General features: G+C 56.1%; 54 protein-coding genes (1 of these 54 only partly in view). 38 read left to right on the top strand and 16 right to left on the bottom strand.

All coding sequences use genetic code 11. The features are described 5' to 3' along the window. Positions 1–394, bottom strand: the 5' portion of a protein-coding gene (locus tag ADG881_RS04225) for a DUF4168 domain-containing protein (protein ID WP_007148347.1). 20 nt of this gene lie to the left of the window's left edge; only the first 394 of its 414 coding nucleotides appear in the window; it begins with the start codon at positions 392–394; its stop codon lies beyond the left edge, outside the window. Between the two features lie 295 nt (positions 395–689). Here ADG881_RS04225 and ADG881_RS04220 point away from each other — a divergent pair, with 295 nt between their 5' ends. Both ADG881_RS04220 and ADG881_RS04215 read left to right on the top strand, forming a co-directional pair. Next, positions 690–1,217, top strand: coding sequence for an outer membrane beta-barrel protein (locus tag ADG881_RS04220; RefSeq protein WP_007149519.1), 528 nt, complete (start codon positions 690–692; stop codon positions 1,215–1,217). A gap of 157 nt (positions 1,218–1,374) precedes the next feature. After that, positions 1,375–2,085, top strand: coding sequence for a phosphoadenylyl-sulfate reductase (locus ADG881_RS04215; protein ID WP_007149311.1), 711 nt, complete (start codon positions 1,375–1,377; stop codon positions 2,083–2,085). Positions 2,086–2,183: 98 nt separating this feature from the next. Here ADG881_RS04215 and ADG881_RS04210 read toward each other — a convergent pair whose 3' ends face one another. Next, on the bottom strand, positions 2,184–3,032 hold the full coding sequence (locus tag ADG881_RS04210; protein ID WP_039926111.1) for a metal-dependent hydrolase: 849 nt from the start codon (positions 3,030–3,032) through the stop codon (positions 2,184–2,186). Between the two features lie 164 nt (positions 3,033–3,196). Here ADG881_RS04210 and ADG881_RS04205 point away from each other — a divergent pair, with 164 nt between their 5' ends. Continuing rightward, complete coding sequence (locus ADG881_RS04205) at positions 3,197–3,598, top strand: hypothetical protein (protein WP_039926109.1); 402 nt, start codon at positions 3,197–3,199, stop codon at positions 3,596–3,598. Here the strand turns inward: ADG881_RS04205 and ADG881_RS04200 are convergent. Next, positions 3,576–5,153: an MFS transporter gene (locus tag ADG881_RS04200; RefSeq protein ID WP_007150343.1), complete on the bottom strand. Its 1,578-nt coding sequence runs from the start codon at positions 5,151–5,153 to the stop codon at positions 3,576–3,578. The genes ADG881_RS04205 and ADG881_RS04200 overlap by 23 nt on opposite strands. Before the next feature lie 326 nt (positions 5,154–5,479). Beyond that, positions 5,480–6,448 carry a triacylglycerol lipase gene (locus ADG881_RS04195; RefSeq protein WP_198004991.1) on the bottom strand — a complete coding sequence of 323 codons (969 nt, stop codon included), beginning with the start codon at positions 6,446–6,448 and terminating at the stop codon, positions 5,480–5,482. 276 nt (positions 6,449–6,724) lie between these two features. Here ADG881_RS04195 and ADG881_RS04190 point away from each other — a divergent pair, with 276 nt between their 5' ends. After that, a complete protein-coding gene (locus ADG881_RS04190; protein WP_007148590.1) occupies positions 6,725–7,396 on the top strand; it encodes a TetR/AcrR family transcriptional regulator in 672 nt (223 codons plus the stop codon). A gap of 49 nt (positions 7,397–7,445) precedes the next feature. After that, the gene (locus tag ADG881_RS04185) at positions 7,446–8,465 is read left to right on the top strand and encodes a lipase secretion chaperone (RefSeq protein WP_007151039.1); all 1,020 of its coding nucleotides are present in this window, start codon (positions 7,446–7,448) and stop codon (positions 8,463–8,465) included. 303 nt (positions 8,466–8,768) lie between these two features. Here the strand turns inward: ADG881_RS04185 and ADG881_RS04180 are convergent, their stop codons facing one another. Beyond that, complete coding sequence (locus tag ADG881_RS04180) at positions 8,769–9,281, bottom strand: outer membrane beta-barrel protein (RefSeq protein WP_156790336.1); 513 nt, start codon at positions 9,279–9,281, stop codon at positions 8,769–8,771. A gap of 189 nt (positions 9,282–9,470) precedes the next feature. On the opposite strand from ADG881_RS04180, the gene ADG881_RS04175 reads away from it, so the two are divergent. Together ADG881_RS04175 and ADG881_RS04170 are read left to right on the top strand one after the other, a co-directional pair. Beyond that, positions 9,471–10,469 carry a hypothetical protein gene (locus ADG881_RS04175; RefSeq protein ID WP_050760116.1) on the top strand — a complete coding sequence of 333 codons (999 nt, stop codon included), beginning with the start codon at positions 9,471–9,473 and terminating at the stop codon, positions 10,467–10,469. A gap of 43 nt (positions 10,470–10,512) precedes the next feature. Further along, positions 10,513–11,100 carry an HAD family hydrolase gene (locus ADG881_RS04170; protein ID WP_007148761.1) on the top strand — a complete coding sequence of 196 codons (588 nt, stop codon included), beginning with the start codon at positions 10,513–10,515 and terminating at the stop codon, positions 11,098–11,100. A 200-nt stretch (positions 11,101–11,300) separates the two neighbouring features. Here ADG881_RS04170 and ADG881_RS04165 read toward each other — a convergent pair whose 3' ends face one another. Next, the gene (locus ADG881_RS04165; RefSeq protein ID WP_007149601.1) at positions 11,301–11,540 is read right to left on the bottom strand and encodes a hypothetical protein; all 240 of its coding nucleotides are present in this window, start codon (positions 11,538–11,540) and stop codon (positions 11,301–11,303) included. A 68-nt stretch (positions 11,541–11,608) separates the two neighbouring features. Here ADG881_RS04165 and ADG881_RS04160 point away from each other — a divergent pair, with 68 nt between their 5' ends. From ADG881_RS04160 to ADG881_RS04105, 12 genes are all read left to right on the top strand, one after another. Continuing rightward, a complete protein-coding gene (locus ADG881_RS04160; protein ID WP_007148643.1) occupies positions 11,609–12,031 on the top strand; it encodes a TraR/DksA C4-type zinc finger protein in 423 nt (140 codons plus the stop codon). Positions 12,032–12,035: 4 nt separating this feature from the next. Then, positions 12,036–13,259: a zinc metallochaperone GTPase ZigA gene (gene zigA, locus ADG881_RS04155; protein ID WP_007151489.1), complete on the top strand. Its 1,224-nt coding sequence runs from the start codon at positions 12,036–12,038 to the stop codon at positions 13,257–13,259. Next, positions 13,259–13,879, top strand: a complete 621-nt coding sequence (locus tag ADG881_RS04150) for a DUF1826 domain-containing protein (RefSeq protein ID WP_007149695.1) — start codon at positions 13,259–13,261, stop codon at positions 13,877–13,879. The genes zigA and ADG881_RS04150 overlap by 1 nt, the downstream gene beginning before the upstream one ends. 9 nt (positions 13,880–13,888) lie before the next feature. Further along, the gene (locus tag ADG881_RS04145) at positions 13,889–14,353 is read left to right on the top strand and encodes a transcriptional repressor (protein ID WP_007151404.1); all 465 of its coding nucleotides are present in this window, start codon (positions 13,889–13,891) and stop codon (positions 14,351–14,353) included. A gap of 28 nt (positions 14,354–14,381) precedes the next feature. Next, complete coding sequence (locus ADG881_RS04140) at positions 14,382–14,627, top strand: MerC domain-containing protein (RefSeq protein ID WP_007150740.1); 246 nt, start codon at positions 14,382–14,384, stop codon at positions 14,625–14,627. Positions 14,628–14,978: 351 nt separating this feature from the next. Further along, a complete protein-coding gene (locus ADG881_RS04135) occupies positions 14,979–15,857 on the top strand; it encodes a branched-chain amino acid ABC transporter permease (protein WP_007150301.1) in 879 nt (292 codons plus the stop codon). Positions 15,858–15,860: 3 nt separating this feature from the next. Beyond that, positions 15,861–16,958, top strand: coding sequence for a branched-chain amino acid ABC transporter permease (locus ADG881_RS04130; RefSeq protein ID WP_007148806.1), 1,098 nt, complete (start codon positions 15,861–15,863; stop codon positions 16,956–16,958). Then, positions 16,955–17,725: an ABC transporter ATP-binding protein gene (locus tag ADG881_RS04125; RefSeq protein ID WP_007150030.1), complete on the top strand. Its 771-nt coding sequence runs from the start codon at positions 16,955–16,957 to the stop codon at positions 17,723–17,725. Before ADG881_RS04130 ends, ADG881_RS04125 begins: the two co-directional genes overlap by 4 nt. Next, positions 17,722–18,522 (top strand): ABC transporter ATP-binding protein, encoded by an 801-nt coding sequence (locus tag ADG881_RS04120; RefSeq protein ID WP_007151022.1) that lies wholly within the window; start codon positions 17,722–17,724, stop codon positions 18,520–18,522. Before ADG881_RS04125 ends, ADG881_RS04120 begins: the two co-directional genes overlap by 4 nt. Beyond that, on the top strand, positions 18,522–20,336 hold the full coding sequence (locus ADG881_RS04115; RefSeq protein ID WP_007150488.1) for a long-chain fatty acid--CoA ligase: 1,815 nt from the start codon (positions 18,522–18,524) through the stop codon (positions 20,334–20,336). Before ADG881_RS04120 ends, ADG881_RS04115 begins: the two co-directional genes overlap by 1 nt. Positions 20,337–20,358: 22 nt before the next feature. Further along, complete coding sequence (locus ADG881_RS04110) at positions 20,359–21,555, top strand: ABC transporter substrate-binding protein (protein ID WP_007148574.1); 1,197 nt, start codon at positions 20,359–20,361, stop codon at positions 21,553–21,555. Positions 21,556–21,778: 223 nt separating this feature from the next. Beyond that, a complete protein-coding gene (locus tag ADG881_RS04105; RefSeq protein WP_007148856.1) occupies positions 21,779–23,554 on the top strand; it encodes a hybrid sensor histidine kinase/response regulator in 1,776 nt (591 codons plus the stop codon). A gap of 4 nt (positions 23,555–23,558) precedes the next feature. On the opposite strand, the gene ADG881_RS04100 is transcribed toward ADG881_RS04105, so the two are convergent. Continuing rightward, positions 23,559–24,221 (bottom strand): response regulator transcription factor, encoded by a 663-nt coding sequence (locus ADG881_RS04100; RefSeq protein ID WP_007149070.1) that lies wholly within the window; start codon positions 24,219–24,221, stop codon positions 23,559–23,561. A 180-nt stretch (positions 24,222–24,401) separates the two neighbouring features. Here ADG881_RS04100 and ADG881_RS17205 point away from each other — a divergent pair, with 180 nt between their 5' ends. Continuing rightward, a complete protein-coding gene (locus ADG881_RS17205) occupies positions 24,402–25,577 on the top strand; it encodes an Ig-like domain-containing protein (RefSeq protein ID WP_083787454.1) in 1,176 nt (391 codons plus the stop codon). 504 nt (positions 25,578–26,081) lie between these two features. Here the strand turns inward: ADG881_RS17205 and ADG881_RS04090 are convergent. The 3 genes from ADG881_RS04090 to ADG881_RS04080 form a co-directional block, all read right to left on the bottom strand. Then, positions 26,082–26,678 (bottom strand): GNAT family N-acetyltransferase, encoded by a 597-nt coding sequence (locus tag ADG881_RS04090; RefSeq protein ID WP_007149774.1) that lies wholly within the window; start codon positions 26,676–26,678, stop codon positions 26,082–26,084. A 92-nt stretch (positions 26,679–26,770) separates the two neighbouring features. Beyond that, complete coding sequence (locus ADG881_RS04085) at positions 26,771–27,970, bottom strand: acyl-CoA desaturase (RefSeq protein ID WP_007148324.1); 1,200 nt, start codon at positions 27,968–27,970, stop codon at positions 26,771–26,773. A 10-nt stretch (positions 27,971–27,980) separates the two neighbouring features. Beyond that, complete coding sequence (locus ADG881_RS04080) at positions 27,981–29,099, bottom strand: ferredoxin reductase (RefSeq protein ID WP_007150430.1); 1,119 nt, start codon at positions 29,097–29,099, stop codon at positions 27,981–27,983. Between the two features lie 768 nt (positions 29,100–29,867). On the opposite strand from ADG881_RS04080, the gene ADG881_RS04075 reads away from it, so the two are divergent. From ADG881_RS04075 to ADG881_RS04065, 3 genes are all read left to right on the top strand, one after another. Then, complete coding sequence (locus tag ADG881_RS04075) at positions 29,868–30,284, top strand: hypothetical protein (protein WP_007151088.1); 417 nt, start codon at positions 29,868–29,870, stop codon at positions 30,282–30,284. A 397-nt stretch (positions 30,285–30,681) separates the two neighbouring features. After that, positions 30,682–32,481: a LamG-like jellyroll fold domain-containing protein gene (locus tag ADG881_RS04070; RefSeq protein ID WP_007148914.1), complete on the top strand. Its 1,800-nt coding sequence runs from the start codon at positions 30,682–30,684 to the stop codon at positions 32,479–32,481. 204 nt (positions 32,482–32,685) lie between these two features. Next, complete coding sequence (locus tag ADG881_RS04065; protein WP_039926105.1) at positions 32,686–33,741, top strand: NAD-dependent epimerase/dehydratase family protein; 1,056 nt, start codon at positions 32,686–32,688, stop codon at positions 33,739–33,741. 375 nt (positions 33,742–34,116) lie between these two features. Here the strand turns inward: ADG881_RS04065 and ADG881_RS04060 are convergent, their stop codons facing one another. Continuing rightward, complete coding sequence (locus tag ADG881_RS04060) at positions 34,117–34,824, bottom strand: FMN-dependent NADH-azoreductase (protein ID WP_039926104.1); 708 nt, start codon at positions 34,822–34,824, stop codon at positions 34,117–34,119. Between the two features lie 122 nt (positions 34,825–34,946). On the opposite strand from ADG881_RS04060, the gene ADG881_RS04055 reads away from it, so the two are divergent. The 5 genes from ADG881_RS04055 (at position 34,947) to ADG881_RS04035 (ending at position 39,683) form a co-directional block, all read left to right on the top strand. Beyond that, positions 34,947–35,909, top strand: a complete 963-nt coding sequence (locus tag ADG881_RS04055) for a LysR substrate-binding domain-containing protein (RefSeq protein WP_007150487.1) — start codon at positions 34,947–34,949, stop codon at positions 35,907–35,909. Between the two features lie 170 nt (positions 35,910–36,079). Then, complete coding sequence (locus ADG881_RS04050; protein WP_007149170.1) at positions 36,080–37,309, top strand: M48 family metallopeptidase; 1,230 nt, start codon at positions 36,080–36,082, stop codon at positions 37,307–37,309. Beyond that, entirely contained in the window at positions 37,306–37,968 is a 663-nt protein-coding gene (locus ADG881_RS04045; protein WP_007150350.1) for a TIGR00266 family protein, read from the top strand. The genes ADG881_RS04050 and ADG881_RS04045 overlap by 4 nt, the downstream gene beginning before the upstream one ends. Positions 37,969–37,981: 13 nt before the next feature. Continuing rightward, a complete protein-coding gene (locus ADG881_RS04040) occupies positions 37,982–38,665 on the top strand; it encodes a TIGR00266 family protein (protein ID WP_007151103.1) in 684 nt (227 codons plus the stop codon). A 10-nt stretch (positions 38,666–38,675) separates the two neighbouring features. Further along, entirely contained in the window at positions 38,676–39,683 is a 1,008-nt protein-coding gene (locus tag ADG881_RS04035; protein WP_007151207.1) for a TIGR00266 family protein, read from the top strand. Positions 39,684–40,077: 394 nt separating this feature from the next. Here the strand turns inward: ADG881_RS04035 and ADG881_RS04030 are convergent, their stop codons facing one another. Next, positions 40,078–40,497, bottom strand: a complete 420-nt coding sequence (locus ADG881_RS04030) for a CBS domain-containing protein (RefSeq protein ID WP_007151042.1) — start codon at positions 40,495–40,497, stop codon at positions 40,078–40,080. 246 nt (positions 40,498–40,743) lie between these two features. Between ADG881_RS04030 and ADG881_RS04025 the strand changes: the two genes are divergently transcribed. The 4 genes from ADG881_RS04025 to ADG881_RS04010 all read left to right on the top strand — a co-directional run bounded on the left by ADG881_RS04025 (position 40,744) and on the right by ADG881_RS04010 (position 45,497). Next, positions 40,744–41,592, top strand: a complete 849-nt coding sequence (locus ADG881_RS04025) for a class I SAM-dependent methyltransferase (RefSeq protein WP_007151328.1) — start codon at positions 40,744–40,746, stop codon at positions 41,590–41,592. 266 nt (positions 41,593–41,858) lie between these two features. Continuing rightward, a complete protein-coding gene (locus ADG881_RS04020; protein ID WP_007148474.1) occupies positions 41,859–42,536 on the top strand; it encodes a DUF2726 domain-containing protein in 678 nt (225 codons plus the stop codon). A 198-nt stretch (positions 42,537–42,734) separates the two neighbouring features. Continuing rightward, on the top strand, positions 42,735–43,607 hold the full coding sequence (locus ADG881_RS04015; RefSeq protein WP_039926103.1) for a hypothetical protein: 873 nt from the start codon (positions 42,735–42,737) through the stop codon (positions 43,605–43,607). A 123-nt stretch (positions 43,608–43,730) separates the two neighbouring features. Continuing rightward, entirely contained in the window at positions 43,731–45,497 is a 1,767-nt protein-coding gene (locus tag ADG881_RS04010) for an anti-phage dCTP deaminase (RefSeq protein WP_007148582.1), read from the top strand. Between the two features lie 17 nt (positions 45,498–45,514). Here the strand turns inward: ADG881_RS04010 and ADG881_RS04005 are convergent, their stop codons facing one another. Then, complete coding sequence (locus ADG881_RS04005) at positions 45,515–46,489, bottom strand: IS110 family transposase (RefSeq protein ID WP_007151457.1); 975 nt, start codon at positions 46,487–46,489, stop codon at positions 45,515–45,517. 93 nt (positions 46,490–46,582) lie between these two features. Between ADG881_RS04005 and ADG881_RS03995 the strand changes: the two genes are divergently transcribed. The 4 genes from ADG881_RS03995 to ADG881_RS03980 all read left to right on the top strand — a co-directional run bounded on the left by ADG881_RS03995 (position 46,583) and on the right by ADG881_RS03980 (position 50,382). Beyond that, positions 46,583–47,691 (top strand): IS3 family transposase gene (locus ADG881_RS03995; protein WP_156790334.1). Its coding sequence is split into 2 segments (ribosomal slippage): positions 46,583–46,844 and positions 46,844–47,691, totalling 1,110 coding nucleotides; the frame shifts between segments, so codons are not numbered across the junction. Between the two features lie 314 nt (positions 47,692–48,005). Beyond that, positions 48,006–48,452 carry an AgmX/PglI C-terminal domain-containing protein gene (locus ADG881_RS03990; RefSeq protein ID WP_198004989.1) on the top strand — a complete coding sequence of 149 codons (447 nt, stop codon included), beginning with the start codon at positions 48,006–48,008 and terminating at the stop codon, positions 48,450–48,452. Positions 48,453–48,727: 275 nt separating this feature from the next. Beyond that, positions 48,728–49,381, top strand: coding sequence for a glutathione S-transferase (locus ADG881_RS03985; RefSeq protein WP_007149290.1), 654 nt, complete (start codon positions 48,728–48,730; stop codon positions 49,379–49,381). Between the two features lie 149 nt (positions 49,382–49,530). Next, the gene (locus ADG881_RS03980; protein ID WP_007151200.1) at positions 49,531–50,382 is read left to right on the top strand and encodes an ion transporter; all 852 of its coding nucleotides are present in this window, start codon (positions 49,531–49,533) and stop codon (positions 50,380–50,382) included. 110 nt (positions 50,383–50,492) lie between these two features. On the opposite strand, the gene ADG881_RS03975 is transcribed toward ADG881_RS03980, so the two are convergent. Further along, on the bottom strand, positions 50,493–51,218 hold the full coding sequence (locus ADG881_RS03975; RefSeq protein WP_007151434.1) for a hypothetical protein: 726 nt from the start codon (positions 51,216–51,218) through the stop codon (positions 50,493–50,495). A 524-nt stretch (positions 51,219–51,742) separates the two neighbouring features. On the opposite strand from ADG881_RS03975, the gene ADG881_RS03970 reads away from it, so the two are divergent. Together ADG881_RS03970 and ADG881_RS03965 are read left to right on the top strand one after the other, a co-directional pair. Next, positions 51,743–52,009, top strand: a complete 267-nt coding sequence (locus tag ADG881_RS03970) for a type II toxin-antitoxin system ParD family antitoxin (RefSeq protein ID WP_039926096.1) — start codon at positions 51,743–51,745, stop codon at positions 52,007–52,009. Continuing rightward, entirely contained in the window at positions 51,999–52,283 is a 285-nt protein-coding gene (locus ADG881_RS03965; RefSeq protein WP_007149134.1) for a type II toxin-antitoxin system RelE/ParE family toxin, read from the top strand. Before ADG881_RS03970 ends, ADG881_RS03965 begins: the two co-directional genes overlap by 11 nt. A gap of 139 nt (positions 52,284–52,422) precedes the next feature. Here ADG881_RS03965 and fadA read toward each other — a convergent pair whose 3' ends face one another. Together fadA and fadB are read right to left on the bottom strand one after the other, a co-directional pair. Then, positions 52,423–53,598: an acetyl-CoA C-acyltransferase FadA gene (gene fadA / locus ADG881_RS03960; protein ID WP_007151209.1), complete on the bottom strand. Its 1,176-nt coding sequence runs from the start codon at positions 53,596–53,598 to the stop codon at positions 52,423–52,425. A gap of 24 nt (positions 53,599–53,622) precedes the next feature. Further along, positions 53,623–55,770: a fatty acid oxidation complex subunit alpha FadB gene (gene fadB / locus ADG881_RS03955; RefSeq protein WP_007150763.1), complete on the bottom strand. Its 2,148-nt coding sequence runs from the start codon at positions 55,768–55,770 to the stop codon at positions 53,623–53,625. Positions 55,771–56,069 lie beyond the last annotated feature (299 nt).

Genomic DNA, 56,069 nt, shown 5'->3' with positions numbered 1-56,069 from the left:
GCGTGCGGAAGTCCGCATCGTACTGGGCCAGTTGGGCAATCTGGTTATAGGTGCTCAATTCCAGGCCACTGTCCTTCACGGCTTCCACCATTTTTTCCTGTGCTTCTTTCTGCACTTTCATGGCTTCTTCAGGCTTGTCTTTTTTGGCCTGCAGTTCCTTGGAATATTTCTGCTGGATGCCGGACATGTCCTTCTGCGCATCGGCAAACGCATCGAGCTGTTTGTCACTGAACTCAGACGCCTTGGGCAGCTGCTGCATTTGCTGTTGCTGCATCTGTTGCTGCTGGCTCTGTGGCGCTTGTGACGCGGGGGCACCGGCTTGCTGCGCGGTGGCCGTGCCTGTGAAAGTCGCGGAAATCATCAGGGCGCCGAGCGCCATCATCCGTTTGCTCATGCTATATCTCCTTGTCAATCGCCCCGAAATTGCCGGGGATTACGGTGTTACCGAAAAGTGGCCGAAGCCAAAATACGGCGGCACTGGAAAGTCCGACCGCCGTCAGCGTGTAAGTTCGGCTTGAAATGTTAAATCGTGATTCACAGTGAAGCAGTTCGCGTATGCGGTGTGGATCAAGCGTGTTCCTGAGTTCAGACAACGCTTTCAATTCAGGCGGTTAATCGTTTCAATAAGGGACAGGAACGCTACGAATCAGAGGCTAGCGATCTATAACAATCATAACGAGGAGAGCAGGATGCTGAGTTCATTCCCTTTGTCTGCCCGCAACATTGCGCGTGGCGCAGTATCGGTCGGTTTGCTGGTGGGCGCCGTGGCGGTGCAGGCAGAGATGTACGCGGGTGCCCAGGTCAACCTGATGAAAATTGACCGTGGTGCGGTCAGCGACGCGGAACTCACTGCGCTGACGTTGCGCGGCGGGATGGTATTGCACGAGCTGGTCAGTGCGGAACTGCGCCTGGGGGCCGGGCTGAGCGATGATTCCTATCGCAATATTGATGTGGAGAACGACTTTTTCTACGGCGCCTATGCGCGCTTGACCCCGCCTCTGGAAGGGCCGGTTCAACCGTATCTGATTGGCGGCTACGGGTATGTGGAGAATGATATCAACGGCACCACCCAACGTGATGACGGCAGCTCCTATGGGGGCGGCTTCGACCTGGGCGTGGGCCAGCACTCCACGCTGAATGTCGAGTATTTGCGCCTGGTCGACAACGATTTTGGCAAGCAGGAGCTGATTGGTTTGGGCGTGAATTACTCGTTCTGATAGCGTACCACGGGGTGGGGCGATGGCAGCGACCTGGCGTCGTGCCATGTCGCCCATATCCCGTTTCGTTATAAAAGTATCACTATATATTCCTTTATATTCTTCCTCGAATTCCTATCATGGCACCTCGACATTCCCGTTTGAGGTGCTGTAGATCATGGGTAGTGCACAGCTGATTACACGTTTTGGTGACAATACCGCCGGCCTGTCCAAAGAGACGCTGGAGGAGCTGAACCGTGTCTATCGCCCGCTGAGCTTTGCGGAGCGCATTCGTCGTGTCTACGAGGATTTTCCGCCGGATCGCATCATGGTGACCTCGTCTTTTGCGGCGACTTCTGCGTATTTCCTGCACATTATCTCGACCATCCGCCCTGAGCAGCCGGTGCATTTTATCGATACGGGCTACCACTTTGCGGATACCCTGAAGTACCGGGATTATCTGGTCGAGAAATTCGGTCTGCAGGTAGTCGATGTGACCCCGGACCCGGATCATCATCAGGTGTCCCAGGAAAACCGTATGTGGGAAACCGATCCGGACCTGTGCTGCCAGGTGAACAAGGTCAACCCGCTGGAAGAAGCCAAGGAAGACTACGATCTGTGGATTTCCAGCCTGATGGGGTGGCAGACCGAACACCGTGCCGGCCTGGAAGTGTTCGAAGAGCGTCGGGGCATGATCAAGTTCAACCCGATGATTGATGTCACCAAGGAACAGCGTGACGCCTATATCAAGGAGCACGACTTGCCGTTTCACCCGCTGGTGGAGCAAGGGTTCGACTCTATTGGCTGCAGCCACTGCACCTTCAAGGGTGAAGGCCGTGAAGGGCGCTGGAAAGGCAACAAGAAAACCGAGTGCGGCATTCACATGTAGTGATGCCCATCACGATGACGAACCACAAAAAGCCCCGCAACTGCGGGGCTTTTTTTGTGGTTCGTCGCGTGCTTGAGTGAACGTTATCCGTCAGGCGGTCATGCGGCTGTGCCCTTGTCGTAGCCATCCACATCGCCGATCAGGCCGTCCATTTCTGCCAGAAACTCGCGGTTGTCGTGATCCCAGGGGTGGAAGCCGGGTTTGAACCAGTCCAGCCAGGGAATAATCACCCGTCGTAACCCGCCGGGTTTGAGCCACTGAAATTTGAATGACGTCCACCAGTCTTTCAGGCTGAACAGCTTGCCGGTCTTGTACATGTTGATCACATAGAACGGATAAAACAGCGAGAAGAAAATCACCGTGGCCAACACCAGCCCGCTGGCGCGTAGTAGCCAGGATTTGAAGCCTCTGCCGAAGGCGGTGATAAAGACATCAAAGGCCACCGCCTTGTGTTCCGTTTCCTCCAGTGCGTGCCAATGCCAGAGCTTCTGGTATTGCGGGTCCGAGCCATCAATCAGCTCCGGTTCACGCAGCAGAACATCGGCCAGAATGGCGGTGAGATGTTCCAGTGCCACGGTGGCGGAAAGCTGCATGGCATTGGGCAGGAAACGGGAAATCAGGCTTAGCAACCGGGTAACGATGGCCTCCTGTTTATCCACCGGTAAACCGGCGGCGACCATCTTCTGGTTGTAGTCCTCGTGCTCGCGGCCGTGCATGGCTTCCTGGCCGATAAAATTGCGCACGGCTTCCTGTAGTTCCGGGTCATCGATCTGATCGCGGTATTTGCGCACGCTGTTGATGAAGAAACGCTCCCCTTCCGGGAAAAACAGCGAGAGGGTATTGAAGAACTGGGAAATGCCCGGGCCCTTGTCGTGCCAGTTCAGAACGGTGTCGTCCGGCACGTGAAATTTCAGGTTGCGACGGACGGGCATGATGTGCATTTTCATTGTTATATCACCTTTATCCATGGTCCTGCCTTCTACTAAACGCCTGTTGCTGCTGAATTACAATTACACTGTGACAGTCAGATACGTAATTGAAACAATGACGGGATAAACGGTGCGTCAGCGACAGTCAGGCAGTAACGGTGAGGGTTGAAACAGCGATGCGAATGGGGTGGCGGCTCTGGCTCAGTGCGGTGGTGTGTATGGTGGCAATCGCCAGTGCCTTTCATGTGTTTCTGCTGGATCGGGTGGGCGTGCCTGACAATGGTCTACGGGTGACGGAGGTGGCACGGGATGGTGGCCGGGATTGGGTTATACGCCTATATGGCAGCGTGGGGGCAGACGCGGAGCGACGGCGCTGGCAGGAAGTTGGTGACAATTATCGCATTGATATCGAGCGCCGGGGTGACGAGGGATTTGTGCTGGATATTGCCTACCGACCCGGCTCACAAGGGCGCCACCGAGTGCGCCAGCGGGTACGCCTGGCAGAAGGCCCCACCTTGGTGGCGGCATTCGGCCAGGCGTCGGATGACGGCGAAACCCGTATTATTCTTGATCGGGTGAAATAGCCAACGCGGCTGGTGTCATCTCTTGGGCGCTGTCGTTCTCATCATTCGGTGTGCGCCGTAGCATGACCACGACCCCCACCGCTGTCAGCGCCAGTATCACAGCGCCAATGGCCGCATTGGCATGCAGTGCCAGATTAAAGCCGGTTTTGGCTGCGGCCATGAGTGGTTGCGCGATGTCGTCAGGTAGCTGGGCGGCGGCACCGATCGCGCCGCCCAGGGTGTCGCCTGCCGCCAGGGCGAGCGTGTCGCTTAACCCCTTGGGCATGGCTGTCAGCATATGGCTGCGGTACAGCGCTGCGCCAATACTGCCAATCACGGCGATACCCAGCGCCATGCCCAGTTCGGTAGCGGTTTCCGATGTAGCGGAGGCCGCTCCGGCCTTACGGGCAGGAGCGGCACTGACCACCATGTCGGTGCCGAGAATCATCATTGGCATGACGCCAATGCCCATGATGGTCATGCCTGCAATCAGTAGGGGAATATGCGACGGGTTCTGTACCGGTAGCATTAACAGCAGGCCGATCGATGCCATCACCAGCCCTGCACTGACCAGCTTCCAGTGGGGCAGTCGGCCCGCCAGCCTTGGTACCAGTAATGAGGCGGCAGTTTGCAGCACGGCAGGCGGCAGCATCACCAGCCCGGACTCCAGCGGTGACAGATCCAGCACCCCTTGCAGGTACTGAAAGACCATCAACCAGGCACCGGATAGCGCCAGAATGGTTAGCAGCATGGCGGCAACAGAGGTGCTGAAGGTGCGATTGGCAAACAACGCCAGATCAAACATGGGGTCTGTCAGGCGCCGCTGACGGCGGACGAAAATCACCCCGACGAGTAATCCCGCGGCTATGCTGATCAGCGGCATTGCGGTAATGCCGTTGCGCGCCATGTCCTTGAGGCCGTAAATCACGGCCAGCACCATGGCCACGGATAACAGGGCGCTGGTCCAGTCCTGGGCGCCGGCCTCTTCATCCCGGAATTCCGGCAACAGCAGGGGGCCACAGATCAGCAGCAACACCATCACTGGCACACCGAGCAGGAACACCGAACCCCACCAGAAAAACTCCAGCAATGCACCGCCGACCAACGGGCCGATGGCGCTGCCGACGATAAAGCCGGTCATCCAGACGGTGATGGCCAGAGTGCGCTCGCGCTCGACCTGGAACATGTTGCGCAGCAGCGACAGGGTGGAGGGCATCAGCGTGGCCCCGGCAATGCCGAGCAGGGCGCGGGTGGCAATCAGCATTTCTGCGCTGGTCGCAAAGGCTGCCATGGCAGAGGCAATACCAAAGGCGGTGGCACCGGTCAGCAGCAGGCGCCGCCGGCCAATCCGGTCGCCCAGCGTGCCCATGGTCACCAGAAACCCGGCGATCATGAAGCCGTAGATATCCAGTATCCACAGCAGCTCCGCGCTGGTGGGTTGCAAGTCAGCACTGAGATGAGGGGCGGCCAGATGCAGCACTGTCATATCCAGTGCCAGCAGTACGGTGGGCAGCATCAAAACAGCAAGCCCCAGCCACTCGCGGCGGGTGGCGGGTTGGTAAACGGTAGACATCATCTTTCCTCGTAACAGGGGCTCTATCTGGTCGTTCCTACTGCCGGTTTTTCGACACGGTGAGGCGCGAAACGAAACGGTAGCCTAAAGCCTCAACCTGACTTGAGGTCAAGCGCTGGCAGTGTTCATGGGTGAGGCGTGCGGAGGCGAGTATATGACCTGCAAGTGAGAAATGGGTTTCATCAATCTGAAAAAGAAAATATCGACCGCCTGTTGAGTGGGTACAGCGATAATTTTCACGTAAATGAGGTCTGGCCCATAGCGTAAAGCGGCATAAAAAAGGGCGCCAGATGGCGCCCCGAGCTCTCCCAATTAGCGTGTGTGGGGAATTACAGCCCCCGGTTTTTCAAACGGTTGGCGTGCTGACGAAAGACACTGGCCGGGTTGGTCTCAAAGGGGCTGACCAGACCGGCCACCTGATTGACTTCATCAAGATGGTTCATGCGGTAATCGTCACGGATCACCAGGCCCAGGTGGCTGGAGCAGCTGGAAACCAGGCCGTCATTTTTTTCGCCCAGATAGAGCAGGGCAAGCAGACCCATGCCGGCGTCGCTGATGTCCAGCACGTTGGTCAGCGGTTTGGCGCCGGACCAGGAGTAGTAGCTGACGCCGTTGCTGCCTTGTTCCGGCGCTTCGCCGCAGGCCTGTTGGGGAAGCCCTTCCGGGTAGTGGCTGTTGAATTCGCTGCTGCCCTTTGTGGATAGGGAATACAACGCCGCCAGGGAATCCTGGTCGTATCCGCCGCCGGAAATCAGGTCGAGAAAGCCGACCGCCGCGTTGACGATGTCACCCAGAAGTTCCGCGGTGAGCGGCAGGTTTTCCTGTACGCCCAACAGGACATCGGCCATGCGTGCACCGGTGTGCGGTCCGGCTACAGAGGTGGCAGAGGCGACATACTGTGGGTAAACGGAGGCCACATAGCGTACCGTTGGGCCGCCATGGCTGTGCCCGATCAGGTTCACTTTCTGCGCGCCAGTGGCGGCGAGAATATCCTCGACCTGTCGGGCCAGCTGTTCGCCGCGTACTTCGGTGCTGTTGGCGGCGGCAACCTGGGTCACATAGACTTCGGCACCGCTACGACGCAGTTCTTCCGGGATCCGGTACCAGTAGTTGTAGCCGACGATATCGTCGAAACCGAATAAACCATGACTGAGAACAATGGGATAACGGGTTTCGGTGTAGGTATCCTTGAATAGCCAGTCAAACCAGCCTGCCTGGGCAGGCATGCTCATTGACAGGCTTAACAGGAACAGCATAAGGCTCAACGCTCTGGTGAGCGCCTTGAAGGGAATTGTCATTGTATTTTTACCTGGCTCGTTATTGTTATCGGCGGTACTGCCGTTTCTGCGCCGAGCGTTCCCTGGTCAGGGAGTGTGAACACCTTAAGGCAGATGAAATCAAAAGTTAACACAGCTGTTAATATTAATATGTTATAAGGAAATGTTTTCCCGGTGTTAACTGTGTACGGTATTTTTTCCGGTTATTTTCATTGAAAACAGCGGTTTGTAGTGAGCTTATGGTTATGTGGCGAAATGTCTGTAAAGTAACACTGGTGTTAATAAAGGCGATTGGTGATGAGTGAGGGAGCGGCGCAGCGTCGGGGGGGCGTAGCGGGCAACAGCAAGGCTGAGGCAACACGTGCGCGGATTTTGGCGGCGGGGCGCACGGTCTATGGCGAACAGGGCATGCATGGCACCACCGTGCAACGAATACTCAAGGAAGCGGGCATTTCCCGGCCGACCTTCTATAAGTATTTCGCCTCTGCGCCCGAGGTGATTGATGAGATTGTGCAAAGCTGCAATGCAGAAGTGGAAGGCTTGTTTGTGAAAGTGTTTGCCCAGCCCCAGAAAGCCTTTTATGACTATCTGCCGATGGCCTTGAGTGGCTATTTGAACTGGGGGCGCTCATTGGGGCCATTGATGATTGCCCGTTTTCGGGAGTTGCATGATGTGTCTTCGCCGGTATCGCGTTACCGCGATGCGCATAACGAGCGCATTGTCATGATTCTCCACGAAGCCATGAAGGCCCATGGTCGTACGCCACCGGATAGTCTGGCGCTGAAAACCCTGGTGCAGGGCATCGAGCATCTGGGGTATCAGTTCTGTGCGGAAGCAGAACACACGGACATGCCCCGCTATATCACCGTTATGGCCCGTCTGTGTGTGAGCATGCTTGGGCAGCGGGAAGATTGGGAGGCCATGCTGGCCTCTCCGTTCTTTAGTCGGCTTATGGCGCTGGAGGGCTAAGCTGTCCATCAGTGACGTTGTCACGGCATGAAATAAAAAGGAGAACATCATGTCACGTATTCAGTGGGCGCTTGTCCTGCTTGTGGTTGTATTGGCCGTGGCGTTTGCCGGGTTATTCTGGTCGCCGGTTACCACGGTCCCGGGTAGCAGTAGCGGCGTGCAGAACGTTGCCTTGTTTCCCGGCTCGAATACCCCGGGTGCAGCGCCTGCTGCCGACAGCTTTCAGGCTGCTTTGAGCCACGCGGAAACACTGGCTGCCATGCCGGCATCGCTGCGCGGCACCGAGGTCGATGGCCAGCTGCAAACCACAGCGGACGGTGAGTTAGTAGTAACGCCGGACCTGCGTCGGGTGTTCGATTATTTCCTGTCCGCCCAAGGGGAAGAGCCTCTGGAAGATTGTCAGGCGCGCCTGGCAAGTTATCTGCAGGCGTCTCTTCCGGCCGAGGCCGCGAACGAGGCTTGGCAGTTTTTCCAGCAATACATGGCACTGGGGCAGGCGATGGCGGCATTGCCTCCCCATGATGGTTCGCCTGCCAGCATCCGCACTGCGGTCAAACAGCGTCACGATCTGCAAGTCGCTTACCTGGGCCAGCAAGCGGCGGAGGCATTCTACGGCATGGATATCGCTTACGACCGTTATATGGCTGACCGTCAGGATATCCTCGATAACCCTTCTCTCAGCGATAGCCAGCGACAACAACAGCTCCAGGGGTTGACGCAATCGTTGCCGGCTGCCATGCAGAGCATGCTGGCGGAAACCCGCGGCCCGGCGCAGCTGGCGGCGCGTACCCAGGCGTTGCGAGAGCAGGGGGCCAGTGAGGCAGACATTCGCCGGTTACGGGAGCAGCAGTTTGGCGCGGATGGCGCCGCGCGTCTGGAAGCGCTGGATCAGCAGCGTGCGCAATGGGGGGCACGTTATCAGAGCTACCGTGAGCAGCGGCAGGCGATTATCGACAGTGGGTTATCGCACCTGGATCAGGAGACTGCACTGGCGCGCTTGCAGCAGCAAATGTTCAGTGACCAGGAATTAGACCGGGTTGAGGCGCTGGATAGAATTCAGGCCCGTTAACGCGTCGGTTCCGCTGGACGGTTGACGTTGGCATCCAAATATTGAAAAGCAGACATCCATGCTCTTTTCGTAAACGGATTACAGGATTTCCCCTGCGCACTCTTCAAAAGAGCTGCCGGGATAGCCGCAGCCTTTCAGGCTGTGTTTTTTGCGTCAGGCATCCGGCGTTGGGCGTTTGGCAAGGTGCGATGTCTTCGCGATAAGCCAATCAAACGGCTTGAACGTGTTTTCACTTTCATCCACGGAAAACAAACAAGCCACACGGTTATTCGTGTGGCTTGTTTGTTGTTACCAGGGCTCGAATCAGAATTGAAAGCGCAGCCCGGCGCCGAACATGTCGATGCCGGCATCGTTGTCGAAGTGCATGAACTCGCCATACACATACAGCTTGTCCATCAAATCAATGGTGGCGCCCACACCGCCAAAGGCATCGGTGGAGGACTCATCATCCTTGAAGGACGGGTGCTTTACGTCGAAGTCGGTGTTGGCCACACCGCCTTTGCCGTAGAGGCCCACGGGGCCGAGTTCAAAGCTGAGCAGGCCGGCAAAGGTGACTGCGCCACCTTCAATCTTGGTGCCGTTGTCCGCTTCCAGTTCACCGAAGTCGTAATAACCCACTTCCGCGCCCACCAGTTCGATGGGACGCCAGCCCAGAAACAGGCCGCCGGAGGTGTCGTCATCATCAAACTCGACATTGTCGATTTTTTCGTCGGTGCCGGAATTATAAATCCCTGCGCCAACATAGAAGCCCGCGTTGGCCAGCGGGGCCACACTGAGAATGGCAGCGCCAGCCAGTACTTTTGTTAGGCGTTTCATAAGCATCACTCCCTGAAAAAAAGTGCCTTCAGTATTACCCAGAATAGAGCCGGTGTGTATGGGGGAGGTCACATTGCGTTACCCCGGCCTGTGGCTGACAGGAGGGGCTGGCGTCGCCTGGCTGAATTTGCTTTCCTTGAGGCAACGACAGGGAGCGGGCTTCCGGTATTCGGAGCAGCGGGGGAAAGCATGAAGCGATGGACGCAACAGGCGCGACGGTGCCAGTGGGGATTACTGGTGGGGCTGGGGATGATGGTGTCAGCGAATCCGTTGATTGCCTCCACTCCACCTGCCGATTTGCGTCTGGATTTGCGCACGGATGTCGGCTGGGAGATGGACCATTTTGTTCACATGGGGGAAGACGTGAGTGAAGCCCTGTTGATGCAGGCAGGGAATACGATTGATCTTGCCGTGTTTACCCACAAAAGCGTTCCTCACCGCTGCATGCTCGATTTTTCCCATGATTATTGTGACGACCGAGGCTATCCGGATACCTGGGGGCGGTCGGTGGAGCCGGTACTGTGTGTCGGTACAACCCCTGCGTCCCGGGCGTTGTTGGCGGAGCAGCATGCTGATGCCAATACGCTCTGCGTCACCTTTCGCGGGGGCTTTTCCTATCCGGCAGCGGGTTCAGATGTGGCGCCGGACCTGGCCAGCCACTACCGCGCCCGAATTGGCGACCCCGAACGCGGGGCAGATTCCGAGGCCGTGGCGCTGACGGTGACTCTGACGCTGGACAGTGAAGATCCGCTGCATCGGTTGTCTCCGGGCTGCTATGGCGACGTTTGTATCGGCGACACCCTCTCCAGTGTGCAGGCGACCACCAAGGTGCCGTTGGATATTGTATCGGGACAAAGTGCCTGTGGCCGTGTGCGCAGCGATCTGTGGCCAGCCGGGCTGTCTGCTCAGTTCAGAAACAGTCGCATTGCCCGGCTGGACGTTAACCCCCCGTCAAACATTCGCACTGATACCGGTGTGGCGCTGGGCGAATCACCGGCTTTATATGAAATGTATCAGGGGGAGCTGGACGAAACCCTGGAAGCAGGCCCCGGCTCATTGCCGGTAAAGGCGGTGTACTGGCAAGATCCCGGTGAGAAGGGCCTGCGGTTTATCTTCGACAGTGACATGCAACTCACCGCGATGGCCACAGGCGGTGAGTCGCTGACGGAGGACTGGCCGTGCCGTTAATCGCTTCGTTGTTGCTGCTGGCGGTTGGGGTGACGGGGTGAGCATGCCAACGACCGATAACCTGCCGGGCTTCGACGGCATCATTTTCGACCTGGATGGCACCCTGGTGGATTCCCGCCTGGATTTTGCGGCCATCCGTGCGCACCTGAATTGCCCACCGGATGTGGGGGTGCTGGAATTTATCGACACCTTGCCAGCCAATGAACAGGCAGCGGCCCACGCCGTGGTACTGGAATATGAGCGTGCCGGGGCGGAGCGGGCCACTTGGATACCGGGCGCACAATCCTGCCTTGAAAGGCTGTCGGTGATGGGGATTCCCACGGCTATTCTTACCCGTAATGCCCGAGTCATTGCCGAGCTCACAGTCACCCGGCTGAATATTCCTGTGCAGCGAGTGCTGGCACGGGAAGATGCCCCGCCAAAACCCGCTCCGGATGGCTTGCTCGCGATTGCCCGGGAATGGGGTATGGCCCCTGCAAGCATTGCCTACGTGGGGGATTTTAAATATGACCTGCTGGCAGCCCGCAATGCGGGCATGGTCGGTGTTTATCTCGACACGGATGGCCTCAATGCCCATGGCCATCTTGCCGACCGGGTTATTCGCCATTTTGATGAGTTTCTGGTGGGCTGAATCTCTGTGAGTGCCCCTTTTGCGTCAAACACCATCCGGTTCCGCAGGCTGGGTGCGTGATAGAAAGTCGATCGGTTTTCCGCTGGGTACTCGGATGGCTTCCTCCTCGGCCATGACAATCTGTCCGCCAATGATGGTTGCCGCAAATGATGGCGGTAGAGTCGACGAAGGCGTCCGAATGAATGGCCGGCAGGTCATCATTAGGGTTTCTGCGAATCATTCTTTTCTCCTTGGTCATTCAGTGCCCGGGTAAACCAGTCTTTTGTCTGTTTCCAGTGTTTCCTGCCGTAAAGCTCGATGAACTTGCGGGTCATGTGGTTGTTGTCGTCGTCCAGGGCGGCCAGTCTTTCGCGGATAAAGCTCTCACCAAGCGGGATCCCGCATATTTCGGTAATGCAATGTCGCCACTCGGTATAGGAGTCAGGCAGGGGAAAGCTCATGGTTCTTCTCCGAGAAGGTTGTTGATCGGGTATGTAATGTTATAACATTACATAAAAAGGAGAGCATCATGCCTCGCACCATCAGTGAGAAGGCGCTGCTGACTATGAAGGCGTCGCAATACATGAACGCCAGCCAGCGGCAGTTTTTCCGCAAACGTCTTGCTGCCCTGGCTCACGATTGCGAACAGCACATCGGCAGTGCCAGAAATAATCTGCAGACACCGGCCCAGGCTGACCCATTGGACGCCGCTGTAGAGGAGGAGACCTGCCGCCATCAGCTACGCTTTATGGCGCGCCAAGAAGCCTTGCTGGGGAAAGTTCGTGGCGCCCTGAGGCGGCTGGAAAACGGGGATTACGGTTACTGCAAAATCAGTGGTGAACCCATTGGTCTGCCGCGGCTGCTGGCCCGTCCTACTACGGAATACTGCGCCGAGGTGAAGGCTCGCCTTGAGCAGAATGAACGACATTATGCCCATCAACGAATTGGATAGAGACATGACAAGCCAGCAACCCAGCCCCATTCGCCAGCTTCCCGTTACCGTGTTGTCAGGGTTTCTCGGCGCGGGAAAAACCACTGTCCTCAATCATATTCTCAACAATCGAAGTGGCCTGCGCGTTGCCGTCATCGTCAACGACATGAGCGAAATTAACATTGATGCGGCACTGGTTAACCAGAACGTGTCACTGAACCGCTCGGAAGAGAAACTGGTGGAAATGAGCAATGGCTGCATCTGCTGCACATTGCGAGAGGACCTGTTAGTGGAAGTGAACCGCCTGGCTAGGGAAGGCTCTTTCGACTATCTGGTGATTGAGTCCACCGGAATTTCAGAACCCTTGCCCGTGGCAGAAACCTTTACGTTTGAAGATGAAAACGGGGAAGGGCTGTCCTCCGTGGCCCGGTTGGACACCATGGTTACGGTGGTCGATGCGGTTAACTTCCTGCGGGATTATCGTAGTGCCCGCACGCTTCAGCAGGAGCAGGAAAACCTTGGTGATGAAGATCATCGTAATGTGGTGGACCTGTTGGTGGAGCAAGTGGAATTCTGTGACGTGCTGTTGATCAGCAAGACGGATTTGGTCACAGAAAAGGAACTGGAGGTGTTGCAGGCAACCTTGCGGTTGTTGAACCCGGATGCCCGGATTTTGCCCATTCGCCACGGCATGGTGCCGCTGGAAGCGGTGCTCAATACAGGACGGTTTGACTTTGAAAAAGCCCAGCAGGCGCCGGGGTGGTTAAAGGAAATGCGTGGCGAGCATTTGCCTGAAACCGAGGAATACGGGATTAGCAGTTTCACCTATGAAGCGCGTCGGCCGTTCCATCCGCAGCGATTCTGGGACTTCCTGCAGCAGCCCTGGCCGTTGGGAACCTTGCTGCGCTCCAAGGGCTTTTTCTGGCTGGCCAGCCGGCCACACTTTGCGGGTAGCTGGAGCCAGGCCGGTGACATTGTTCACCATGGCCCGGCCGGCATGTTCTGGAAAACCGTGCCGGAGCAACACTGGCCCAGTGACGAAGAATACCGCGCGCTGATCATGGAGAAGTGGCAGGAACCTTTCGGCGACATGCGCCAGGAACTGGTGTTTATCGGCCACAACCTGCAGCCAGACGAAACCCGCAAGGCACTGGATGCCTGCTTGTTGACGGAAGCGGAAATGCTTCAGGGCAAGGCGCTGTGGGAGCAGCTGGACGATCCCTTCCCGCAATGGGAGGTGGCAGGGTGATGCAAGCTCAAACGGTCACCGTCACGCCTCCAGGCTGGCAAGGCGCACCGGAGGTGACGGTACTCGCGGATATCTTCGAGGATGATGTGCAAGTGGCCGTGTGGAATCGGCCCAGCCCGGTGGGGCAGGATGTGGTGGCCCTGGCCTGCGAGCAACGGCTGGCAGTGAAAAGCTGGTTGGACATCGCTCAGCTGGAAGCGACCCTGCTGCGGTCCCTGCCGCACGAAACCTATGCTCCCTTGAGAGAGGACCTGTTCTTGTTAGCCGATATGGTTGCCTGTCTGTTCGGGGTTGACGGAGTCGGTCTGCGAGTGACCGCGTTGCGCAAACCGATGTGCCCACGCTTCCACGTGGACCGGATCCCGGTTCGCATGCTGTGCACCTATGGCGGGGCGGGCAGCCAGTGGTTGCCCTCCCCACGGGTGTCGGACCAGCTTTTAGTGCCCGGCTGTGATCAGAGTGCGCTTTACCAGCAACAACACGTGGAGCAGCTGGAGGCTGGGCAGGTGGCCCTGTTCAAAGGAGAGACATGGCGGGATAATCCGGGAGCGGGCGTGGTCCATCGGTCCCCGCCCATGTCTCCCGGCCAGCAACGCTTGTTGGTCACTCTGGATATCTAGGCTGAAAACATGGCAGTGAGTCGTACCGAGCAGATTCTTAACAGCGCTGAACAGCAATGCCTCAAGCAGGGCGTGCGGATGACGCCCCAGCGCAAGCAGGTCATGTCGTTGATGCTGGAGCAGGGTGGTCCGCAAACGGCCTATCAGCTGCTGGATCAGTTCAAGGCTCGTTACCAGAGCAATGCGCAGCCGCCTACTATGTATCGAGCGCTGGATTTTCTGGTTCAGCAAGGCCTGGCCCATCGGCTTAGCTCCACCAACCAGTATCTGGCCTGTGATCACATCACTTGCCAGCATGGGCACAGGGGAACGGTGTTCCTTTTGTGTGATCAGTGCGGCGGCGTTCAGGAAACTCCCATGGCGGGGTCAGCGGTGGACGCATTACAGCAGACCCTGGACGAAGTGGGTTTTGTCATTCAGCGCGAACCCCTGCTGGAAGTGCATGGTCGTTGCGTGGATTGCGCGGCGTCGTAAACAAACAATCGTTTTTCGGGAGACGGCAATGCAACGTTTTCGCCTGGACGCGATGGCCATCGGCCTGTCCAGTCTCTGCATGATTCACTGTGTCGCCAGCCTGGCGGGGCTCTTTGCCATCGGCCTGTTATCCGTTTTTGGCCGTGTCGAGGAAGTCTTTCATCTGGTTATGCTCGCCATCATCGTGCCGGTCAGCCTGCTTGCTATCGGCATGGGGTACCGCCGACATCGCTGGATCTGGCGGTGGATGCCATGTGGCTGGAAGGCACCTTGACGGTCTCATCGCAAGACACCGAATACGGCACAGCAGGGTATGTGCTGGAAGGTAAAAGTGCAGAACCCTTTACGGGTTACCCTCGGTAACGCTTCTGCTGTTAACGCCTGGCCGGCGGGCCTGTTGCTCTCTTCCCCTCTCTCTTTTTCACCCTGTTCCGTCCTGTTTTTTCTCTTCACGTTGGCGTTCGTCGGTCCAAAAACGCTTTTCCGGCCTGATCCGTGACGTTTTTGGCTCTTTGTCCAACCTTGTTACATTTTACATACTGGAGAGAATGTAAAGCTTCAGATAGTCTCGAAAGAGCTGAATAAAAATACACCAGAACAATAAACCCCCCGGGAGAGAGGGACCATGGATATACTCCAGCTGCTGGTCAGCGGGGTCGCTAACGGCTGCATCTACGGGTTGCTGGCACTGGGCTTTGTGCTGATCTACAAAGCGTCAGAAGCGGTCAACTTTGCGCAGGGTGACATGATGATGCTGGGGGCCTTTCTGGGCATTACCTTCATCAATGCCGAGTATGCCGACCTGCCATTCCTGATAGGCATTACTCTGGCCGCCCTGATTCTAGGGATCTTTGGTTACCTGTTGGATCGCCTGGTATTGCGCGCCATTTTTGGTCAGCCGCAGTTCGCCATGGTGATTCTCACCATCGCTCTGGGTTTTCTGCTGCGTTTCGCCGCCGGTGTGATCTGGGGGCATGATCCCGCCTCCCTGCAAACGCCCTTTGTCGGCAAGGTGTGGGAATTCGGTGAACTGATTATTCCGGTGGTGGATGCGTTGATTATCACCACCACCGTGGCCCTCACGTCCATTCTCTATTTCTTCTTTGCCCGCACCCGCCTTGGTGTGGCCATGCAGGCCAGCAGCCAGAACCAGATGGCTGCTTACTACATGGGCATTCCGGTGAAGCGGATCAACGCCATCGTCTGGGCGCTGTCCGGGGTGGTGGCCGCCATTGCCGGGGTCATGTTCGCCGCCAAGGGGGCGGTTGAGCCGTCGGTGGGGCTGCTGTTTGGCATCAAGGCGTTTGCCGCTGCGGTAATCGGTGGCCTGGGGTCATTGCCCGGTGCGTTACTGGGCGGGTTGCTGGTAGGCATCGTGGAACCGTTCGCGGGCCGTTACTTGCCTTCTGGCGTCGGTCAGATTGCTCCTTATGTGCTGATGCTGCTGGTGCTGATCCTGCGCCCCGGTGGCCTGTTTGCACAGATCAGCCAGAAGAAGGTGTAGGCCATGAGCAACCGTTTTAAAAGCCGTTACGACGACGATATCAATCTGTTTGAAGGCCGCTGGCACATGGCCCAGTACGCGATACTGGCAGCGTTGTTGCTGGCGGCGCCCTGGGTGCTCGGCAATTACTACCTGGGGGAGCTCACCGCCGTTCTGGTCTGGTCGCTGGCCGGGTTGGGGCTGATGCTGATCAGTGGCCACACCGGGCAGGTGAGCCTTGGCCATGCCGCGTTTATGGCGATCGGTGCCTTTACCAATCTGGCGCTGATGCAGCGAGGCTGGCATTTCCTGCCTGCGCTGCTGGCCAGTGCGGTGACCTCCGGGGTGGCAGGCGCCGTCATTGCCCGGCCGATACTGCGCATGAGCGGCATCTATCTGGGCATCGCCACCCTGGCGTTGAGCATCATCGTGGAAGATGTGTCGATCATGGCCGAGCCGGTGACCGGCGGGGTCGCCGGGGTGTTTGCTCCGCCAATCAGCCTGTTTGGCATGGAGATCGATCGCTACGCCACGCCAGAGGCTTTTTATTATCTCTGTCTGGGAGTGCTGGTGCTGGTGACGCTGGGCTACCTGAACCTGCTGCGTAGCGCCTCGGGCCGATCCTTTCTGGCGGTACGTGACAGCGAGGTCTCTGCCCGCGCACTTGGCGTCAATGTGGCCCGCGCGAAAACGCTGGCGTTCAGCTTGTCCTGTGCCATTACCGGGCTGGCGGGTGCGCTCTACGCTCATCTGGCCCAGGCGGTGAACTATGAAAGCTTCCTGGTGCTGATTTCCATCACGCTGCTGTTGCAGGTGGTGATTGGCGGGCTGGGTTCAGTACACGGGGCTTTCTTCGGTGCCATCGTGGTGGTGCTGTTGCCACAGGTTATCGCCATTGCCAGTGATTACCTGGATAACACCGCCGGTATACAGATCGCCGCCTACCCCGGCCTCGATACGGCCCTGTTCGCGCTGTTGATTCTGCTCATGGTGATTTACGAACCCCGCGGACTCTATGGCGTCTGGTTCAAGGTGCGTACCTGGCTGCAACTGTTTCCCTTGTATCGCAAAGGCATGTTCCGACGCACCCGAACTTACCTGAAAACGGAGCGCCAACGATGAGTCTGTTACAGGTCAAGGATCTTTCCATCTCCTTCGGGGGTGTTAAAGCGGTGGACGGGGTGAGCTTCGAGGTGAAGGCCGGCGAAGTCTTTACTCTGGTGGGGCCCAATGGGGCCGGAAAATCCACCATCTTCAATCTGATTAGCCGTCTTTATGAACCGAGTGCGGGGCAGATCATCTTCGATGGCCAGGATATCACTGGCTTGCCTGCCCACGACGTGGCCGGGCTGGGGATCGCCCGCACCTTCCAGAATATCGAGTTGTTCGATCACTCCTCGGTCTTGCAGAACCTGTTGATCGGCCGGCACTGCCGCCGACAAACCCGCTGGTTCGAGGAATTGTTGTTTTTGCCCAAGGTGCGACGCAGTGAGCGTGAACAGCGTCTGTTGGTGGAAGAGGTCATCGACTTTCTGGATCTGGCGCCGTACCGGGACAAATTAATCGCAGGCTTGCCTTACGGCGTGCGCAAGGTGGTGGAAATCGCCCGTGCACTGGCCAGTGAACCGAAGCTGATTCTGCTGGATGAACCGGCTTCCGGCCTTAGTGTGGAAGAAACCCAGAACATGGCCTGGTGGATCGAGGACATGCAGAAAGATCTGGGGCTTACCGTACTGATGGTGGAGCACGATATGAGCCTGGTGTCGCGTGTCTCCGACCGGGTGCTGGCGGTGGCAGAAGGCCACCCGCTAGCCATGGGGACCGCTGCCGAAGTGCAGGCGAATCCGAAAGTGATTGAAGCTTATCTGGGTACGGAGGCCACATCATGAGTGACGCGGCAGAGAAAACCCTGAGCGCCCAGCCCCTGTTGCAGGTGAAGAACCTGGAAGCGTTTTATGGCCCGGTGATGGCCCTACGCGGGGTATCCATCGATGTCCATGAAGGCTCGGTGGTCACCATTCTGGGTGCCAACGGTGCCGGCAAGACTACCCTGATGAAGACCATTTCCGGTGCGTTGGCACCGCGCAAAGGCAGCGTCACCCTGGCTGGCGAGACCATCGACGGCAGCGAACCGGACAAACTGGTACGCAAAGGCATTGCCCATGTGCCAGAAGGGCGAGAGGTTTTCCCGTTCCTGAGCGTGGAAGAAAACCTGGTCATGGGCGCCTATATTCGCCGTGACAAGGCCGCAGTCCGCCAGGATATCGAAATGGTTTATGACTATTTTCCTATCCTCAAGGAGCGCCGTAGTCAGGCGGCAGGCACCTTGTCCGGCGGCCAGCAGCAAATGCTGGCCATTGGCCGTGGGCTGATGTCGCGCCCTTCATTGATGCTGCTGGATGAGCCTTCGCTGGGCCTGTCGCCACTGCTGGTGCAGGAAATCTTCGAGATTATCCGCCGGCTCAACAAAGAGCAGGGCGTAACGTTATTGCTGGTAGAGCAGAATGCCCAGGTGGCACTGAATACGGCAGACCACGGCTACGTACTGGAAACCGGGCGCATTGTCATGGATGGCAGTGCCGACGATCTACTCGCCAGCGATGATATTCGCGAATTTTATCTGGGCCAGTCGGCGGGGGATGACCGACCGGAAAAACGCTGGAAACGAAAGAAGACCTGGCGCTGATGATGACTAAAAATAACACCACACCCACTCAGCTCCACGGTTGCGATACCGTGGTCAAACTCTGGCGAAAGCAATGCCTGGAGCGGGGCAGTAATATTGCTCACCGTGAAAAGGATCTGGGCATCTGGCAAAGCCATAGTTGGCTGGATTATTACGAAAAGGCCCGCGCCATTGGCGTTGCGCTCTTGTCCCTGGGGCTGGAGCGTGGTCAGCCAGTATCCATTCTCAGCGAAGACAACAAGGAATGGCTGTACTGCGATCTGGGTATTGCCGGTGCGGGTGGTATCAGTAACGGCGTCTACACCACCGACAGCCCCGAGCAGCTGGCCTACCTGATCAACGACAGTGAATCGGCCTTCCTGTTTGTGGAGAACGATGAACAGCTGGACAAGTACCTGACCGTGCGTGATCAGGTGCCGACCCTGAAAAAAGTCATTGTTTATGACCGCAAAGGGTTGCGGGATTTTGACGATCCCATGGTCATGTTCCTGGATGAACTTTACGCACTGGGTGAACAGATCCCGGATGCAGAAGAGCAGTTCAGCACCTGCATTGCCCAGAGCCAACCCGATGACATCCGCATGCTGATCTACACTTCCGGTACCACCGGGGCGCCCAAGGGGGCCATGATCAGTCATCGCAATGTGTTGTTCCAGCTGGCCGCCGGCGAGCAGGTACTCGATGCCCATGAAGACGATGATCAGCTGTGTTTCCTGCCCCTGTGCCATATTCTGGAACGGCTGGTGTCCGTGGAGCTGCCCATCTACAAGGGCTGCACGGTGAATTTTGCAGAAAGCCCGGAAACCGTCTTTGAAAACCTGCGTGAAGTGTCTCCCCATACCTTTGCGGCGGTGCCGCGCCTGTGGGAAAAGGTCTACAGTTCCATGATGACCCTGCGTGACGAAGCCACCGGGTTCGGTCGCTGGTGTTTCGATCGTGCGGTGGCTGCCGGCGAAGCCTGGCATTGCGATGGCAAGCGCAATCCGCTGTCGGCCCTGCAATACCAGTTCTGGAACCTGCTGGTGCTGCGCAATGTTCGTGACCTGATCGGCATGAACCGCCTGCGTCGTGGCACCACCGGCGCGGCGCCCATCGCCCCGGAACAGATCCGCTGGTTCCAGTCACTGGGGGTGCCTTTGTTCGAAGGCTACGGCATGACCGAGACCACCGGTGTGGCCTCGCTGAACAGTGCCAAACGCGAGAAGGTGGGCACTGTGGGTGAAGCGCTCCCCGGAACCGAGGTGCGCATTGCCGACAACGGTGAAGTGCTGGTGCGTGGTGATCACGTCTTTGCCGGTTACTGGCGGAAACCCGAAAAAACCGCCGAAGACATCCGCGATGGCTGGCTGCATACCGGCGATGTGGGGCGCCTGGAAGACGGCATGCTCACCATTACCGGTCGCCTCAAGGACATCATTATCACCGCAGGGGGCAAGAACATTACGCCGGCAGAAATTGAAAGCCGGATGAAGTTCTCGCCCTATATTTCTGATGCCGTGGTGATTGGCGACAAGCGCAAGTATCTCACTTGCCTGATCATGATTGATCAGGAGAACGTGGAGAAATACGCCCAGGATCGCCAGGTACCGTTTTCCAATTTTGCGTCACTGTGTCGAGCCAAAGAAGTGCTGGACCTCATCGACAGTGTTATTCAGGACGTGAATAAACAATTCGCCCAGGTGGAACAGATCAAGTATTTCCGCCTGATCGATGTGCTGCTCACCGCTGAGGATGAGGAGCTGACCGCAACCATGAAGCTGAAGCGTTCCTTCGTGGAGAAAAAACACAAGCACCTGATTGATTCCATGTACTGATGGTACGAGAGGAGAGTGCATCATGAAGAAGCTCTGTCTGGCGGCTGTAACCGCCATGGCCCTGGTGGGCTGCAGTGACAACAATAACAAGGAAGACGACAAAGCCGCAGCCGAATCGGTGCGTGGCGTGACCGACACTGAAATCAGAATTGGCGGCATGCACGACCTGTCCGGGGTATTCGCAGCGTTTTCTTCACCGGCCGTGCAAGTGGCCAACGACATGTTCGAAGAAGTGAACGAACAGGGCGGCATTCATGGCCGCAAGATTCGTTATATCGTCGAAGACCATGCCTATCAGGTTCCCAAGGCAACGCAAGCGGTGAACAAGCTGGTTAGCCGCGATGAAGTCTTTGCCATGCTGATGAGTCTGGGGACGCCCCATAACCTGGCGGCGTTTCCGATCATGGATCGCAACAAGGTTCCCAGCGTCCTGCCGTTATCGCTTTCCCGGCAGATGGAAGAAGAAGGGGACTTCCGCTACCGCTACGTGCTCGGCCCCAGCTACTACGAGGGCGTATTGCAGGGCGTGAACCGGTTGGTGGAAGACGAGGGCATTGAGAAAATTTGTGTGATGTATATTCCCTCTGACTTCGGTGAAGAGGTGAATCAGGCGGTTAACGATGCAGCAGACGCCAACGATGCACTGACTCTGGCTGAGAGCTCATCTCATCGCCCGGATGAAAGTGATTTCAGCGGTACGCTGGCGCGCCTGCGCGATGCCAACTGCGAACTGGTGGCGGTAGCCCTGCCTGTGCGCCCCATTATCACCGTCGTCGCGACAGCCAAACAGATGGGTTGGGATGATGCCAAGTTCATCGTATCCCAGGCGGGCTTCCACTCTGCCGTTGCGGCGGCACCGGGTGGTGTTACCGAAGGGTTGTACGGTGTTGCTTCCTGGGAGGACATCGTCAGCCGCATGACCCATGTGCCGGAAGCTGAGGAGTGGGGCAAAGCCTACAAGGAGCAATATGGTGAACTGCCCAGTGGTGGCGCCGTACTCGGTCGTGTTGGTGCCATGCTCATCATCAACGCCCTGCGCGAAGCCGGCCCGGACCTGACCACGGAATCTTTCCTGGATGCGCTGGAATCACTGAAATTCAGTGACAAGGTAACCGGCGTGGAGACGGAGATGAGCGAGACTAATCACCGCGCGGGTAGCGGGATTATTCTGTCTCAGGTTCAGGATGGTATCTGGCGGCCTGTTGCCGAAATGGAATAACCCTGCTCCTGAGTCGCCAAGGCCACCGTTCCCTAAAAGGGGGCGGTGGCTCTGTATTCAGGTCTCCCTCCCTTTATTCATTCCCTTCGTCGTCCTCGCTGACCGGTTCCATGCTGGCAGGCTCTTGCCTTTGATTCATGCTGTTATTCGCATCATCTCAACGACCACGGTAGATTAGCCCCTGATTGGCAGGCTTTTCAGTAAGCCGTTAAAAGGGACAAGCATGAATACACCTGAATCGGACCCGCTGCAGAAAAACGCGCGGCTGGAAACCCGTATCACTGCCGAAGCGCTACGTCAGTTGCTCGGCCTCTCACGCCGTTTGACCTGGTCCAGGCTGGCGGTGGTGTTGCCGGTGGCGATAGTGCACTACAACGCGGTGCCTCTATTCTGGCTGGTGTTATGGGTGACGATGATGCTGGCGGGCATCCTTTTTCATGAATACACCGGACAACGCTTTCGTAACGAGGGCTGTGACGATGCCCGCTTGCGCGATTGGCAAAGAATATTGCTCATCAGCCGCTTTTATCTGGGCACGGTCTGGGGCGTCGCCATATATGGGTTCTATCAGGTGGATACGCCCGCCCTGCAGATTTTTCTGGTGACGATTGCGCTGGTGTTGAGCATTGGCAATATTATTCCGGCGCATTACAGCCTGCCCCTGTATCACGTTTATGCCGGGCCGATTTTTCTGGCGTTGACTCTGGTGTTTATTGGCCAGAATGAACCGTTTTATTGGGTGTTGGCGCTGATGATGGTCTGGGTCTTTCTGGCCGGTGCCCGGTTTGCGCGCATGCTTAACCGCTCTTTTCGAGAACAGATTCGATTGCGCTTCGAAAGTGATGACCTGTCTGCGGCGCTGGCAAGAAAAACAGAAGAGGCGGAGCAAGCGACCCAGGCCAAGTCCCGTTTTCTTGCCGCTGCCAGCCATGATTTGCGTCAACCACTGCACGCGTTGTCGTTATTCGTTGATGTGCTCCATGAAGCGAAGAGCGATCAGGAAAGGGCGCGTATCTTTCCCCGGGTTCTGCTTTCAGTGGATGCACTGCGTAAGCTGTTCGATGCGCTGCTGGATGTGTCCCGGCTGGATGCTCGAGTGGTGGAGCCGGATATCTCTCATTTTGATATTGGCGCTCTGCTTATCGAACTTGCCGCTGAGTTCCAGCCTGCGGCGCAAGAGAAGGCATTGAAGCTGGTTGTGCACGCTCATCCGCAAACGGTAATGACGGATCGAGTGTTGTTAGCGCGCATTCTGCGCAACCTGATCAGTAATGCTGTGCGTTATACGCAAGCCGGGGGTGTATTGCTTAGCCTGCGCAACCGCTCAGGCAAGTTACTGGTTCAGGTATGGGATACCGGCGGGGGGATCGATGTGCATGACCAGGACATGATTTTCCAGGAGTTTCATCAACTCGATAATGCCGGACGTGATCGTAATCAGGGGCTGGGACTGGGGTTGGCGCTGGTTCGCCGGATCAGTGACCTGCTAGAGCACCCGTTGACCCTGCGTTCGGTGCCGGGCCGGGGCAGTGTATTCAGCTTATCCATTCCCCGGGGTAGCGCCAGCCTCGCCGCACAGGAACGCGTGGGCGTCCCTCTGATGCACAGCTGGGATTTGTCCGGTCGCCGTATTCTGGTGATTGATGATGATGTGGAGATCCTGGATGCCATGGAAACCCTGTTGGGCAAATGGCAGTGCGATGTGCGAGTGGCGGCGGATTTGGGCGAGGCCCTGGAAGCGTTATCAAAAGACGATTTCAAGGCTGAACTGGTGCTGTCTGATTTGCGTCTTCGTCACGGTAATTCCGGTATTACGGCGATCAATCAGCTCCGTGAGCAATGCGGTTATCCATTGGCGGGGGTGCTGATTACCGGCGATACCGATGCGGAGGTGCTAACCATGGCGGCGGCCAGTGACTATGAGGTTTTGCAAAAACCGTTACGACCGGCTCAGCTGCGCATGATGATCCACAACGCCTTGCCGGAGAAAGGAAAGTAAAGCCCTACACTGACTTGGCGAGAATGTCCCGGGTAACGGCATTTTGTACGCAGCTGGTGCTGTTACTGGCACCGAGTATCACGAACAGGGCGCTGACATGGGATTTCACGGTGTGCTCGGTGAGAAACAGGGTGCTGGCGATTTGTTTATTGGAATAACCCTGTGCCATCAACTGCAGCACATCGTACTGCCGGCGGGTAATGCCACTGGTTTTCAGTGCCAGGTTGGCTTCTGCCTCCAGCGGAGGGCGGCGAGTGCTGAGTCGGTTGATCTGTTGTTCAATGTGATCGGGCAAATAGATATCCCCCTCCAGCACACCGTTTAAGGCATCCAGCATCTGCTGGCTGCCGTAACTTTTCGGAATAAAGCCCAGCGCCCCCAGTTCCAGCGCCGAACGTATCTTGGCGGCATTGTCTTCACCGGATACCACGACCACCGGCAGGCGTAGTTTCCGCTCCCGCAGGCTTTGCAGCAGTGCTATGCCATCCATGCCAGGCATACACAGATCGATTAAGGCCAGATCCAGTTCTTGCGGATGCTCCAGTGCCTGAATGGCTTTTTCCACGCTGTTGGCTTCGGTGATCTGTATTTCCTTATCCAGCTTTTCCAGAATATGACGAATGCCATCCAGGAAAAGTTGGTGATCATCAACGACAAGAACACGCATAGCGACTCCGGTAAATCATGCCTCTATACATTAAAGCACAGCAGGAAAAAACGAGATTCATACTAACGAGGGAAGATGTGTAAACCCGATCCCCCCACCATGGTGCCACAGGGGAAACCGAACAGCGGAGCTTGCTCTAAGCAACGCGATCGCCATGTTGTCAGATAGAGGGAGAGGGTAATGAAAAGCAGAACGGGATTACTTGCCATGTCGGTGCTGGTGTTGGCTGCCTGTGGTGGTGGCGGAGGCAGTAGCGGCGGGGGCGGTTCAGCGGGAGGTAATGGTGGTGGAACGACCCCGCCGGCGGCGTTCAACACCAGCGCTACAAGCCCCTCCGACGGGGCAACCTTGCAGGCGGACTTTCCCCTTTCGGTACGTCTGGATGCTCCGGTGGATCCAGCCACGGTGGATGCACTGAGCTTTTCGGTTACCGCTGGCGTTAACCCGGTGCCCGGCAGCTTTTCGTATAGTGAGGACAACAGGGTGATTGTTTTCACCCCGGATGCGGATCTGGTCAATGGTACCGATTACACGGTCACCTTGAGTCCGGATATTCTCAGTGCCAGCGGTGACGCTCTGGCCACCACGACCTGGACATTTACTGCTTCGGCTACAGCCAATTATGGCTGCACGATTACCGCTCCGCCGGCAGCATTGGGGGTGGATGCCTATTACACAAAATACTGCGATGCTGATGGCATTCCGGTGCTTGGCGGCGCCCTGCTGCCGGATGCGGCCTTGCAACGCGCCTGGTCACAGGCCCGTTATATGCTGAAAATGCGTCAGGACCTGCTTGAAGAGATGGTCAACCAAGGCACCCGCATTGCGATCGTTTCGAAGGATGAAGGGATCACTGATCTGCCGGAATACGCCAACCTGGACACCACGAACCCGCTACCCGGTGGGCAGTTATGGGATGATCGCTCACGGGGATTCGGGGCGGTTCCGGGGCGGCCGGTTTCCAGTGGTGCGGAAGAAAATCTTCTGTGTCTGGGGCTGGGGGATGATCGCTATAATGGTGAAAGCATCTTCGTCCATGAATTTGCCCATTCCATTCACCTCATGGGGCTGAATTTTGCGGAGCCGGGTTTCGAGGCAGAACTGAATGCGGCGTATGATGCCGCCATGCTCGCGGGTACTTATGACAACACCTATGCGACTGAGAATGCCCAGGAATATTGGGCGGAAGGGGTGCAGAACTGGTTCAACCTGAATCTGGAAGCGATCCCATCCGACGGAATCCATAACGCAATCAACACCCGTGCTGAGCTGAAAGCCAGTGATCCCACCTTGCATGAACTGCTATCCCGGATTTTCCCGGAGAACTGGGGAGCAGACACCTGCGTATACCCCTGACTTTTTCCTTATTGGAACGCGGCGCCTTGGGGCAGACAAACACGTAATAGCGTTCCGAAGGAGAAGGCCCTCACTGGTAACCCGGTGAGGGCTTTTTTTTGGTTCACCGCGGAATTGAGTGATCATCCGGTTTCAGAACTTGTCTTGTTATCCCGACTTGGCAGCCGCTGAACGCCGGATACCCGACGAAGGACGCTTGCGTTCAAAACCTGAAAACCTTGTTGGCCACCATACTCTCTGTGCAAAGTGCATTACCCGATTATTGCCATCAATGATGGCCCTGACAATTCCTTGAAATACCTCTGAAAAGAGATGCCGGAATAACGACAGCCTCTCAGGTGATGGAGGTTTACGTCAGGCATTCGGCGTCGAGCGTTTGGCAAAGTGCCGGGTATTCGCGATAAACCAGGCTGATGGCGAGAAGCGTGTTATTCACTCTAATCCGCGAAGAAGCTTTTTGGGGTTGTGCTGGCTGGGGGCTCTGCTGTGAGCGGCCTTAACAGGCTATTTGCTCTGCCGCAGCATGGCCCAGTGTCGTACCGAGGTCCCGGGGATCTCGTCTTCATGCACGACCTCAAAACCGAACCGTTGATACAAGGACACATTGTTCGGGTTATGGGTATCCAGGTAGCAGGGCAGGCCTTGCTCATCCAGTCGATCCAGTGACGGTTGTAGCAGCGGCGTCGACAATCCGCGACCCTGCTGCGACGGATCAATGCCGAGCAGCAACAGATACGCATGAGGCGCGCTGAGGGCACGATGGTGTACCGCCTGCATGGCCTCGCCTGCCTGCATCTGGCGTTTTATCGCGCCGGGGCCTTGCTTGAGCATGGCGCGCACCGCGCCGAAGCGCAGCATATCGGCCACGCTGTGCCGCAGGGCTGACGATGGCAGCCAGACAGCAGCGCCATCCTGCGGTTGCTGGGCGGTGTGTACCTGACCGTTTTGGCTGGCATGGGCAACCAGAAAACGGAAAGTGTAGTACGCCCGCGCTTCACGTTGCGACGGGTTCGGGAAGAAGTAGACAAACAGGGGGTCGTGGAAAAAGGCCCGGCTGAACATGTGGGCGATGTCGTTGAGGGGCGGTTGTGTCGTTGTCATGGAAGGTATCCGGCTGCGTCATGGAGGAGCATACCGGAAAAGAACAGGCCCGGTGCAGCCTGTTGTATGCACCGGGCCGGGCTGGCCTATGTTCAGGAATGCGAGGCCTGGCTTTGGCTCCCTTCGTAGGGTTCGCCGCCGCCGGGAAAAGCCAGACGCAGGTTGTTCAGCCAGGTAGTGCCAAACTGGCGGAACAGGGAGGCGCTGTTGTATGGAATACCGTAGCGGTCGGCCAGTGCCCGCACCCGTGGTGCCACTTCCTTGTAGCGGTTACTGCACATGTCCGGGAACAGGTGGTGCTCAATCTGGTGCGACAGGTTGCCGGAGAGGATATGGAACAGCTTGCTGCCCTCGATGTTGCAAGAGCCCAGCATTTGCCGCAGATACCAGCGACCACGGGTTTCTCCTTCCACCTGCTCCAGGGTGAAGTTGTGGGCCCCGGCGGGGAAGTGCCCGCAGAAAATAATGGTGAACGCCCAGATGTTGCGGATCAGGTTGGCCACCGCATTGGCGCCGGCCACCATGCCAAACACCAGCAAGGGCGAGAAGGGCACGTAGAAGGAAATCGGGATCGCCACCAGTGCCGCCGCCAGCGGCCAGGCAATATAATCCTTGGCCACCTGTCGCCAGATCTTGTAGCCGATACGCTTTAACAGGGGTGTAAAGTCCTTCAGCTTGTTCTTGCCTTTCAGGTGGTCATCAATGGCCTGCTCATGGACAGCCACGCCTTCCTCGAACAACAGCATCAGCAGAATGAAATAGATCGGCTGCAACAAAAATGCCGGCTTCCATTTCTGCATGGGTGTTACCCGCATGATGCCGTAGCCCACATCCAGATCTTTTTCCAGCACATTGGTCCAGGTGTGGTGCACCACATTGTGCGAATGCATCCAGCGGTCCGAGGGGCTCATGGTGTCCCATTCCCAGGTGTTGGACTGGATTTCCGGGTCCTTCATCCAGTCCCACTGGGCGTGCAGCACGTTGTGGGCAATCTCCATGTTTTCCAGGATCTTGGCGATGCCGAGCGCGAACACGCCCAGGCCCATGAGGGTGAGTGCCACCGGCCAGGTGGCCAGCGCGTGTCCCCAGGCGGGAATGAAAAACAGCGACAGGTAAATCACAAAGCGGGAGCTTACCGCCATGGTGCGCTGGGTCTTGATCACCTTGAGGATATAGGCGCGGTCACGGTCGCCCCGGGAATCAAACACCTCGTTGCGAATGGCTTCCAGCTCGTTACCGAATTCTTCGATCTGTTCATCGGTCAGGTCGACCGGGTATTGATGGGTTTTCATTATTCTTCCCTCACAAATCCAGTTCGCAGTCGCCGGCGGCGGCGCAGATGCAGGTTTGTACAATGCTGCCTGCTTCGTTCAGTACCTCGCCGGTGCGCAGGTCACGCACACACCCGGAAACCAGGGTGGTGTTACAGGTATGGCAGATCCCCATGCGGCAACCGTGGGGCGGGTTCATGCCGGCCGCCTCGGCCACTTTCAGCAGCGGGGTGTCGCTGTCGCCTTCGGTGTCCACATCGCTCTGGGCAAAGCGCACACGGCCACCCACCGCATCGGCGGGCACCTCCGTAAAGGGCGCGCGGAATCGCTCCACATGCAGCCGGCGGCTACAGCCCGCCTCGGCCATGCATTGCTCGATCGCTTCCAGCAGGGAAGGGGGGCCGCAGGCGTACACGTCCCGGTCTTTCCAGTCCGGGCAGAGCGCATCCAGCTGTGCCGCGGAAAAACGGTTACGGCTCGGGTCTTCGCCTTCACGACTGTAAATCAGATGCAGGTTATAGCGATCGTTGTAGCGATCCATCGCCTTCAGTTCCTTGCCCAGCACCACATCAAACTCGTGGGGGGCATAGTGGACATGGTGCGTATCCGGCAGGCGCCCCTGGGCAATCAGGCTGTTGATCATGCTGAACGCGGGGGTGATGCCGCTGCCTGCGGTAATAAACAGCGGCTGAATCGGCTGCGCATCGGGCAGATAGAAATCCCCCTGCGGCAGGCCGATGGGCAGGTAATCGCCTACCTTGATATTGCGCACGATGTGGTGGGAGATAGTGCCCTTGTCGATGGCCTTCACCGTGATCGTGAAGCAGTCGTCTTCGCGCTCGGGGGGCGAGGAAATGGTGTAGGTACGGGTGTAATGCTTGCCATTGGCAGGGATCCCCACTCGCACATGCTGCCCCGCCCGGTGCCCGCGCCAGTTCAGGCCGGGTCGCAGGGTGAGCGTGCGCGCGTCTTTGGTTTCATCCCACACTTTGACTACTCGGGCCTGCAGCTTGTGGGTGGTCCACAGCGGATTCACCAGCTCCAGGTAATGGGAGGTGCGCAGTGGCCAGGCAAAATAATCGGTGATGGTACTCAGTCGAGACCAGATGGATGATGATGCACCTGGCTCTGGCTGGGTGGGTTGACGCATAACGGTTCCTCTTTCGTTGTCATTATTCGAGGTTGTCGCTAACCCGGCATGCAGGTGCTGTTGCAAGCGGGGGCATGGCGTGAACAGTGCCGCTGAGGGCTGCTGTCACCGTCCGTTCCTGTTCATTTCGTTACCGGTAAAAACTGCATGCCGGAACGTTTGAGTATCCTCCTCTGCCAAGTCTGCAGGCCAATGGCCTTAACCGAATCTGTACGTAAACCCTGTGCAGAAGAACAATGTTTACGCTGTGTTAATGAACATGTGTTCACATTCGGCTTTAGCGTAAAACTACTGCTGCCATGCTGTCCAGCCTTTCTTTATGAGCGGTGCGAGCTTTCACCGGTGGCACGCCTGTGTGCGCGCCTGTCGGGGCCGAAAACAGGGCGGAATGGTTAAGTTCCTATGGGAAAGTAAGAGAAGGCTTACAGACGTCGGTTAAATATGTGGTGATAATTTGATCATCTGCTACGAAGAATTGCTGAAGAAAGTGCCCCGTATGGATTCTTACCGTGGCAGGGCAAGTGTTCACCAAAGGGGATAAAGGATGCATTTGCACCTTGCCTGAACCTGAACACAATGAAATCGAATACTGCTGCTGATTCCTCGTTTGCCCCGGCCTTGGCCGGGGTTTTTATTATCCGCAATGCCGCCTCTGTTTGATTCTTTGGCCCGTTCATGAAAGCCAGGACGAGCTCCGCGATTTGGCTCTCACGTTTCTCTGTTGTGGGATATGCTAGTGACCCGATAGCACAACCCGACGGAGATTCCATGGCTAACCCAAAACAACAATGGCTGCAGGCCTTCACCGGTGGTTTTGTCGCCACTCTGCTGTTCCATCAGGGCGTGCTGGCCCTGTTCTGGCTGGGCGGCCTTATTCCTGCCTTTCCATGGAACATGACCCCGGTGCCGCCACTGGGTGTACCACAAGTGATTTCCCTGGCCTTCTGGGGTGGTGTGTGGGGCTTGCCGGTGTGGTGGATTATCCGCCGTTGGCAGAGCATGAAATTCTGGCTCAGCGCCATCGTCATCGGTGCCATCGGTCCGACTCTGGTGGCCATGCTGCTGGTGTTCCCCATGAAAGGCCTGGACGTGAATGCCACCAAGGTGGTGGGCGGTCTGATCGTCAATGCCGCCTGGGGTCTGGGGCTGGCCGTCTGGATGCAGTTCAACCGATCGCGCGGGTAATCCATCTCGCCAGTGATTGTCGGCGCCCTCTCGGAGGGCGCCTCCTGATCCCGTCATTAGCCGCTCCACCTCTGACCAGAAAACGTCATTCGCCGATCGCTGGCGGCTGACGACGTCACTCTCGAATCTTTCCTTTGCCCTCTCTCTTGGCCCCTCGCTATTACGGAAATGAAGTTGTTGCCGCTGGGCCGATTTCCGGCAGTCATGTCGTTAACCCTGTCGTGATTGTGATCCGGTTGCCGCTTTTTTAGTTGCTGCACTCCCGTTCTGAATTGAATTCATGGAAGTGTCACCTGTAGCACTTAGGTTTGCCGCTCCATTAATTGTTATTCATTAGAGGTATGTGATGAGTTTGTTGCCCGGATCGCGATGGCGGAATGCTGGCCTGGTTGCTTTGATGGCCACGTTTCTGTCCGCTTGTGGTGGTAGCGGAAGTAGCTCAGGTGAGCTGACGGATAAGCCCGACGAGAATAATGCTCACAGTTATTCCGTAGCGGTGATTCCCGACACCCAGAAATACTCCCGCTATTCCCCAGAGCGTTTTATGGCACAAACGCAATGGATTGCAGATAACTACCAACAACAGGATATTGAATTCACCCTGCATCTTGGGGATGTGGTAGACAGGGCGAGAGACCCGCAGGAGTGGGTGTTTGCCCGCCAGGCACTACAAGTGCTGGAAGCCAATGCTGAAACCCCTTACAGCGTGTTGCCAGGTAACCATGATGTGCTCAATAGCGGGCAGTGGGATGACGAACGAGCATTGCCCGACGAGCCCTACCTGACCCACTTCCCGGCAAGTTTGCAGGCGGGTAACTATACGACTTTCCAGGGTACCGACAGCACGGGTTTCAGTAGCTACCATATTTTTTCTGCCGGTGAGCGCCAATTTATGGTTCTGGCCCTGGACTGGCGCTCGTCCGATCAGACTCTGGTCTGGGCGCAATCCATTCTGGATGAACACCCCGAGCTACCGGTCATTCTCACCACTCACCAGTTGCTGAATATTGCGGGTGACGGAGAAACCGCCATCTTCACTGATCATGGTGCCAGGCTTTGGGAAAACCTGATCCGCAGCAATGACCAGATCTTCCTGACCTTCAATGGCCATCACCACGGTGAAGCCATGATGGTTGGGAAAAACAACTATGGCCGTGATGTGGTCATGCTGGTTGTGGATTATCAATCAGGGTACTGGGGCGGCAATGGCATGATGCAACTGGTGGGGTTCGATGAAGCCAACGGCAAGCTCGATTTCCGTTCTTTCTCGCCCTGGGTGGCCGCGATACCGGAAGATCAGCGCCAGCCTCAGGATGAGCTTGCGCGCTGGGAGTTCAGTGTTCCCATGGACTTCGACAGCCGTTTCAGTCAGTTCAACGAGCACCATGTCGCCAGTGAACCGGGCAACATCGACGGCACCCAGGCTTACTGGATCCTGGACCGGGACCATCAGGTCACCACCACCAGTGGCGAGGTACAGTTCCTGGATGCTTCAGGCAATAACAACAACCTGGTGCTCATGGCGCACAACGATCCACAAGGGCCGGTGGCTGATTTCTTTGAAGTGGCTGCACAAGCTCCGCCCTTTGGGTATGCGAACGGTGCAGCGCGTTTTTCAGGTAACAACGATATCGGGGGCTACTATCTTGAATCGAATGCACCTGGGCTGACCTTTGAGAACAGTGCATCGGGCAAGTCGGGTTACTTGCCGACCTATACCATCGAGGCAATTGTGAAGCTCCCGGAAGGCTGGGTTTCTGAAGACAATAGCTGGTCGGGCATTCTTAACCACCGCCCGCAGATTTCACAAGTGTGCAGCTATCACGAAATCGCATGCGGTGGCAGTGACGCCTCTCTGGGCCTGAATGTTTCATCGCTGAAAGAGTTCCAGTGGGTGAGTACATCGCAAAATGGCAAGGGTAGCGACAACTGGTCCTGGGAAGTCATGAACGAATACTGGTACCACATCGCCTTGGTTAACGATGGCGAGAAAGTGCAGATGTATGTGGATGGTTCGCTGGTTATGCGCACCGGCGTTGATGAACAGAAAGGGCTGATTGTCGAGCCGGGCCAACCCTGGTCCATCGGGATCAATAGTTGGCAGGGTGTCGCGGGTAACTTGTTTGCCGGTGACATTGCTGAAATTCGGATTAACAATCGGGTTCTGGACAGTGGCGAATGGTTACTGAACCAGTAATGCGCGTTAGCTAAACCCTGCCAAGTCGGGTTCCCGGTCAGTCGTTCAACGCACGGGAAGCCCGACCTCCTTTCGTTCCATGCAGAAAGCTGCATGATCGATGACCCCGCCTGCCTTTACTGACAACACCCGTGGTGTGAACTGCCACCCACAACGCCGAAATTCCGTGCTAGCGTAGCCCCTCGCCAAAATGAGGAGCGATCAATGTCTCACACTGTCATGGTCACCGGCGCGTCCGGCTATATTGCTGGCTGGATCGTCAAGGATCTGCTGGAAGCCGGCCACACTGTGCACGCCACCGTGCGCAACCCCGACAAGGCCAAAAGCGTGGATCACCTGAAGCGCCTTGCCGAATCTGCGCCCGGCACCCTGAAGCTGTTCAAGGCAGATTTGCTGGATGTGGACAGTTTTGATGCGCCCATGCAGGGTTGCGATATCCTCATGCACACCGCCTCGCCGTTCGTGCTGGATGGCTTTACCGATGCCCATGAAGCGCTGGTACGTCCGGCCGTGGAAGGCACCCGCAATGTGCTCAATGCCGCTAATCGCTGCGACACCCTCAAGCGTGTGGTGCTCACCAGCAGCGTGGCCTCCGTGTACGGTGATGCCACCGACATGAAGGGCAAGAGCGCCTTCACCGAAGCGGACTGGAACAGCACCAGCAGTGTCAATCACAACCCGTATCAATATTCCAAGGTGGCTGCGGAGCGCGAAGCCTGGAAAATCCACGATGCCCAGGGCGGCGATGCAGCCAGCCGTTGGGATCTGGTCACGATCAACCCGGGCATGGTGTATGGCCCGTCACTCACCAACGCCAGTAACTCCGCCAGTATCGGTACCCTGCTGGACATGGGGCGCGGCAAGCTGCGCACCGGTGTGCCGGACCTGGAATACGGCATGGTGGATGTGCGTGAAGTGGCTCAGGCGCATCTGCTGGGTGCGTTTAGCCAGCAAGCAGAAGGCCGCTATATCCTGGTTAGCGAGTCGGTCACCATGCTCGACATCGCTGCGATGCTGCGCAAGCAATTTGGCCGCAAGTATCCCTTCCCGATGATGAAAGTGCCCAAGCCGGTGGTATGGGCGGTCGGCCCGTTCATGGGCCCGGTGACTCGCAAGTTCATCAGCCGTAACGTGGGGTATCCACTGCGCTTCGATAACAGCCGCAGCAAAGCGCTGGGTGTGAACTACCGTGCAGCCAGCGAGACCCTCAAAGACCACTTCGAGCAGGTGCTGGAAGATGGTCTGGTGCGGCGGCGTTAAGTAATGTCACGGATCAGCTTGCATGACGAATGGCCTGCCATCCCTGGCGCGGGCGTTCGTCATGCAAGTACTGGCATCATGTCAGTACTTGCCCCCTGCGATGTTGGCGGTGGGCCTGTTAACACTACCGAGATGATGCCTGTTGAGCCCCAGAAGCCGTCAATTTAGGCATGAGGAGTGATGTTTGGTGACTCCAAATGAGTGACGAATAACGACGAGTGACGGCTTTTGGGGCTCAACCCGAAGGGCTGGTCCCTTTTTCCGCCCAGCAGCGCCATCCGTTGTTTATGTAGAATGACTACACGGCACACCGGCTGACACCACTGGACGAAAAAATGCATCCAGCAGGCGTTATCTCGGTAGTGTTACCAGGCCCTAGCCCAGCGCGTAATCCGCTTGCGGCGTTTCGCTGGTAGCGCTCTGCAATTGCTCCACCAAAGCATCCACCTCATGCTCGGCCTGACGAATAGACGCGGCCAGCCGTTCCCCGCCTTCTTCCTGATGCTCAACCGCAATGTAGTGAATGCGGGTAATGCCGATAAACTGCAGCACGGTAGTGAGGCCTGGTTCCAGATGATTCAGGTGGGCCAGATCGCCGCCGGGATTGAAGCCCGCGCCGCCCCGTGACGACAGGATGACCGCGTGGCGAGGGCGATCAGCCAGCAGCGGGGTGAACGGATCCTCCGGCCGGGTTTCGTCATACTCCACCGTGCGGCCCATGCGCACGATCTGGTCGACCCATGCCTTCAGTGCAGCGGGCATGCCAAAGTTATAAAGCGGCGCGCCAATGACCAGCACATCTGCCGCAATCAGCTCCTCAATTAACCGATCGCTTTCGGCCAGCACGCCTGCCATCCAGGGCTGCTGATTGGCGGCTGGTGTAAAGGCCGCTTCGATCCAGGGTTGATCGATAATGGCTGGAGGGGGAGCGCCCAGATCCCGCTGGGTGACGGCGGTGTTCGCAGAGGCCGCTTGCCAGCGGCTGATGAAGCGTTGTGTCAGGCGGCGGCTGATGGAGCCGTGGGCGTCTTGACCGGCAAGGCCGGGGCGGGCGCTGGCATCCAGTTGCAGAAGGTGTGTCATGGTGGGCTCCTTGTTTTGTGAGTTGAACTCATTCATCGTTAAGCACAAGACAAGCCTAGTGCCGGCTAATAAGGCGCCACAAACGATCATTATTTTCATTAATAGATGAGTTTAATTCAGTCATGAGCCCTCGCCGGTTACCGTCCCTTTCTGCCTTGCGCGCTTTTGAAGCCGCCGCCCGCCATGAAAGTGCCAAGCAGGCCGCCAGTGAGTTGTCTGTTACGGCCACGGCCATCAGCCACCATATTCGGGGCCTTGAGGAATCGCTGGGTGTGGCACTGTTTGTACGCAAGCCCCGGCAGTTGTTGCTGACACCACAGGGCCGCGAGCTGTTTGTGTCACTGGAGGCGGCCTTCGACAGCATTGGTGACGCGGTGGACCGCGTGAAAGCGGCGCCGACCCGCCTGGCAGCAACGCTGTCCACCACGCCAGCGGTGGCCGTGCGCTGGCTGTTGTCGTGGGTCTGCATGCTGCGTGATGCGCACCCGGAAATAGACCTGCGCATCCACGCCTCCCATGAACCGGTTGCCCTGGACGGGGTCACCGCCGACCTGGCCATCCGTTATGGCGATGGCCACTGGCCGGGGCTGGTGGCGGAGAAGCTGTTCGATAACACCTTTATTCCGGCCTGCAGCCCTTATCTGAAACTGGACAACATGGCGGACTTAACCGACCACCCCCTGATTCACTTTCGTCCACACGGCGCCCTGGCGGCTCCCATGGACTGGGCCGGTTGGCAAAAACGGGCCCAGGTGGCGGGGCTGGATGTCAGTGCCGGGCTGGTGTTTTCCGACGAAACCCACGCCATCTCCGCCGCCATCGGCGGGCAGGGCGTGGCCCTGATGAGCCGCACACTGATTGCCGATGAACTGGAAGAAGGGCGACTGGTTCAGCCCTTCGGCCCGGAACTGGAAGGCAAACCGTTCTATCTGGTGTACCCGGAAAATCGCCGGGATGACCCGGTGATTAGGGCGATTCGGGATTGGGTGATGGAGGTGCCGGGCGGGTTGTGTAATGGACTCGAGCGGGGCGCCGATGCGTCTGAATGGTTTGACTCGAAGAGTGCTTCACCGGGCACGAAATAATCCAGTCAGCGGTGTCGCTTCTGTTCATGCCAATTTCCTAGCAGGTTAATGATGACAAAGGTTTACCTGACTCCCTGTTTTCTCTATAAATAGAGCCTTTTCGGGGAGCCGTGGCGTCAAGCAGGAAGCCACTGGCAATAGCGCTTTCGTGCGCTATCAGGGAGGAGTTCGTGACAACACAACAGGTCGATGGCCATGCATTCCATGAGTCTTTCGCCAAGGGGAAGGCGTCAGGCCGCATCACCATTGATGCCAGCGCCGTGCGGTTCCGCAATGACGCAGGCGCTGTCGCGCTACCGCTTGGTGGCGTCAAGGCGCGTCTCGGTGGCGCCAGTGATCGTCTGGTGTTTTTCGAGCACCCGGATTACCCCGATTGGCAGCTTTACACCTCCGACCGTTCCGTATTGAAGAACCCGCATTTCCAGCAGCATAAGGGCCTGTCGCGGCAGGTCGCTGGCGCTCGTCGTCTGCGCATTTTCAACTGGAGCGTGCTGGGGACGGTCGCCAGCCTGGTGGTGGCCGTGCCGTTGCTGTTTGTCCTGTATATGGATGTTATCACCGGCTGGATCGCTCCCACCCTGCCCGCCGAGTGGGAGCAGTCGCTGGGCGAAAGTGCCCTGGCCCAATACCAGATCGGCCAATCGATGATTGAGACAGACGCGGCCCGGGAATCACTGGATGCCCTGATCGCGCCTTTAATGAAAAGCGCCGACAACGACCGCTACGACTTCCACGTTTATATCGCCAATGATGCGGAGCTGAATGCCTTCGCCTTGCCGGGCGGCTACATCGTGTTGAACTCCGGCTTGCTGTTGCGGGCAGACAACGCCAGTGAAGTGCTGGGTGTGCTGGCCCATGAAATATCCCATGTGACTGAGCAGCACGGGGTCAGGCAGATTATGGCCCGTGCCGGGGTGGCGCTCACGGCGCAGGCATTGCTCGGTGACGTCAACGGCATGATGGCCATGATAGCGGCGGCCACGCCCATGCTACTTTCGCAGAGTTACTCCCGGGATTTTGAATCCGATGCGGATGAGCACGGCTTTGATTTGCTGGAAAAGGCAGACATCGACCCCAATGGGCTGGTGTCGTTTTTCGAAAAAATCATGGAAGAAGAAAAAGCGCGGCTGGAGAAGCTGGAAGACGAAGAGAGCAAGGCCGTGATGGAAAATATCATGCCTTTGCTCAGCAGCCACCCGGCAACCGCAGCCAGAATTGAAAATATGGAATCCATGATTGCCGGCTCTGATGGTCAATACCGCAATCTGGATGCAGAGTTTCTGGCCCTGCAGCGGCAGGTCCGGGAAGCCGTGGCAGCCATGCCGCGGAATGACAACGACAACAGGGAAAAGGATGACCTGAATGAAAACACGGAACGCGAACTGGGGGAAAAAGAATGAAAGCTGAAATCAAGGGGGGCGCGGCGTTTTCCTATATTGATATGGATCTGGAGCCCGGTGAAAGTGTGATTACCGAGTCTGATGCCATGTCGAGCATGGATGCCCGGCTGGATCTGAAAGCGATTTTTAACGGCGGCCTGTTGCGTGGCCTGCTGCGCAAGTTTCTCGGTGGCGAAACCTTGTTTGTCAGCCGCTTTAGTAATCACTCCGATAGCCCGGCGAGGCTGACAGTGGTGCAGCCTACGCCTGGTGAAATCCGTTGCCATGAACTGAAAGACGGCAGCCTGTTCCTGCAACCCGGAGCGTTCCTGGCGTGCGAGGAAACCGTTTCATTGGGATTGCGCTGGGCCGGCTTCATTTCCTGGATTGCCCGTGAAGGCTTGTTCCGGCTGGAAGTGAAAGGCACCGGCAAGGTTTGGTATGGCGCCTACGGTGCGCTTCTGGATCGGGAAGTGGATGGTGAATTTATCGTTGATACCAGCCACCTGGTGGCCTACGACCCGACCATCAAACTCAAGCTGCAGCTTGCGGCAGGCCTGTTTTCCAGCTTTTTCAGTGGCGAGGGCCTGGTGACACGGGTACAGGGAAAAGGGCGCGTGGTGATTCAGACTCGCTCAATCAGTGGAATCTCCAGCTGGGTTAATCCCAAGCTGCGCTAATCGGGGGAAAATAATGGATATTGAATTGTTGCACCGCCCCGGTAACGCGGCGGCCAGAATCAGCCTGGCAGAAGGCGAAAGTTGCACCGCCGAAGCCGGCGCCATGATTGCCATGAGTGGCAACATGGCCATTGAGACCACCACCCACAAGCGGGGCAAAGGCGGTTTGTTGAAAGCGGTTAAACGCATGGTGGCCGGTGAGTCCCTGTTCCTGAACCACTTCTCCGTACCCAGTGGCCAGGGCGAAGTAATCATGGGCACCTCGTTGTCCGGTGACATGATGGAATATGTGCTGGATAACGAAAGCCTGATTGTGCAGGGCGGCTCCTTTCTCTGCTGTGAATCCGGCGTCGAGATTGACCTGGGTTGGCAGGGGTTCAAGTCACTGTTATCCGGGGAAAGCATTTTCTGGCTGAACCTGAAAGGCAGCGGGAAACTGGTAGTGAATTCGTTCGGCGCCATTTACCCGGTAGAAGTGGATGGCGAATACATCGTCGATACCGGCCATATCGTGGCCTTCAATGAAACGCTGGATTTCACTATTACCAAGGCCGGCAGCAGCTGGCTGCAGTCCTTCCTCGGCGGGGAAGGTTTGGTGTGTAAATTCAAGGGCAAGGGAACGGTGTGGTGCCAGTCCCATAACCCTGACAGTTTTGGCTGGGCCATGTCGCCAGGCCTGAAACAGCGTCGCGCATAGGAGGCATGACATGAGCGAGACAGTGGATATTCGCATTCACCATGATTTCGATGAAACTGCGTTGCAGCAGGCCATTACCGGCTTTGCCGCGTTGTTCAAAACCGAAGAAGAAAAGGCCTCAAAAGTGCTGCGCAGTGCGCCAGTGGTTATTCGCAAGAATGTAACACCGGACGTGGCAGAGAAATTCCGCACCGCGCTGCAGAAGCTGAATATTGGTGTGACGCTTGAACAGGCGGCCAGTGAAACCGTTGCAGAGCCTGCGCCTGCACCTGTCGCCGATAACAATGCCGCCGGGGACGTTGCGCCCAGCAATGACGGCAGTGCCGTCATCGAAAGTGACAAAGATCATCCGGGCTATGCCTTCAGAATTGAAGGGCGCCCGGACTTCAGTTTCCTTACCGTTACTGTGCCAGCCAACCAGAAGATCAAGGTAGAAGCGTCCGCCATGGCCACCATGGATACGCACCTGGAAATGAAAACCCGCATGCGCGGTGGCCTGGGCCGGCTGATGACTGGCGAATCCATTTTCATCAACGAGTTCACCGCAGCCGGTGGCCCGGGTGAAATTGGCATTGCGCCCGCCGCCCCCGGCGACATGGGCCATGTTTTTCTGAACGATGACACCATTTACCTGCAGAACTCCGCCTTCGTGGCCGCTGGGCCAGAAGTGGAAGTGGAAAGTAAGTGGCAGGGGCTCACCAAGGGCTTCTTCTCCGGCGAAAGCCTGTTTCTGATCCGCGCCAAAGGCCAGGGCGACCTGTGGTTCAACACCTACGGGGCCATGATCGAAATTGATGTGAAAGGCGACTACGTGGTCGATACCGGCAACATCGTGGCGTTCACCGATGGCCTGGACTACAAGGTGTCCAAGGTGGGTGGCTACAAATCCCTGTTCTTCTCGGGTGAAGGCTTTGTTTGCCGCTTTAGCGGTGAAGGCAAGGTGTGGATTCAAACCCGCGGGGTAGATGCTTTCCTCAGCTGGTTGCACCCCTACCGGCCAGCTCCCAAGAAAGGCTGATCGCCGCTACGGACCGGAATCGGCATTCTGATAAAGCGAGCCTCCACCAGAGGCTCGCTTTTTTTGTTCTTCGTGGATTAGAGGGAACAATGCTCTTCCCGCCGTTTGCTTGCCGTATTGCGAACCCCTCACACGTTGCCGGACGCCTGGCAAAAACATCCGTTCAGTGAAGCCTTCGCGATGTAAACATCGCTTCCCTCAACCCTCTCAGACTTCGGGATTGGTGGGAAAACATGCTCGCATGGTGAAGACGCTGGTACAGCGCTGCTTCTCTTCAGTGAGCCGCATTACGGTCAGGGCGGCGCATCTTGTGCACCACAGCGGCACACCGGTGCGAGCATGTTGGGCACCAAAAGTGCGCAAATCAGGCTGTTGAGCTGCGCCAGGTGGCAGGCTAGCCCGCCTTTTGGCACAGCTCGGCCAGCTTCTGGTCCAGCATATTGAGGATGTGGCGGCGGCTGATAACGCCGACCACCTTGTTGGCCGCATCCACCACCGGGTAGATCTTGGGCTTGGCGGCCAGCATTTGCTGGGCCAGGCTAAGCACGTCATCGGTGAGCGATACCGTGAGCACCTCGCTTTGCATCAAGTCTTTAACCGTGGCCACGCGCTGGTTGTGATACACCACCTGCAGCGCCGCCTGCAGGCATTCGCGCTCACTGATCCAGCCCACCAGCGTACCGGCGTCATCGGTGACCGGGCTGCCCAGCATGTCCAGTTTGATCAGGTTGCTGGAGGCTTCCACCACCGGCATCTCCGGGTGAATCGTCGCAAAACGCGTGCTCATCAGGTCTTTGATGGATACAGAATCCATGGGGGCTTACCTCTTGCTCTGGTCCGGGACCACAAAGGGTTCGGCCAGCACTTTCGCTGGCCACCAGGCACGTTACTGCGGGAACCATGCCAACTTGCCGCAGACGATGCTGGCTCCCTTTTGTAGGAGCGCCACTTGAGGCGCGAACTTTTTACTCCTCCCCAAAAAAACGTTGCTTGACCTCAAGCCGACTTGAAGTGGCAAGCTAACCGGTAATATCAAGACAGCGCCTCCCGGAGAGTGAGCATGAACCGTTCAACAGAGACACCCGACAACCCGTCAACGCTGTGGAAAAGCGTGGGTGGGCGCAATTGGGTGGAATCCCAGCGGCTGATTGATCACCTGTTCAAACCCATCGAGGGCTTGCTGGCTGAGGCGGTGGAATGCCAGTCGCCGCAGCGCGTTCTCGATATCGGCTGCGGTACCGGCGGCACAACTCGCGCGATCAGCCGTTATACCCGGGGTGAGGGGCAGGCAACAGGCGTCGATATTTCCGAGGTCATGATCGAGGCGGCACGGCAGGGTACGGAAAAGAACGGCGCAGAAAAGGCGGGCGTAGAGTTTATCTGTGCCGATGCAGAGACCCATGATTTTGGTGAAAGCCGGTACGACATGCTGGTCTCGCGCTTCGGCATCATGTTCTTCGACGATCCTATCAAGGCCTTCCAGAACCTGAGGCGTGCCGCTACCACAGACGCCCCCGGGCTGTTCGTGGCCTGGCGCTCCCCGCAAGAAACCCCCTTCATGACCGCTGCCGCCCGGGCGGCCAAATCCATCGTCACGCTGCCACAACAAGCCCCGGACGCCCCCGGGCAGTTCGCATTCGCAGACGCCAAACGTGTGGAAAGCCTTCTTGAAGCTGCGCACTGGCATCACATCAGCATCGAACCACTGGATTTCGAATGCACCTTCCCCGAGAGCGAGCTGGTCGGCTACTTCACCCGCCTGGGCCCGCTCGGCCGCGTTTTCCCCGACCTGGACGAAAAGACACAAGCCCGTCTCATTACCGTGGTCAGAGAAGCCTTCGAGCCCTGTGTGTTCGGCGATACCGTGAAATTCAACGCCGCCTGCTGGCAGATCAAGGCACGAGCATAGGAGGCGTAGGAGCCCCACTAGAGGGGCGAATCATTACTTTTACCGTTGATCCCCAACACAGAAACAAAGCCTCTGAAGCTTATTCATTTATTTGCGCTCGAAGATTGTGTACATTCGGAACTGGATCACAAATAGAAAGATACCAATAACAACGGCTGGCCAGGGTGGCACGGCCTGTAATGTGACTCAGGGGAAGGGATGCCAGTCCGGTTATCACCATATTCAGCACTACTGCGCCCGTTTACCGCCAAACGGGAGATAAGCCTGTGGAATTAGGCGTTCTACTGGCTATCGCCATTGGCGTCATCCTGATCCTGGCCCAACAGAAACGGGCCGGCGGCGGAGCGTCTACCTTCGGCTATCGCCGCAAACCCTATCTGCTTTCCAAAGCCGAACGCTCTTTCTACGGCGTGCTCACTCAAGCCGTGGGCGACAAGGCCCTCATCTTCTCCAAAGTCCGCGTGGCGGACGTGCTTGCTCCCCAGAAAGGCCTCAACCGATCCAACTGGCAACAAGCCTTCAACAAGATTTCCGCCAAACACGTCGATTTCCTCCTCTGCGACCCACACGACTGCGCCGTAAAACTGGCCATTGAGCTGGATGATGCCAGCCATGGTTCGGCCAAACGGCAGAAGCGGGATGCCTTTCTGGAGCGAGCCTGTGAATCGGCTGGGTTGCCGCTGCTGAGAATCAGGGCGGCCAGGGGATATGGGGTGGCAGATATTCGTCAGCAGGTTGAGGCTGTGCTTTTTCCTGTGCAGTACGATTCGTCCCAAGAGAAATCCGAGCAGATTGAAGGGCAGAGCGTTGAAGTAACGGCCAATGAGCAGGAAGGGGCAAACAAGCAGATCGAGCGACAAGTAGTTAAGCCGATAGAGGCTCCCTCTGGTGTGGACGTCGCTGCTCAACCCGTTGCGCGTGCTTGTCATCAGTGTGGTGAGTGATGGTGCTGCGCAAAGCTCGCTCAGGGAAGAATGCAGGGCAGCAGTTTTGGGGGTGTAGTGCATTTCCGAAGTGTCGGGGTGCGGTGAAGTGTTGAGTCTAAGGCGCACGGGGCAAGACCTGACCCTAATGTTCCTCACGTGACCTGCGCATCGCGTGAAATAAAAAGGTGAACAGTCGCATGAGACCAAGGAAAAGAGATGGTACTTGGAGAAATTGAAGCTGGTCTTTCAATCTGGGACAGGGTTTCTCGTTGGTGGAAGAAACAGCCAGAAGAGGAAGAGCTAATCGCCGAGCGATTTCTTAATCTGTTTGAGAGTCATGGTGTACACAAAAATCAGATTCCACGTTTCTTTGGTCATGATTTGTCAATTTCGGACATGCAGAGCTTGGACCAGTTAACACTGAAGCTGACAGAATCAGCATTAGATGATGCATGTGAATTGTTTAACGCAAATAGATCTTGGGTGGATGGTGCCTCAGGGAAGATTTACCCAACATACAACTTTTATAAGCGGCCAGCAGTGTTTAAAGATTTTGTTTTGAGCCTTTTGGGGGACCGGAAAGATATATTTCTCTATGCGTTTCTTTTGGTGCCTAGAAAATGTGAATACCCAGATGAGGCTCTTTTGGTTATTCAGGAAAAGGTAGGGGCTGTTGGTGATAATGAGATAAGCCGGTTTTATCTTTGTAATGATTGGTCATTCTGTTACTGGAAGGCGAGAGCAGATTTGACTGCCTGCTTGGCAATTTTGGCAAAGCAGGGGATTTACACAAAAGGCGTCTATGTAGATGGCGATTCTCTTGATGAGATACAAGGTGGAGAAACGCTTTTGTCTTGGTGTGGTGAAGGTGCTTGGAAGGTAAAAGGTGAATGGTGGGATGCGGAAGACATGGTGTATCTGCCAGATCTTTACCTGCAAGGTTTAAATCATCGTGATGGATATTCATATGCTTCGGCCCTATCACGATGGCTGGATCTTTGTGACAAGGGTTTTATGAGTACGAAGCCATATCCAGAGCCATATCGGGATGTGTTCAAAGAAAGGTTGGAGAAGTTAAGGGCTGAATGAATTTTTCGGGGAAGCAGGGATAAGCTATTTCATGGTGCTAAGTGTTTGAATCTTGTCTTAGCGCACAATGCAAGACCTGACCCCGGTTCCCAAGAATTATATGATTTGGAAAAAGTGAGAATAATGGCTAGTACACTAGATGAGATATTTCTTGAAAGAAAAAAATTTATTGTGGTTGGTCTGACCGGGCGTACAGGGTCGGGTTGCACTACTGCTGCCTCAATACTAGAAAAAAGGCGTTCTGATCAGTTTTTTCCTAATCTTACTGATGTTGTACAGAGCGGAGTTGATTTCTATAAGGGTTTGAATCGTAGAAGGTATGAGATACTAAGGAACTACGCTGAGGAAAACTGGAGCGGATTCATATCGATAAAAATTTCAGATCTTATATCCGCATATTTTATGAGAAAGGATAAAGATAAAGTTGTTGATTTCATATTTAAGCATAGAAATAAAGAGAAAATTAATAAGAGCGAGATCTCCAGTGCTGTAAGCAGTGTTGTTGAGTTAAGGAATGACTTGGTTAATAAGTATGCTAAAGATATATCGATGCTTCTGGATCATGATGGTGATGTTGATGTGTCTGGGTTTACTGATAAATCGTTCTTGCGACTTTTGGTTAATGTTAGAAGGTTTACGAGAGATCTAAAGGCGGCGTTGACAAAAATTGACGAGGGGCTTTACGTTGCGGCGTATCAGAGTGCAGGCAACTCATTGAGGCGAGTGGGTGATATCGACCTAGATTACAAGGCTCAACCATTTAATAAGCATGCAATATTTACGTTGCCTATTACAATTAATCGAGTAATTAAGTGCTTGAGAGAGCTCAGAGATCCATGTTATGTGGTTATTGATGCTATCAGAAATCCCTACGAGGCACGGTTTTTTAAGGATAGATATTCTGCATTCTACCTGATTTCTATTAATGCTCCAGATGACGCAAGAACAAGGTATCTTCATCAGGTTCACAAATTTGACCCGGATCAGCTTTCTTTGCTTGATGAGACGGAGTCGGGTAAGGCTTTTAGGAGAAGTGAGCTGTATAGCCCAGATGACTGGGCTGAGAAAATTACTGTTACAGATGTAAGAAAATGCCTTCAGTTTTCAGATATTCATATTTTTAACCCAAGGGGGGAGATTTCAAATACAAATGTTCTTAAATCACAGCTCCTATGGTATTTCTCTCTTATGCTTCACCCAGGCTTGGTTTCTCCTACATCAATCGAAAGGGTGATGCAAATAGCTTTTACTGCAAAAATGAATTCGGGATGTATCTCTAGACAAGTTGGCGCGGTTGTAACTGGTGATGACTATTCAATAAGAGCTGTTGGTTGGAATGATGTTCCTGCAAGTCAAGTTCCATGTGCATTGAGAAGCGTGAAAGGTGCTCTAACGGAATTCGATCATGTTGCGTATAGTGATTATGAGAGAAACAACGTTGATTTCAGGGGGCAGCTTGAGAAAAAGAATAAAATTCTTTTGGATGATATTACCGATTTGACTGGAAGGCCTCTCTCATATTGTTTTAAGGATACAGAAAATGATTTGAGAGGGGATAAAAATCAAGTACACACTAGGTCCCTTCATGCTGAAGAAAATGCCTTTTTGCAGATAACAAAGTATGGTGGGGCCTCTGTTAGAGGGGGGAAACTGTTCTCTACAGCGAGTCCTTGTGAGCTTTGTTCTAAAAAAGCGTTACAGCTTGGAATAGAGGAAATCGTTTTTATTGACCCTTATCCTGGAATTTCACGGGATCACGTCATGGCTAACGGGGAGCACAGGCCAACGCTTACTCAATTTAAAGGTGCTGTTGGTACGGGCTATCAAAGGCTATATGAGCCACTTATGGCTTATAAAGATGAGCTTGCTTATCTTGCAAGTCAGAGTTAGCTTTTGTGAAGCTGGGGTCAGATACCCTCTTGAACTTCAATCCCCGCCATTGGTATTTCTGCCTTAAAGGGCTGGCCTGATTTCAACACACCATAAATCAGGTGCACCAGTTTTCGCATGCTCGCGCCTACGATGGCTTTCGGGGTCAGCCCACGTTGTTCTAGGCGTTGGGCCATGGCGATGATGACGGGGTTGTGATGCTTGGCAACCATGCCAGGCATGAACAGCGCCTTTCTGGCAGCGGTGTGTCCGGCCCTAGATAAGCTGCTCCGGCCATTCAGGGAAGTGCCTGACTGTTTCTGTCGAGGTGTGACACCGATAAACGCGGCTAGGGCCTTTGCGCTTTTAAAGCGTCTGACATCTCCGATATAAGCCAAGAACTGGGCGGAAGCTCGCTTACCGATACCAGGAATGCTCTCCATCAGCTCGGCGTCATGTTTCAGCTCGGGGTTGCCATCAATATGGTCATCAATCTCAGATTGTACATTCTTGATTTCGCTATTCAGCCAATCAATATGCTCTCTAACCATATCCCCAACGCTGATTACCGATCCCTGATCAATGGCCTCAAGCCTGTTCAGCTCCTGCTGACGCATATCTATCAAAGCTTGTAGTCGGTCAACCAAGGCGCGTAGTTCTCGCACAGCCAGGCTCGGGGGTTGCCAGAGTTGAAGTTCTGCTTTCTGTGCAAAACGGGCAATGAGTTTGGCATCCGCTTTGTCTGTCTTGTTTCGGCTTAATTCACTTTGGGCGAAACCCGTTATGCGAACTGGGTTTACGACACTTATTGCCCAGCCAGCATCAGCGAGCATTGTCGCGACTCTTTCGCTGTAAGGGCCTGTAGCCTCAAGAACAACAGGCGTTGTTTTTGGCAGGTCGCGCTGTCTTAACCATCTCTCCAATTCACCATGACCTGCTGGCGTGTTCTTAAGAACTTTGGTTTTGGTCTTGTTGGCAGAGACAACGCAGATATCGAGTTTCTTCTTGGACACGTCGATACCAACGGCATGCTCATGTCCACTCCCCCTAAACTGAGACAGACCTGATTAGAGTTTTCTGGGAATATCACATCTCAGGAGACGACTATGAAGAAATCACGGTTTACTGAAACTCAGATCGTATCAATCCTCAAAGAGGTCGATGCGGGCATGAAAGTCGAGGAGATCTGCCGAAAGCATGGCATCAGCAATGCCACCTATTACAACTGGAAGAGCAAGTACGGTGGCATGGAAGCGTCGGATGTGAAGAAGCTCAAGGAGCTTCAGGACGAGAATGCCAAACTCAAGCAGATGTTTGCTGATCTGAGCCTGGAAAATGCTGCCCTGAAGGATCTATTCGAAAAAAAGGGTTGGTGACAGCGGAGAGACGCGAGTCGGCAACGACTCTGGTCGAATTTGGATTATCGATCACTCACGCCTGTAAGCTGGTCGGTCTGGGGCGGGCGAGCTACTACCGCAAGCCCCGGGACTGGCGTGTAGCGGATGCTGCTGTCATTGATGCGCTGAACGAGCAACTCAAGAAGTCACCGAGGGCAGGCTTCTGGAAGTGCTACAAGCGCATTAGGAACAAAGGCCTGCCTTTCAACCACAAGCGTGTCTACCGCGTATATTGCCAGATGGGCCTGAATTTGCGCAGGCGCACGAAGCGAGTATTGCCCAAGCGTATCGCCAAACCGCTGGAGGTCAGCATGTATCCGAACAAGCAGTGGGCATTGGATTTTATGCACGACACGCTTTATTGCGGCAAGCGCTTCCGTACGCTGAATATCATCGATGAGGGCACTCGCGAGTGTCTCGCCATCGAAGTGGATGCCAGCCTCCCGGCAGGACGTGTAGTGCGGACGCTGGAGCGCCTTGAGCAAGAGCGTGGGCTGCCAAACCAGATCAGGGTGGATAACGGGCCAGAGCTGATCGCAGCGGAGTTCTATGACTGGTGTGAAGAGAAAGGCATTGAGGTCGCCTACATCCAGCCTGGCAAACCGCAACAGAACGGCTTCGTCGAGCGATTTAACGGGTCGTTCCGTTATGAGTTCCTGGACGCCTATCTGTTCGAGAGTCTGGGCCAGGTTCGGGAAATGGCCTGGCTGTGGATGCTGGATTACAACGACGAGCGTCCGCATGAAAGCTTGGGTGACATACCGCCAGCGGTGTATCGCCAGAAAGTAGAAAACTCTAGTTTAGGACTGCCTCACTAAAGGGGGAGTGGACACTCATTCATCATGATCTTCCTCGTATCCAGGCTCTGGGCATGCTGCCCGGCCTAAGTTACCCTTCGAAATAGATGAAAGAGACAACGGACCGACGGACTTATCTGACCCACAGGCTAATTGCCTAAAGTCTTGCCAGTCTCAGTCGGCCCGGCCGATTCATCAGGGTTACCATCCTGTTTTATCTCGGCATCTTCAAGATACGAGGTCTTTCATCGTGCATAGTGTTTTAACGCACGCTACAAGACCTGACCCCAATGCCTCAAATGCCCAATGCCTCTGAGCTTAAACTCGAGAAATTCATGAAATCTTTCTTTCTAATGTTGAGCATGTCATTGCTTTTTGAGGCTGTGATCGCCTCCGAAGATAATGGGAATTTTTCTGTAGCTGAGTCTCGCCCGCTGGTTGCTGACAAATATAAGAGCAGTTTGGGGGATGGGTCTTGTGAAGCGGGAGTTGTAGACAAATCGACTTTATCACTGATTAACCACACGTTTTGCCGTTATACCCCCAAATTTGATAGCCAATACCGAAGAGCATTGAGAGACGAGCCTTTCCTGGCAGGAAATGTAACGCTGAGGCTTGAGGTGAGCGGTGATGGGACGGTATCTTCGGTGGACATCATGCAGTCGGACCTGGATCACTCTGACCTTGAAAGACGCTTTCTCATGATTGCCTCTGCCATGAAGTTTCCGGGTATTGGGCCTGGCGGCTGGAAAGGAGAGTACACCCTCCGGTTCTCTCCCTGATTTTGGCCTGTGAAGAAAAAGCGAAACGCGAGGGTCAGGTCTCCCATTTCCCAAATACTGATCACGTGTAGTGGTTGATCTGTGAAGTTAAAAAGAAAAGGACACCCCCCAATGGCGATGAGTAGAGTGTCCCGGGACGGGGCATCGGTTCAATAGTATCCTTTCCCTCTACGCACCTTATGAGTTGAGTTTATCGACAACCATTTTGGTGGTGAGCAGACATACCGGTTCCCTGTTGCATAAATACACCCCTGATCCAGTTGTGAACTATCGCTATGACGGCCTCACTTGATTGTCTGTATTCCTTTCGGCGCTGTCCCTATGCCATGCGTGCCCGCCTGGGCGTTTGGTTTTCGGGTTTGCAGGTTGAGCTGCGGGAAGTGACCTTGAAGAACAAGCCTGCGCAAATGCTGGCGATAAGCCCTAAAGGCACCGTGCCCGTTTTGCTGCTGGCCGATGGTGCTGTGATTGAAGAAAGCCGGGATATCATGGTGTGGGCGCTGGAGCAGCAGGATCCACAGGGGCTTTTAGACGCAACGGTCCTGGATCAGGCGAATGCGTTGATTGAGCAAAACGATAATGAGTTCAAGTATTGGCTGGATCGTTATAAATACGCCGACCGCCATGTCGAGATGACTCAGACCGAGTATCGGCAACGGGGAGAGGCCTTTCTTCAGGTTCTGGAGTCGTTGCTGGAGAGCAGCGCTTACTTGCTTGGGGATGCCCCGACCATCGCGGATATTGGTGTGATGCCGTTTGTCCGCCAATTCGCCCATGTCGATCGCGATGTATTTGGCCAGCTGCCTTACCCGAATCTGCAGCGGTGGTTACAGGGCTGGTTGGAAAACCCACTCTTTCTGCAAACCATGATCAAGCTGCCGGTATGGCAGGAGGGCGATGAGGTGGTGGTTTTCCCTGCTCGTCCCTGAGTGATGCCCGGGCCTTGTCCCGTGCGTTAACCCGCTCGCAAAGGGTGCTAGAGCAGCGACCAATTGACCTGCTTGCCCGACCGTACGCTATCAATACCCATGGACAGATCAGGTATACTCGCGGCTTTTATCTCGTTGGGTGATGTTTCATGCAGGCCTCGTCTTCTTCCGTTCCCTCTTATGGCTGGCGCCAGCGTCTGACCGTTTGGCTTGAGTCCTCGTTATTCGCGAACAGCATTACCGCGCTGATTCTCCTGAATGCCATTATCCTCGGGGTGGAAACCTCCGCGGTGGCCCAGGAGCGGGCAGGGCAGTGGCTCAGCCTGGTGAATCAGTTGATTCTGGTGGCGTTTACGGCGGAGATCGCGCTCAAGCTGGTGGCTTTTGGCCCGCGTTTTTTCCGCTCCGGCTGGAATGTGTTTGATTTCCTGATCGTCGCCATTTCCCTGGCGCCAGCCTCCGGGCCTTTGGCCATCTTGCGGAGTTTGCGCATTCTGCGGGTGCTGCGCCTGCTGTCATCGGTGAAGCGGCTGCGTATGTTGGTGGAATCCCTGATGCAGGCGTTGCCCGGCATCGGCTGGACGGCGGCGCTGTTGCTGATGATGTTCTACATTTTTGCGGTGATGGGCACCGAGCTGTTCGGTGAGGCGTTTCCACAGTGGTTTGGCACTCTGGGCGCCAGCATCTATAGCCTGTTCCAGATCATGACCCTGGAAAGCTGGTCCATGGGGATCGCCCGGCCTGTGATGGAGGTGTACCCCATGGCCTGGATCTTCTTTGTGCCCTTCATTTTGATTTCCAGTTTTATGGTGCTGAACCTGTTTATTGCCATCATTGTGAGCGCGACTCAGGAAGTACACGAAAGCGAGCAGCGCGCCGAGCGGGAAGCCAACAATCTGGTTGCCCACGATGAGCGCCAGGAAATGCTGGACCTGATGCGCACCATGCACGCAAAAATCGTGGCACTGGAAGCGGCCCAGCAGAACAAGGCCGATTCATAAGTCCGCCTGTGGCGGCGCCAGGGCCGCCACTGATGGTCAGGCAGGTCTGCACCGTATCGCTGCCTGGCCGAATCTCCCGCCCCGTTGCCTCATTGAGTAAGCTTGGCCTGCTAGCTCGTCTGCGCTTCCTTTACCGCATCCTGAAAAGGCGATGACGACGTAATGTTCGAGGCGTTGAGCTGTTCCACAATCTTCTTGAGCTTGTGGCGCTGTCTCATGGAGGTCAGCTGTTTGGTGTCCCAGGAGGCGGGGCTGAGAGAGAATTCACTGGCGTTGTAAGCCAGATCGAAGCCCCGCTCGGCGCCGATGGGTTTGTTCTCGGGGCCATAGATACCGATCAGCCGCAGGGTCAGGTGGGTGAACTCCAGATCTCCCTGGGGCATGTGCCCGTCCATCTTGATGCCCTCACAGCGGGCGATGCGCTCAACCAATTCCTTGAACGTGCCGATATGGGAGAAGCCGCCCGGTTTAATCGGGCCCTGGCGTGTGTTCTCCGACACATTCACTGCGCCTGAAGTGGGATTGTGTCTTTCCGGGTTTTCGTCGCCCTTGTTGTACTCCTGCTCGAAATCCGTCACATCCATGGTGATGGTGCCCTGGGAGGTATGGAGTTCGGCGATGATGTATTGCACGAAAACGGATTCGGCGCTCATGTTGCTGATCAGGCAGAGCGCATTGATGTCCTTGTTGCGCCCACGATTAATGATCAGGCGCGGGCTGCGTTGCCGGCGGAAACCCAGATAGAGGAGTTGCGCGTAAACGATCCAGATAACCAGTGAGCTGAAACTGGCGACGACAGAAAGGATTTTTTGATGCTGTGCAATCCAGTCAAGCATGAAGGCTTCCTCCTTGATGCAGGCTGATCACGCGTTGCCGTCTTGCCCTCTGTGGTGGAGAAAGCAGCGCTCACGCGGCGGTGAGTACGCGACTTGAATGATGCTCTGTTGTCGGCGGCGCTTCAGCCTGTTCTGGTGACAGAACCGTTACTGTACCGAAGGCACGGTGGGGGAGACGAGGGGCAGAAAGGCCCGGTTATGCAGAACAGGTCAGTCTGGTGTTAAAAAAAGAAAAACCCCGGCGGGTAAGCCTACCGAACAACAAACGAACAACAAGACATCCACAACTTGGCAAGTCTCCTACGGATCAGGTGGTGGCTGGCTGATGTCTGGCTACCCGTAGGCTCAGTATTCTGGAGCACTGGATCAGTATGGCGACGGTGACCTGAGCGGGCTATCAACAAGCCGCACCGGGCGACACGCCGTACTACCCTGGGATTGGTAGGCAGACGAGCGGCATTTTCCTTCCCGCGTGCGGATTTTATACTACCTGGTAGTATAAGTTCGTCTGCGTGAGGTTTCGTATGGCAATGGTGAAGAAGAGCATTACTGTGACAGAGCAGCAGGATAGCTGGATCAAGATCCAGATCGAGACCGGACACTACGGTAATGAGAGTGAAGTGGTGCGTGAGCTGATTCGCGAACGCCAGTTGCGCGAGCAGGAAGGTGCTCGTGAGGTGCAGGTAATTCGCGCCAAATTGCGCGAAGCGGAACAGGCTGGTTTTACGAGGCAGAGTTCAGATGAGCTGCTGAAAGAGATCCAGGACGGATTGGGAAGGGATGACGTATAAACTCAGTAATGCGGCCAAAAGGGATGTGGCTCGAATTTACTGGCGCGGTGTTGAGATATTTGGTGAAGAGCAGGCGGTTCGGTATTTTGAGGCTCTGATTCAGCGTTTTGAGCGTATCGCACAAGCACCTCGTCTCTACCCTTCGGTTGAGTATATTCAGGAAGGTTATCGTCGTAGTGTCTGTGGAGTGGATAGTATTTACTATCGAGTCAATGGCAGTGTGGTCGAAATCATGCGGGTGCTTGGGCGCCAAGACATTGATGAAAATTTGTAGGCCCAACAAAGAAAAACCCCGGCGGGTAAGCCGGGGTTTTTTGTTTCCAGTCCTGCCCTTGTGAGGCGGGCCGGAAATGCGTTGCCGGGCCTGAGCGCCGAATTGCATCCGGCGTCAGGCTTTGGGCATCAGGCGTTTATCAAACCCGTTCAATGACGGTAGCAATACCCTGACCCAGGCCGATACACATGGTGGCAAGACCGATTTGGCCGTCTTTCCATTCCATGACGTTCAGCAGGGTGCCGGTGATACGCGCACCGGAGCAGCCCAGCGGGTGACCCAGGGCGATGGCGCCGCCGTTCAGGTTCACTTTCTCTTCCATCTTGTCGATCAGCTTCAGGTCCTTGGCCACCGGCAGGGACTGTGCAGCGAACGCTTCGTTCAGTTCTACATAGTCGATGTCGTCGATGGTCAGGCCAGCACGGGCCAGCGCTTTCTGGGTGGCCGGTACGGGACCGTAACCCATGATGGCTGCGTCACAACCGGCAACGGCCATGGAGCGGATCTTGGCGCGGGGCTTCAGGCCCAGGGCCTGGGCACGCTCGGCGCTCATCACCAGCATGGCGGAGGCACCGTCAGACAGGGCAGAGGAGGTGCCGGCAGTGACGGTACCGTTGGCCGGATCGAATACCGGACGCAGTTTCTGCATGTCTTCGATGCTGGCGCCGGGACGGATTACTTCGTCGATTTCGCACAGCACTTTGTGACCGTTCTGGTCGTGGCCTTCGATGGGCACGATTTCGTTGTCCCAACGACCCTGCTGGGTGGCTTCCCACGCCAGGCGGTGTGAACGAACGCCGAAGGCGTCCTGTTGTTCACGGGTGATGCCGTGCATCTTGCCCAGCATTTCCGCGGTCAGGCCCATCATGTTGGATGCCTTGGCAGCCACTTTGGACATTTCCGGGTTCAGGTCGATGCCGTGATCCATGGCCACGTGGCCCATGTGCTCTACACCACCGATAACAAATACATCGCCGTTGCCGGTCATGATGCTTTGTGAGGCGGAGTGCAGTGCCTGCATGGAAGAACCACACAGACGGTTCACGGTTTGTGCAGCGCTGGTGCGCGGCAGACCGGCCAGCATGGAGATGTTACGGGCGATGTTCATGCCCTGTTCTTTGGTCTGGTTTACACAGCCCCAAATTACATCTTCAGTGAGCTGGGTGTCCCAGTTCGGGTTACGGGCCATCAGCGCCTGGATCAGCTGGGCTGACAGTTTTTCGGCACGCACGTGACGGAACTGGCCATTACGGCTCTTGCCCATGGGGGTACGGACCGCATCGACGATAACAACGTCTTTTGGATTCAAGCTCATTTCTAAATCTCCTGTGTCCGTGGCTTAGGCGAAGAAAGACTCGCCCTTGGCGGCCATGTCTTTGAGCATCTGTGGTGCTTCGTAGATGCCACCCAGGTGCGCGTACTTGTCACACAGCGCGACGAATTCTTTAACGCCAACACTGTCGATGTAACGCAGCGGACCGCCACGGAAGGGAGGGAAGCCGATGCCGTAGATCATGGCCATGTCGGCCTCGGCAGCGGAACCTACGATGTTGTCTTCCAGGCAGCGAACGGTTTCGGTGCACATGGGGATCATCATGCGGGCAATGATTTCGTCCGCATCGAATTCCTGGGTGTCCGCAACGTGCGGCTTGATCAGTTCGTAGGTGGACTCGTCGACAACCTTCTTGGTTTTGCCTTTCTTGTCCAGCTCGTACTTGTAGAAGCCGATGCCGTTCTTCTGGCCGTAACGCTCGTTTTCGAACATGACGGTAGACACATCTTTGAAGTCGTACTGCATGCGCTCGGGGAAGCCTTCAGCCATGACCTGGGCCGCGTGAACACCGGTGTCGATGCCAACTACGTCCATCAGGTATGCCGGGCCCATGGGCCAGCCGAACTTCTGCATCACTTTGTCGACAGCCTGGAAATCGGCACCGTCGCGCATCAGCATGCCGAAGCCGCCGAAGTAGGGGAACAGTACACGGTTCACCAGGAAGCCGGGGCAGTCGTTAACCACGATGGGGGTTTTGCCCATTTTCTGGGCGTAGGCCACCAGGGTGCCAACGGTTTCATCGGAGGTCTTTTCACCACGGATCACTTCCACCAGCGGCATCATGTGTACCGGGTTGAAGAAGTGCATGCCGGCGAAGTCTTCCGGACGCTTCAGGGCGTCAGCCAGTTTGGTGATGGAAATGGTGGAGGTGTTGGAGGCCAGCACGGTGCCCTCGGTCACTTCGCCTTCCACTTCCGCCAGTACGGACTGCTTGACCTTCTGGTTCTCGACAACCGCTTCAACAACCACGTTCACGTTGGCGAAGTCGCCGTAGTTCAGGGTCGGGCGGATGGAGGACAGCACTTCGGCCATTTTGGCCGGCTTCATTTTCTTGCGATCAACGCGCTTGGTCAGCAGTTTGCTGGCTTCGCTCATGCCCAGGTCCAGCGCCTTGTCGGCGATGTCCTTCATGATGATCGGGGTGCCTTTGGAGGCAGACTGGAAGGCGATACCGCCGCCCATGATGCCTGCGCCCAGTACCGCAGCCTGGTTGATCTCTTTGGAGGCCTTGGCGGTTTTGCCGTTGACCTTTTTCACTTGCTGGTCCGCCAGGAACAGGCCGACCAGGCAGGTCGCCTGGGAGGACTTGGCCACTTTGGCGAAGCCTTTGGCTTCCACTTCCAGTGCTTTGTCGCGGTTCATGCCACCGTGCTTTTGCATGGTGTTCACGGCCGCTACCGGTGCCGGGTAGTTCTTGCCAGCCTGACCCATCACCATGGCGGTGCAGGTCTGGAAGGCCATCATGTTTTCCATGGGCGGCAGTTTCAGCGGCTCGAGTTTCTCGGCGCGCTTGGCGCGGAAGTCGATCTTGCCGGCCAGGCACTGCTTGACCAGATCGATGGCGGCGTTTTGCAGTTCGTCGTGAGCGACGACCGCGTCAGCCACGCCGTCTTTCAGCGCTTTGTCGGCCTTGTGCTGGCCAGCAGCGGCGATCCACTCAACAGCGTTGTCCACACCGATCAGGCGGGGCAGACGCACGGTGCCGCCGAAGCCCGGGTACAGGCCCAGCTTCACTTCCGGCAGACCTACCTGGGCTTTTTCGCTCAGCACGCGGAAATCTGCAGCCAGGCACATTTCCAGGCCGCCACCCAGGGCGATGCCGTTAACGGCTGCCACTTTGGGAATGTCGAGATCTTCAAAAGCGTTGAAGACTTCGTTGGATTTCAGACACCAGCCGGCGATTTCATCTTCCGGCAGCTTGAACATGTCTGTGAATTCGGTGATGTCGGCGCCAACAATGAAAACCCCTTTGCCGGAAGTCACGATCAGGCCTTTGATGTCGCTGTTACCTTTAACAGCTTCCACAGCCTTACCGAGGTCTTCCACGGTTTCCTGATTGAACTTGTTAACGGACTCGCCCTGAAGGTCAAACTTCAGTTCGGCGATGCCGTCGTCAAGCAGTTGTACGCTTACGGCGTTGCCTTGATAGATCATAGCTTCTGCTCTCCAGTCCCAAAGTACGCGGTTTAAATGACCGCTTTGGTGTGCCCCAGGCCCCGAAATTCGGGGTGGGCGCGTTGTTTATATGGCATTCATGTGAGTGTTTGCTTACATAAACAACGAAACTCGTAGGCCCGCAAGTATAGGGAAGCGGGATGACTTTTTTAGCCCTAATTTGTGACTATCTGGTCGGGTTGGCGATTGCGGGGCGCCGTATGGCGAAAATTTCATCACTTGCTCCTTGTGTTCGTGCTGTTCGGGCGACGCCGTGGCAGACTGCCGGGCTTGAGCTT

The sequence above is a fragment of the Alcanivorax sp. DG881 genome, assembly GCF_000155615.1.
Lineage (GTDB): Bacteria > Pseudomonadota > Gammaproteobacteria > Pseudomonadales > Alcanivoracaceae > Alcanivorax.
This window is presented reverse-complemented; position numbering and strand designations above follow the sequence as displayed.

Bases quoted from the DNA above. Each gene is read 5' to 3' on its own strand.
- ADG881_RS04140 (WP_007150740.1), top strand. From the start codon at position 14,382: ATGCAACGTTTTCGCCTGGACGCGATGGCCATCGGCCTGTCCAGTCTC.
- ADG881_RS04190 (WP_007148590.1), top strand. From the start codon at position 6,725: ATGAGTGAGGGAGCGGCGCAGCGTCGGGGGGGCGTAGCGGGCAACAGC.
- ADG881_RS04210 (WP_039926111.1), bottom strand. From the start codon at position 3,032: ATGAAAATGCACATCATGCCCGTCCGTCGCAACCTGAAATTTCACGTG.
- ADG881_RS03985 (WP_007149290.1), top strand. From the start codon at position 48,728: ATGACGGCCTCACTTGATTGTCTGTATTCCTTTCGGCGCTGTCCCTAT.
- fadB (WP_007150763.1), bottom strand. From the start codon at position 55,770: ATGATCTATCAAGGCAACGCCGTAAGCGTACAACTGCTTGACGACGGC.
- ADG881_RS04085 (WP_007148324.1), bottom strand. From the start codon at position 27,970: ATGAAAACCCATCAATACCCGGTCGACCTGACCGATGAACAGATCGAA.
- ADG881_RS04040 (WP_007151103.1), top strand. From the start codon at position 37,982: ATGGATATTGAATTGTTGCACCGCCCCGGTAACGCGGCGGCCAGAATC.
- ADG881_RS04045 (WP_007150350.1), top strand. From the start codon at position 37,306: ATGAAAGCTGAAATCAAGGGGGGCGCGGCGTTTTCCTATATTGATATG.
- ADG881_RS04115 (WP_007150488.1), top strand. From the start codon at position 18,522: ATGATGACTAAAAATAACACCACACCCACTCAGCTCCACGGTTGCGAT.
- ADG881_RS03990 (WP_198004989.1), top strand. From the start codon at position 48,006: ATGAAATCTTTCTTTCTAATGTTGAGCATGTCATTGCTTTTTGAGGCT.
- ADG881_RS04165 (WP_007149601.1), bottom strand. From the start codon at position 11,540: ATGAGCTTTCCCCTGCCTGACTCCTATACCGAGTGGCGACATTGCATT.
- ADG881_RS03975 (WP_007151434.1), bottom strand. From the start codon at position 51,218: ATGCTTGACTGGATTGCACAGCATCAAAAAATCCTTTCTGTCGTCGCC.
- ADG881_RS04215 (WP_007149311.1), top strand. From the start codon at position 1,375: ATGGGTAGTGCACAGCTGATTACACGTTTTGGTGACAATACCGCCGGC.
- ADG881_RS04025 (WP_007151328.1), top strand. From the start codon at position 40,744: ATGAACCGTTCAACAGAGACACCCGACAACCCGTCAACGCTGTGGAAA.
- ADG881_RS04055 (WP_007150487.1), top strand. From the start codon at position 34,947: ATGAGCCCTCGCCGGTTACCGTCCCTTTCTGCCTTGCGCGCTTTTGAA.
- ADG881_RS04150 (WP_007149695.1), top strand. From the start codon at position 13,259: ATGCAAGCTCAAACGGTCACCGTCACGCCTCCAGGCTGGCAAGGCGCA.
- ADG881_RS04010 (WP_007148582.1), top strand. From the start codon at position 43,731: ATGGCTAGTACACTAGATGAGATATTTCTTGAAAGAAAAAAATTTATT.
- ADG881_RS17205 (WP_083787454.1), top strand. From the start codon at position 24,402: ATGAAAAGCAGAACGGGATTACTTGCCATGTCGGTGCTGGTGTTGGCT.
- ADG881_RS04125 (WP_007150030.1), top strand. From the start codon at position 16,955: ATGAGTCTGTTACAGGTCAAGGATCTTTCCATCTCCTTCGGGGGTGTT.
- ADG881_RS04195 (WP_198004991.1), bottom strand. From the start codon at position 6,448: ATGACAATTCCCTTCAAGGCGCTCACCAGAGCGTTGAGCCTTATGCTG.
- ADG881_RS04035 (WP_007151207.1), top strand. From the start codon at position 38,676: ATGAGCGAGACAGTGGATATTCGCATTCACCATGATTTCGATGAAACT.
- ADG881_RS04065 (WP_039926105.1), top strand. From the start codon at position 32,686: ATGTCTCACACTGTCATGGTCACCGGCGCGTCCGGCTATATTGCTGGC.
- ADG881_RS03970 (WP_039926096.1), top strand. From the start codon at position 51,743: ATGGCAATGGTGAAGAAGAGCATTACTGTGACAGAGCAGCAGGATAGC.
- ADG881_RS04100 (WP_007149070.1), bottom strand. From the start codon at position 24,221: ATGCGTGTTCTTGTCGTTGATGATCACCAACTTTTCCTGGATGGCATT.
- ADG881_RS04185 (WP_007151039.1), top strand. From the start codon at position 7,446: ATGTCACGTATTCAGTGGGCGCTTGTCCTGCTTGTGGTTGTATTGGCC.
- ADG881_RS04220 (WP_007149519.1), top strand. From the start codon at position 690: ATGCTGAGTTCATTCCCTTTGTCTGCCCGCAACATTGCGCGTGGCGCA.
- ADG881_RS03980 (WP_007151200.1), top strand. From the start codon at position 49,531: ATGCAGGCCTCGTCTTCTTCCGTTCCCTCTTATGGCTGGCGCCAGCGT.
- ADG881_RS04075 (WP_007151088.1), top strand. From the start codon at position 29,868: ATGGCTAACCCAAAACAACAATGGCTGCAGGCCTTCACCGGTGGTTTT.
- ADG881_RS03965 (WP_007149134.1), top strand. From the start codon at position 51,999: ATGACGTATAAACTCAGTAATGCGGCCAAAAGGGATGTGGCTCGAATT.
- ADG881_RS04110 (WP_007148574.1), top strand. From the start codon at position 20,359: ATGAAGAAGCTCTGTCTGGCGGCTGTAACCGCCATGGCCCTGGTGGGC.
- ADG881_RS04170 (WP_007148761.1), top strand. From the start codon at position 10,513: ATGCCAACGACCGATAACCTGCCGGGCTTCGACGGCATCATTTTCGAC.
- ADG881_RS04105 (WP_007148856.1), top strand. From the start codon at position 21,779: ATGAATACACCTGAATCGGACCCGCTGCAGAAAAACGCGCGGCTGGAA.
- ADG881_RS04205 (WP_039926109.1), top strand. From the start codon at position 3,197: ATGGGGTGGCGGCTCTGGCTCAGTGCGGTGGTGTGTATGGTGGCAATC.
- ADG881_RS04120 (WP_007151022.1), top strand. From the start codon at position 17,722: ATGAGTGACGCGGCAGAGAAAACCCTGAGCGCCCAGCCCCTGTTGCAG.
- ADG881_RS04060 (WP_039926104.1), bottom strand. From the start codon at position 34,824: ATGACACACCTTCTGCAACTGGATGCCAGCGCCCGCCCCGGCCTTGCC.
- ADG881_RS04135 (WP_007150301.1), top strand. From the start codon at position 14,979: ATGGATATACTCCAGCTGCTGGTCAGCGGGGTCGCTAACGGCTGCATC.
- ADG881_RS04080 (WP_007150430.1), bottom strand. From the start codon at position 29,099: ATGCGTCAACCCACCCAGCCAGAGCCAGGTGCATCATCATCCATCTGG.
- ADG881_RS04160 (WP_007148643.1), top strand. From the start codon at position 11,609: ATGCCTCGCACCATCAGTGAGAAGGCGCTGCTGACTATGAAGGCGTCG.
- ADG881_RS04030 (WP_007151042.1), bottom strand. From the start codon at position 40,497: ATGGATTCTGTATCCATCAAAGACCTGATGAGCACGCGTTTTGCGACG.
- ADG881_RS04090 (WP_007149774.1), bottom strand. From the start codon at position 26,678: ATGACAACGACACAACCGCCCCTCAACGACATCGCCCACATGTTCAGC.
- ADG881_RS04180 (WP_156790336.1), bottom strand. From the start codon at position 9,281: ATGAAACGCCTAACAAAAGTACTGGCTGGCGCTGCCATTCTCAGTGTG.
- ADG881_RS04070 (WP_007148914.1), top strand. From the start codon at position 30,682: ATGGCCACGTTTCTGTCCGCTTGTGGTGGTAGCGGAAGTAGCTCAGGT.
- ADG881_RS04145 (WP_007151404.1), top strand. From the start codon at position 13,889: ATGGCAGTGAGTCGTACCGAGCAGATTCTTAACAGCGCTGAACAGCAA.
- ADG881_RS04015 (WP_039926103.1), top strand. From the start codon at position 42,735: ATGGTACTTGGAGAAATTGAAGCTGGTCTTTCAATCTGGGACAGGGTT.
- ADG881_RS04175 (WP_050760116.1), top strand. From the start codon at position 9,471: ATGAAGCGATGGACGCAACAGGCGCGACGGTGCCAGTGGGGATTACTG.
- ADG881_RS04200 (WP_007150343.1), bottom strand. From the start codon at position 5,153: ATGATGTCTACCGTTTACCAACCCGCCACCCGCCGCGAGTGGCTGGGG.
- ADG881_RS04130 (WP_007148806.1), top strand. From the start codon at position 15,861: ATGAGCAACCGTTTTAAAAGCCGTTACGACGACGATATCAATCTGTTT.
- zigA (WP_007151489.1), top strand. From the start codon at position 12,036: ATGACAAGCCAGCAACCCAGCCCCATTCGCCAGCTTCCCGTTACCGTG.
- fadA (WP_007151209.1), bottom strand. From the start codon at position 53,598: ATGAGCTTGAATCCAAAAGACGTTGTTATCGTCGATGCGGTCCGTACC.